Source organism: Acinetobacter sp. WZC-1 (genome assembly GCF_052544965.1).
Genome location: NZ_CP199370.1, coordinates 3056338 through 3114008, shown reverse-complemented (window position 1 = coordinate 3114008; position 57671 = coordinate 3056338). Strand labels below are relative to the sequence as shown.

The 57671-nt window shown below is 49.1% G+C and carries 45 protein-coding genes and 2 pseudogenes (2 of these 47 only partly in view); 27 read left to right on the top strand and 20 right to left on the bottom strand.

Annotated features, from left to right (window positions below; genetic code table 11):
* Positions 1-769, bottom strand: the 5' portion of a protein-coding gene (dnaK, locus tag ACT6PV_RS14425; protein WP_445116956.1) for a molecular chaperone DnaK. It extends 1178 nt beyond the left edge of the window; the window shows 769 of its 1947 coding nt (coding positions 1-769); the start codon lies at positions 767-769; its stop codon lies off the left edge, out of view.
* 128 nt (positions 770-897) lie between these two features.
* Positions 898-1446, bottom strand: coding sequence for a nucleotide exchange factor GrpE (grpE, locus tag ACT6PV_RS14420; protein WP_445116955.1), 549 nt, complete (start codon positions 1444-1446; stop codon positions 898-900).
* A gap of 535 nt (positions 1447-1981) precedes the next feature.
* On the opposite strand from grpE, the gene ACT6PV_RS14415 reads away from it, so the two are divergent.
* A complete protein-coding gene (locus tag ACT6PV_RS14415) occupies positions 1982-2215 on the top strand; it encodes a hypothetical protein (protein WP_445116954.1) in 234 nt (77 codons plus the stop codon).
* A gap of 386 nt (positions 2216-2601) precedes the next feature.
* Here the strand turns inward: ACT6PV_RS14415 and ACT6PV_RS14410 are convergent, their stop codons facing one another.
* Positions 2602-3063: a hypothetical protein gene (locus ACT6PV_RS14410; protein ID WP_445116953.1), complete on the bottom strand. Its 462-nt coding sequence runs from the start codon at positions 3061-3063 to the stop codon at positions 2602-2604.
* A gap of 204 nt (positions 3064-3267) precedes the next feature.
* Between ACT6PV_RS14410 and ACT6PV_RS14405 the strand changes: the two genes are divergently transcribed.
* The 5 genes from ACT6PV_RS14405 to ACT6PV_RS14385 all read left to right on the top strand — a co-directional run bounded on the left by ACT6PV_RS14405 (position 3268) and on the right by ACT6PV_RS14385 (position 8632).
* Complete coding sequence (locus ACT6PV_RS14405; protein WP_445116952.1) at positions 3268-4332, top strand: alpha/beta hydrolase; 1065 nt, start codon at positions 3268-3270, stop codon at positions 4330-4332.
* 135 nt (positions 4333-4467) lie between these two features.
* Entirely contained in the window at positions 4468-5046 is a 579-nt protein-coding gene (locus ACT6PV_RS14400; protein WP_445116951.1) for a peptidylprolyl isomerase, read from the top strand.
* 190 nt (positions 5047-5236) lie between these two features.
* Entirely contained in the window at positions 5237-6691 is a 1455-nt protein-coding gene (locus tag ACT6PV_RS14395) for an aldehyde dehydrogenase family protein (RefSeq protein ID WP_445116950.1), read from the top strand.
* Positions 6692-7030: 339 nt separating this feature from the next.
* Positions 7031-8509 (top strand): sodium-dependent transporter, encoded by a 1479-nt coding sequence (locus ACT6PV_RS14390; protein ID WP_445117134.1) that lies wholly within the window; start codon positions 7031-7033, stop codon positions 8507-8509.
* Between the two features lie 12 nt (positions 8510-8521).
* Positions 8522-8632, top strand: coding sequence for a methionine/alanine import family NSS transporter small subunit (locus ACT6PV_RS14385; RefSeq protein WP_445116949.1), 111 nt, complete (start codon positions 8522-8524; stop codon positions 8630-8632).
* A 146-nt stretch (positions 8633-8778) separates the two neighbouring features.
* Here ACT6PV_RS14385 and rsmB read toward each other — a convergent pair whose 3' ends face one another.
* Both rsmB and fmt read right to left on the bottom strand, forming a co-directional pair.
* Complete coding sequence (gene rsmB, locus ACT6PV_RS14380) at positions 8779-10095, bottom strand: 16S rRNA (cytosine(967)-C(5))-methyltransferase RsmB (RefSeq protein ID WP_445116948.1); 1317 nt, start codon at positions 10093-10095, stop codon at positions 8779-8781.
* The gene (gene fmt / locus ACT6PV_RS14375) at positions 10092-11054 is read right to left on the bottom strand and encodes a methionyl-tRNA formyltransferase (protein ID WP_445116947.1); all 963 of its coding nucleotides are present in this window, start codon (positions 11052-11054) and stop codon (positions 10092-10094) included. Before fmt ends, rsmB begins: the two co-directional genes overlap by 4 nt.
* A gap of 477 nt (positions 11055-11531) precedes the next feature.
* Here fmt and ACT6PV_RS14370 point away from each other — a divergent pair, with 477 nt between their 5' ends.
* The 3 genes from ACT6PV_RS14370 to ACT6PV_RS14360 all read left to right on the top strand — a co-directional run bounded on the left by ACT6PV_RS14370 (position 11532) and on the right by ACT6PV_RS14360 (position 23846).
* The gene (locus tag ACT6PV_RS14370) at positions 11532-22367 is read left to right on the top strand and encodes an ESPR-type extended signal peptide-containing protein (protein ID WP_445116946.1); all 10836 of its coding nucleotides are present in this window, start codon (positions 11532-11534) and stop codon (positions 22365-22367) included.
* Positions 22368-22433: 66 nt separating this feature from the next.
* Positions 22434-23246, top strand: coding sequence for a trimeric autotransporter adhesin/peptidogylcan-associated protein TpgA (gene tpgA, locus ACT6PV_RS14365; protein WP_445116945.1), 813 nt, complete (start codon positions 22434-22436; stop codon positions 23244-23246).
* A gap of 171 nt (positions 23247-23417) precedes the next feature.
* Positions 23418-23846, top strand: coding sequence for a hypothetical protein (locus tag ACT6PV_RS14360; RefSeq protein ID WP_445116944.1), 429 nt, complete (start codon positions 23418-23420; stop codon positions 23844-23846).
* Between the two features lie 493 nt (positions 23847-24339).
* Here the strand turns inward: ACT6PV_RS14360 and ACT6PV_RS14355 are convergent.
* Positions 24340-24471 (bottom strand): annotated as a pseudogene (locus ACT6PV_RS14355) (IS1595 family transposase); the annotation flags it as partial.
* Positions 24472-24674: 203 nt separating this feature from the next.
* Between ACT6PV_RS14355 and ilvD the strand changes: the two are divergent.
* The 4 genes from ilvD (at position 24675) to ACT6PV_RS14335 (ending at position 29949) form a co-directional block, all read left to right on the top strand.
* Complete coding sequence (gene ilvD / locus ACT6PV_RS14350) at positions 24675-26360, top strand: dihydroxy-acid dehydratase (protein ID WP_445116943.1); 1686 nt, start codon at positions 24675-24677, stop codon at positions 26358-26360.
* 71 nt (positions 26361-26431) lie between these two features.
* Positions 26432-27754, top strand: a complete 1323-nt coding sequence (locus tag ACT6PV_RS14345; RefSeq protein WP_445116942.1) for a hypothetical protein — start codon at positions 26432-26434, stop codon at positions 27752-27754.
* A gap of 321 nt (positions 27755-28075) precedes the next feature.
* Positions 28076-29062: an omptin family outer membrane protease gene (locus ACT6PV_RS14340; RefSeq protein ID WP_445116941.1), complete on the top strand. Its 987-nt coding sequence runs from the start codon at positions 28076-28078 to the stop codon at positions 29060-29062.
* 149 nt (positions 29063-29211) lie between these two features.
* Complete coding sequence (locus ACT6PV_RS14335) at positions 29212-29949, top strand: sulfite exporter TauE/SafE family protein (RefSeq protein WP_445117133.1); 738 nt, start codon at positions 29212-29214, stop codon at positions 29947-29949.
* Here the strand turns inward: ACT6PV_RS14335 and ACT6PV_RS14330 are convergent.
* Together ACT6PV_RS14330 and ACT6PV_RS14325 are read right to left on the bottom strand one after the other, a co-directional pair.
* Positions 29946-30887, bottom strand: coding sequence for a LysR family transcriptional regulator (locus ACT6PV_RS14330; protein WP_445116940.1), 942 nt, complete (start codon positions 30885-30887; stop codon positions 29946-29948). The two genes, ACT6PV_RS14335 and ACT6PV_RS14330, sit on opposite strands and share 4 nt — an antisense overlap.
* Before the next feature lie 106 nt (positions 30888-30993).
* On the bottom strand, positions 30994-32298 hold the full coding sequence (locus ACT6PV_RS14325) for a solute carrier family 23 protein (protein WP_445116939.1): 1305 nt from the start codon (positions 32296-32298) through the stop codon (positions 30994-30996).
* A gap of 2 nt (positions 32299-32300) precedes the next feature.
* Here ACT6PV_RS14325 and ACT6PV_RS14320 point away from each other — a divergent pair, with 2 nt between their 5' ends.
* On the top strand, positions 32301-32513 hold the full coding sequence (locus ACT6PV_RS14320; RefSeq protein WP_445116938.1) for a hypothetical protein: 213 nt from the start codon (positions 32301-32303) through the stop codon (positions 32511-32513).
* A 172-nt stretch (positions 32514-32685) separates the two neighbouring features.
* Here the strand turns inward: ACT6PV_RS14320 and ppc are convergent, their stop codons facing one another.
* Positions 32686-35376 carry a phosphoenolpyruvate carboxylase gene (ppc, locus tag ACT6PV_RS14315; protein ID WP_445116937.1) on the bottom strand — a complete coding sequence of 897 codons (2691 nt, stop codon included), beginning with the start codon at positions 35374-35376 and terminating at the stop codon, positions 32686-32688.
* A 151-nt stretch (positions 35377-35527) separates the two neighbouring features.
* Positions 35528-36154, bottom strand: coding sequence for a TetR/AcrR family transcriptional regulator (locus tag ACT6PV_RS14310; RefSeq protein WP_445116936.1), 627 nt, complete (start codon positions 36152-36154; stop codon positions 35528-35530).
* Positions 36155-36304: 150 nt separating this feature from the next.
* Between ACT6PV_RS14310 and ACT6PV_RS14305 the strand changes: the two genes are divergently transcribed.
* The 6 genes from ACT6PV_RS14305 to ACT6PV_RS14280 all read left to right on the top strand — a co-directional run bounded on the left by ACT6PV_RS14305 (position 36305) and on the right by ACT6PV_RS14280 (position 44033).
* Positions 36305-37426, top strand: coding sequence for an efflux RND transporter periplasmic adaptor subunit (locus ACT6PV_RS14305; RefSeq protein ID WP_445116935.1), 1122 nt, complete (start codon positions 36305-36307; stop codon positions 37424-37426).
* The gene (locus tag ACT6PV_RS14300) at positions 37423-40569 is read left to right on the top strand and encodes an efflux RND transporter permease subunit (RefSeq protein WP_445116934.1); all 3147 of its coding nucleotides are present in this window, start codon (positions 37423-37425) and stop codon (positions 40567-40569) included. The genes ACT6PV_RS14305 and ACT6PV_RS14300 overlap by 4 nt, the downstream gene beginning before the upstream one ends.
* Positions 40570-40704: 135 nt before the next feature.
* On the top strand, positions 40705-41082 hold the full coding sequence (locus ACT6PV_RS14295) for a hypothetical protein (RefSeq protein ID WP_445117132.1): 378 nt from the start codon (positions 40705-40707) through the stop codon (positions 41080-41082).
* A gap of 93 nt (positions 41083-41175) precedes the next feature.
* A complete protein-coding gene (gene dnaJ / locus ACT6PV_RS14290) occupies positions 41176-42282 on the top strand; it encodes a molecular chaperone DnaJ (RefSeq protein WP_445116933.1) in 1107 nt (368 codons plus the stop codon).
* Between the two features lie 228 nt (positions 42283-42510).
* The gene (dapB, locus tag ACT6PV_RS14285) at positions 42511-43332 is read left to right on the top strand and encodes a 4-hydroxy-tetrahydrodipicolinate reductase (protein WP_445116932.1); all 822 of its coding nucleotides are present in this window, start codon (positions 42511-42513) and stop codon (positions 43330-43332) included.
* Between the two features lie 50 nt (positions 43333-43382).
* Positions 43383-44033, top strand: coding sequence for an START domain-containing protein (locus tag ACT6PV_RS14280; RefSeq protein WP_445116931.1), 651 nt, complete (start codon positions 43383-43385; stop codon positions 44031-44033).
* 54 nt (positions 44034-44087) lie between these two features.
* Here ACT6PV_RS14280 and ACT6PV_RS14275 read toward each other — a convergent pair whose 3' ends face one another.
* Both ACT6PV_RS14275 and dkgB read right to left on the bottom strand, forming a co-directional pair.
* The gene (locus tag ACT6PV_RS14275) at positions 44088-45260 is read right to left on the bottom strand and encodes an MFS transporter (RefSeq protein ID WP_445116930.1); all 1173 of its coding nucleotides are present in this window, start codon (positions 45258-45260) and stop codon (positions 44088-44090) included.
* A 3-nt stretch (positions 45261-45263) separates the two neighbouring features.
* Positions 45264-46070, bottom strand: coding sequence for a 2,5-didehydrogluconate reductase DkgB (dkgB, locus tag ACT6PV_RS14270; RefSeq protein WP_445116929.1), 807 nt, complete (start codon positions 46068-46070; stop codon positions 45264-45266).
* Between the two features lie 125 nt (positions 46071-46195).
* Between dkgB and ACT6PV_RS14265 the strand changes: the two genes are divergently transcribed.
* The gene (locus ACT6PV_RS14265; RefSeq protein ID WP_445116928.1) at positions 46196-47086 is read left to right on the top strand and encodes a LysR family transcriptional regulator; all 891 of its coding nucleotides are present in this window, start codon (positions 46196-46198) and stop codon (positions 47084-47086) included.
* Here ACT6PV_RS14265 and ACT6PV_RS14260 read toward each other — a convergent pair.
* Entirely contained in the window at positions 47046-47456 is a 411-nt protein-coding gene (locus tag ACT6PV_RS14260; protein ID WP_445116927.1) for a hypothetical protein, read from the bottom strand. The two genes, ACT6PV_RS14265 and ACT6PV_RS14260, sit on opposite strands and share 41 nt — an antisense overlap.
* Positions 47457-47553: 97 nt before the next feature.
* Between ACT6PV_RS14260 and ACT6PV_RS14255 the strand changes: the two genes are divergently transcribed.
* On the top strand, positions 47554-48987 hold the full coding sequence (locus ACT6PV_RS14255) for an aminotransferase-like domain-containing protein (RefSeq protein ID WP_445116926.1): 1434 nt from the start codon (positions 47554-47556) through the stop codon (positions 48985-48987).
* Between the two features lie 82 nt (positions 48988-49069).
* Here the strand turns inward: ACT6PV_RS14255 and ACT6PV_RS14250 are convergent, their stop codons facing one another.
* From ACT6PV_RS14250 to ACT6PV_RS14225, 6 genes are all read right to left on the bottom strand, one after another.
* Positions 49070-49633, bottom strand: coding sequence for a DNA-3-methyladenine glycosylase I (locus ACT6PV_RS14250; protein WP_445116925.1), 564 nt, complete (start codon positions 49631-49633; stop codon positions 49070-49072).
* A 22-nt stretch (positions 49634-49655) separates the two neighbouring features.
* Positions 49656-49901, bottom strand: coding sequence for a hypothetical protein (locus ACT6PV_RS14245; protein ID WP_445116924.1), 246 nt, complete (start codon positions 49899-49901; stop codon positions 49656-49658).
* 21 nt (positions 49902-49922) lie between these two features.
* Positions 49923-50453: a M23 family metallopeptidase gene (locus tag ACT6PV_RS14240; protein ID WP_445116923.1), complete on the bottom strand. Its 531-nt coding sequence runs from the start codon at positions 50451-50453 to the stop codon at positions 49923-49925.
* Positions 50454-50519: 66 nt separating this feature from the next.
* On the bottom strand, positions 50520-51554 hold the full coding sequence (gene mutY, locus ACT6PV_RS14235; RefSeq protein WP_445116922.1) for an A/G-specific adenine glycosylase: 1035 nt from the start codon (positions 51552-51554) through the stop codon (positions 50520-50522).
* Positions 51555-51712: 158 nt separating this feature from the next.
* Entirely contained in the window at positions 51713-52450 is a 738-nt protein-coding gene (locus ACT6PV_RS14230) for a dienelactone hydrolase family protein (RefSeq protein ID WP_445116921.1), read from the bottom strand.
* A gap of 158 nt (positions 52451-52608) precedes the next feature.
* Positions 52609-52767, bottom strand: coding sequence for a DUF1328 domain-containing protein (locus ACT6PV_RS14225; protein ID WP_445116920.1), 159 nt, complete (start codon positions 52765-52767; stop codon positions 52609-52611).
* A gap of 194 nt (positions 52768-52961) precedes the next feature.
* On the opposite strand from ACT6PV_RS14225, the gene ACT6PV_RS14220 reads away from it, so the two are divergent.
* Together ACT6PV_RS14220 and ACT6PV_RS14215 are read left to right on the top strand one after the other, a co-directional pair.
* Complete coding sequence (locus tag ACT6PV_RS14220) at positions 52962-53414, top strand: YcgN family cysteine cluster protein (protein WP_445116919.1); 453 nt, start codon at positions 52962-52964, stop codon at positions 53412-53414.
* A 232-nt stretch (positions 53415-53646) separates the two neighbouring features.
* Positions 53647-54921, top strand: a complete 1275-nt coding sequence (locus tag ACT6PV_RS14215) for a replication-associated recombination protein A (protein ID WP_445116918.1) — start codon at positions 53647-53649, stop codon at positions 54919-54921.
* Positions 54922-55009: 88 nt separating this feature from the next.
* Here the strand turns inward: ACT6PV_RS14215 and ACT6PV_RS14210 are convergent.
* A pseudogene (locus tag ACT6PV_RS14210) lies at positions 55010-55129 on the bottom strand (IS5/IS1182 family transposase); the annotation flags it as partial.
* A gap of 160 nt (positions 55130-55289) precedes the next feature.
* Between ACT6PV_RS14210 and ACT6PV_RS14205 the strand changes: the two are divergent.
* From ACT6PV_RS14205 to ACT6PV_RS14195, 3 genes are all read left to right on the top strand, one after another.
* Complete coding sequence (locus ACT6PV_RS14205; RefSeq protein WP_445116917.1) at positions 55290-56174, top strand: LysR family transcriptional regulator; 885 nt, start codon at positions 55290-55292, stop codon at positions 56172-56174.
* 299 nt (positions 56175-56473) lie between these two features.
* Positions 56474-57457: an amidohydrolase family protein gene (locus ACT6PV_RS14200; protein ID WP_445116916.1), complete on the top strand. Its 984-nt coding sequence runs from the start codon at positions 56474-56476 to the stop codon at positions 57455-57457.
* Between the two features lie 67 nt (positions 57458-57524).
* On the top strand, positions 57525-57671 hold the 5' end (the start) of the coding sequence (locus ACT6PV_RS14195) for an MFS transporter (RefSeq protein ID WP_445116915.1). 1197 nt of this gene lie beyond the right edge of the window; only the first 147 of its 1344 coding nucleotides appear in the window; the start codon lies at positions 57525-57527; the stop codon falls past the right edge of the window.

Here is a 57671-nt window from a genome sequence, read left to right as displayed (position 1 = left end):
CCAGTGGATCCTGTTTCAGGTTGAAATTCTGTTCTTTTTTGAACTCTTCAACCAGATAGTCAATCAGCGCATTGTCAAAGTCTTCACCACCCAGGAAGGTATCACCATTGGTGGACAGCACCTCAATCTGCTGATCGCCATCCAGATCTGCAATTTCAATGATGGATACGTCAAATGTACCACCACCCAGATCGTAGACAGCTACTTTACGGTCGCCTTCTTTTTTATCCATGCCGAATGCAAGGGCAGCCGCAGTCGGTTCATTAATAATACGTTTGACATCCAGACCGGCAATCCTGCCTGCATCCTTGGTGGCCTGACGCTGAGCATCGTTAAAGTAGGCAGGAACCGTAATGACTGCTTCAGTCACGGTTTCGCCCAGGTAGTCTTCCGCAGTTTTCTTCATTTTTTTCAGAATTTCTGCAGACACCTGCTGTGGTGCAAGTTTTTTGTCGTTGACTTCGACCCATGCATCACCATTGTCGGCTTTGATGATTTTATAGGGTACCAGACCGATGTCTTTTTGTACCGCTGCGTCATCATAACGACGACCGATCAGACGCTTAATTGCGTACAGTGTATTTTTCGGGTTGGTTACTGCCTGACGTTTTGCAGACTGACCCACCAGAATTTCACTGTCCTTATAGGCAATGATGGACGGTGTGGTACGCGCACCTTCAGCGTTTTCGATTACTTTAACCTTATCGCCTTCGAGTACAGCAACACATGAGTTGGTTGTACCTAAGTCAATACCAATAATTTTAGCCATTGATCTGTTCCTTAAAAATTTTTGTGCAATCATTGATGCTTGATATCGGATATGAGAGCCTTTCCAGATTTTTCAAGTAAATTTCAGGAAAATATTTTCAGGCCACTTCAGATTCCTGATAAATGGGTTTATTGACCCACCATAACCATTGCCGGGCGGAGTAAGCGGCCATTCAGGGTATAACCCTTCTGTAATACCGTACCGATTTCATTGGTACCGACGGTGGGATCGATACCGACAGCCTGATGCAAATCTGCATTAAAGCCCTGATCGGTCGCGGCAACCACCACACCGAATTTTTCCAGCGTTGTAAGCAATGATTTTAATGTCAGCCTGACGCCTTCCAATACGGGAGTCTCTTCATCACCGGCTGCCTGAATGGCACGTTCCAGATTGTCGACGGAGTCGAGGAGTTCCTTCGCAAACTTTTCAATGACGGTCTCTTTGTGTTTTTCTGATTCCCGCTGGATTCGTTCAACACTTTTCTGTGCCTCGTAGACAGCATTTGCAGTACGGGCTTTTTCAAGCTTCAGGCTTTCTTCCAGTTTTTCGATTCTGGTCTGTAAATCTTCAGCACTCAGCTCAGGTTGTTCTGTTTCAGTCTGAATCTGCTCATTGTGTTGTTCGGTCTGTTCCTGTTGAAGGTCCTGAGCCTGCCCGTTTTGCTCATTAGCCATTGATGATCTCCGTTTAAATGGGTTTTTAAACATGTGCAGTCCTTTTCGGCGCCAGTGCAGTGCTAACTGAGTTAATGCTGAACTGCCATGATTGCTTATTCATTGATATGAATGAAGTGCGGGCAGCCGGTCAGAATTCAAGTTTTTAATCGTATTATTTAAAATAATTCAGACTTATGAATGTGCCGGGACTGTTTTATGGTATCTGTTCAGTCAGTGGTCGGGCAGGGGGACTTACAATGTAAGTTTGATCGGCGTTTGTATTGCAGTCGTTTATCTGAAACAGCACAATTGATATGAAAAAAATTGCTGAACGGCACATGCATGGACAATAAAAGCATATATAACAATGTGTTAAATTTAAGTTGCTGGAATGGAAGAGGATTTATCACAGATTTAAGAAAAATTGCAGAAGCTGTACCGGATACTGTTAAAACTCTAACCAAGAATACACGCAGCGATTGGAAAAAAAGGGAATCATAGGCCACACAGTGTCAGATACAGACGCTGTAAATATTGAAGAAGGAATCGTTTTATGAAGAAACTAAATTTAATGGCACTGGTATTGGCTGGTGCATCTTTTGCTGTGGTCGGATGTGCATCAAAACAGACGGCTGAAACGCCGGAAACTGCTCAGGCGACTCAGCAGATGGGTAGCAGCACAAGTCCGAGTGGTACCGCAGTTCAGGCAGATCCGACACTACAGCAGGCAGATCCTGTACAGGCAAGCCCGGATGATATGGGCTCTGCACCTTCTACTGCACAGTAAGCTGCAATTAATGACGGGAATATGCTGAAAAAATTTTAAAAATTCTTTCTGCATGAAAAGAATAGACAGTAGGTCGGATGCCTCTACTGTCTATTTTTGCATTCAGGGTGAATGTATGGCCAATGATATGCAAAGCCACGGCATGCTTTCAGGGAGTGATGGTCAATAGCCAGGCAGGCTGCGGATATAGTAAAAAGTTGTACAGTCGGATTTGTAGATTGAATATGGATACTGGTTTTGTACTACTGCTGATATGATGGGTAGCAGCTGTTTTTTATGAATTTGACGGGCTGGCCCTGCCTGACTGCTGAATCAGCGGATCTGATTCAGACAGACATTAAAAAGGCCTGGAGGACGATCAGGCCGTTGCTTTCAGTTGCGATAGATCAGTTTCTGTATCTCTGAAAGTCTCTGCGATTTTCCCGGTTTTTATTGCGGTAATCATGACGGCGACTGTCATGACCACGCCATTGGTAGGTGCTACGATCCCTGTTGTTGCTCCAGCTTTGCTGGTTGCGCTGTTGCTGACGCCATTGCCATGTACGCTGGCGGTTTTCCCACATCTGTTTCCGGGCATTTTCACGTCGCGCCTGCTCCAGTTGCTGGCGCTGGCGATACATTTCCTGCTGAAGCCGTTCCTGTTCAAAGCGATTGCGTTGCATGCGGTATGCACGTTCTCTTTCCCAGCGGACCCGATCATAACGGGCATCATAATAGCGCAGATGATCATTGCCATAGTAACGGTACTCACGGACCCCGCTGTAATAGGGACCATCGTCCGGGAAAGCCACACATCCCACAGTCAGAAATGCAGTCGTCAGCAGAATCAACAGGGCTCTGATTGTCATTGTGCTCTCCTCGGTTTGCAATGCAGGAACAGAAATCATCAGAACGCCTGTTCAGCAGATGGACAGTGACAAGTTATAGGCAGGGTAGCATGTAGAATTTTTGTATTTGTATATTGATCAGATGACTTATATAAGAATATAGTCACAAAGATGTCTAATCATGTAGAAAATATGAATAAAGTGGCAAAGCACCAGGAGCAGGGCATGGCAAATCACAATCTCGAAAAGGTGGTGGAAAAGGGGCAGGGCATCGTTATCCGTGCTGTGGACAGATTGCCGGCTTTTGCTCAGGAAGCGATGGTTAAAGCGCTGGGCTATCCTTATCACTACCCCCGGCTCGACAGCTTTATTAAATGGCTCATGGCGGCACAGTACAAGCAGGGAATCTCCGGTTTTATCGGTCCTGATATTGCGCTTAGCCGGCAGCAGTTTGAAGCGCAGGCGCAATCACTCATTATGAAGCCAACAGCTGTACGGCAGATCCGGGATATTCGTTTGCCTTTACAGAGCGGTACGATTGCAGCACGTCATTATCATCCGGCACCGGGCAGGAAGCTTCCCATGCTGGTTTATTATCATGGCGGCGGTTTTGTGACGGGCAGTATAAATTCCTACGATGAAGTCTGCCGGATGCTTGCAGTCCATGCCCGGGTTCAGGTATTGAGCATTGAATATCCACTGGCGCCGGAAGTCAGTCCACAGCAGTTAATGCAGTCCTGTGAAGATGCACTGGCATGGGTATTTCAGAACAGTCGTAATTTTAAGATTCTGAAAAACAGAGTTGCCATTTCCGGTGACAGTGCCGGTGGTAATATCAGTGCAGTACTGGCACAGCGCACAGTCAATGCCACTTATGCACCGGATGTACAGTTGTTGCTTTATCCGACCACTGATTTCAAAAGTCGCCATCCGTCTTTTTATGCCTATAAGGATGGCCTGGTGTTAACCGGTACAGATATTGACTATGTACTGAGCTATTATGCAGATCGCTATCATGTTGCACATGATGATCCGATTCTTTCGCCGACCTATGGGCATTTGCATAAACTGCCGCCGGCTTATATTGTCACAGCAGGGCACGATGTATTGCATGATGAAGGCGAGATCTATGCGCATAAGCTGCGTCAGCAGGGCATCAGGGTGATTTATCGTAATGTTGAAGATCAGACGCATGGTTTTTTCAATTTCGCACCAATTTCCAGAAGAACGAAAAAGCATGTGATTGAAATCTGCAGGGATTTCAGGAAATTCTGGGATAAAAGCTATTAACAGCGTGCTGTTACAATGAGTCAGGACAGGTGTTTCACGTGGAACACCTGTTTTTTGTGAAATGAATGGATGAAAACGGTGACATACTTTCAGATGTGAAGAATGTGGACAATATAAATTTTAAGGGGAATACCCATGTTGAATCGAAATGGGCTGGGCATTGTATTCTGTGCAGTGGCCATCAGTCTGAGCAATGCTGCACTGGCCAGTACCAGTATGCAGATTAAAACCTCAATGGGAAATATAGAGCTTGAACTTTATGATGATCAGGCTCCGGCGTCGGTAAACAACTTTAAACAATATGTTAAAAGTAATTTTTATGCAGGGACAATTTTTCATCGGGTCATTCCCGGGTTTATGATTCAGGGCGGCGGTTTTGACAGCAATATGAATCAGAAACCGGTGCAGGCCGCCATCAAGAATGAAGCCGGCAATGGTCTGAAAAATACCCGGGGTACGCTGGCAATGGCACGAACCAATAACCCGGACTCTGCAACCAGTCAGTTTTTTATTAATGTTGCAGACAATGCCTTTTTAAACAAATCTCCGGGCAACGCAGGTTATGCCGTGTTTGGGAAGGTGACCAAAGGGATGGATGTGATCGATAAAATTGCTGCTGCGCCAACGGCAAGCCAGGGCATGTATCAGGACGTGCCCAGACAGCAGATCAAAATTCTGGGAATTCAGAACATCAGTAGTAAGACAAAAAAATAAATCCAGGGATTGCATTATCGGGGAACATTCTGTTTCCTGATGATTCAGGATACTGGGGGGCATTGTATAATTGGCTGTTTTAGTCCTGTTACCGAAATACATTTCTTTCAGGTCGAATCCGGGTGCATGATGGAAGAGCGAAAAATGCTTATATCATCAGATGTCTCAGAACATAAAAATGAGGGAGATTATGGCGGCTATCACAACATCGGCATCCAGTGTACTGGAGTTTCCTTTATATGTTGCCGGAAAAGCGGTAAAAACCGGACAATGGCTTGAAGTACGGCATAAATATAGTGGTGAGGTTTATGCAAAAGTGGCGCTGGCGGATGCCGCGGTATTGGAAAAGGCGATTGCCTCGGCCGTGAAGGCTGAACAGGCAATGGCGGCATTAAAACCCTTCCAGAAGCAGCAGATCCTTTTGCACTGTGTCCGGCGCTTTAAGGAAACACGGGAAGAGTTGATCCAGCTGCTGATTATTGAAGGCGGTAAGCCCAGGATTGCTGCCAGTGCAGAAGTTGAGCGGCTGATTAATACCTTTCAGCTTGCGGCAGACGCAGTAACCCAGGTGGATGATGGACGGATCATGCCGCTGGCTGTCACACCGGCCGCAGCTGCATATCGGGGCATGGTCAGACATGTGCCGATTGGTGCAGTGTCCTTAATCAGCCCTTTTAATTTTCCGCTGAATTTAACAGCACATAAAATTGCGCCGGCCATTGCCGCAGGGTGCCCATTTGTACTGAAACCGGCAAGCTTAACCCCCATTTCAGCCCTGAAAATTGCTGAAATCCTCGCAGAAACCGAATTGCCGAAGGGTGCATTTTCAGTTTTACCCTGCCCCCGGCAACAGGCCGATATCCTGGTCACCGATGACCGTTTTAAATTACTCAGTTTCACCGGTTCAGACATGGTCGGCTGGGACATGAAAAATCGGGCAGGGCGTAAGAAAGTCACGCTGGAACTGGGGGGCAATGCCGCGGTGATGATTGAACCGGATACGGAAATCAGCGATGCGCTGATTGACCGTTTAATCACCGGTGCCTATGGTCAGGCCGGTCAGGTCTGCATCAGTGTCCAGCGCATACTGGCACATGCCGATATTTATACCGAATTAAAGAAAAAACTGGTGGCAAAACTCAAAAAAATCAAAGCGGGGGATCCGGCTGTTGAACAGACCATTGTTGGACCGATGATTAAGGAAAATGAAGCCCTGCGTTTGAAAAAATGGATGGATAAGGCTGTGAAGAAAGGGGCAAAAGTACTGACCGGCGGTGATTTGGATGGCGTGTTATTTGAGCCGACTTTACTGGAAGGCGTTGATGAATCTCTTGAAATTTATCAGAATGAAGCATTTGGTCCGGTTGCAATCCTGGAAAAATACAAAGACTTTGAAAAGGGCATTGCCACCATTAATGCCAGCCGTTTTGGACTACAGGCCGGGGTATATACCCAGAATCTGACGAAAATGCTGTATGCCTGGGACCATCTGCATGTCGGCGGTGTCATTATTAATGATATTCCGACATTCCGGGTTGACAATATGCCCTATGGTGGTGTCAGGGATTCGGGGCTGGGACGTGAAGGGGTCCAGTATGCCATACGGGATATGCAGGAAGAGCGTCTGCTGGTGATCCGGCAGTAACTGGTATCCGTGATCCGGTGCAAGGCAGCTGATGCCTTGCACCGGGATTTTATGCAAATGGGTAAAAAAATAACCAAAAGGATGGAAAACCACGTCCGTCATTATAGAAATTACAGAAAAAATCATTAAAAACGGGTATTGTTCGGGTATTAAAACAGCATTTTACGCCCGGTGTCTTTTAAGCAAAGCTCAGCCGTTGATGCTGGTTTGCAATTTGGACCAGGTGCCCACAAGGTACCGCCCTGATTCAGACAACCAATTTTTCTGGTACTTTTTTGCTTGCGATACCACAATGAAAATAAGCAGCATTGAAAGATGCCAATGGATTCAGGTGTATTTATGACGGATATTCGTGAAAACTGGTCGGCACGATCAGGGTTTATCATTGCGGCAATTGGTTCTGCTGTTGGTCTGGGAAATATCTGGCGTTTCCCCTACGTTGCCTATGAAAATGGGGGCGGCGCTTTTTTAATTCCTTATCTGATTGCGCTTTTGACTGCTGGCTTACCGCTGCTGTTCCTGGACTATGCGGTCGGGCATCGCAGTACCGGTTCGCCCCCCAAAGCCTATAAACAACTGTGGAAACCGGCGGAGTCACTGGGCTGGTGGCAGGTTTGTGTCTGTATCATTATTGGTCTTTATTATGCAAGCGTCCTGACCTGGGCAGGCAACTATATTTACTTCTCCATTGGGCAGGTATGGGGTGCTGACCCTGAAGGCTTTTTCTTTAAAACCTATCTGCAGACTACCGAAGCAAAAAACTTTGATATGACTTTTATCAGTCGTCTGTTCTGGCCACTGATTGGTGTCTGGCTGGCGGTACTGGCTATTTTGTATGGCGGTGTAAAAAAAGGTGTGGAGCTGTCCAATAAAATCTTTATGCCTTTACTGATTGTACTGTTTACCATTCTGGTGATTCAGGCGGTACGTTTACCCGGTGCTGTGGAAGGTTTAAATGCCTTTTTCACACCGAACTGGTCTGCCATGATGGACTATAAAGTCTGGCTGGCGGCCTATGGCCATATCTTCTTCAGTCTGTCTGTCGGTTTTGGAATCATGGTGACCTATGCTTCCTACCTCAAACCAAAAACCAATCTGACTGGTTCCGGTCTGATTGTAGGCCTGGCCAACTCATCATTTGAGTTACTGGCGGGAATTGGCGTGTTTGCTGCACTGGGCTTTATGGCGCATGCTGCAGGAAAACCGGTCGACGAAGTGGTCAGTGGGGGGATTGGTCTGGCCTTTATTGCCTTCCCTAAACTGATTTCAAGCCTGGGCGCAGGTGCAGACTTTTTTGGAATTCTGTTCTTTACCTCCCTGTTTGTTGCCGGTATTACCTCAATGGTCAGTATTCTTGAAGTGCCGATTGCAGCCTTGCAGGACAAGTTAAAATGGGGCCGGACCAAAGCAGTCAGCGTCGTCGGCGGAGGTACAGGAATCGTATCAATTTTCCTGTTCTCGACCACCAACGCCATTAAACTGGTCGATATTATTGACCACTTTATCAACAACCTGGGCATTGTTTCCGGGGCACTGATTTCCATTATCATGGTGTCATGGTTCAGACGCAGTCTGATGACTGAACTTGAAATGCACATTAATCATGTTTCAACAGTAAAACTGGGGAAAACCTGGGAATTTACGCTCACAGTTGTGACTCCTGTGGTTTTATTGTCAACACTCTTACTGGCGCTCAATTCATTGATCCAGAAGGGTTATGAAGGGTATTCCACCGATTTGCTGCTGTGCTTTGGCTGGGGCAGCATTATCTTCTGTATGCTGGGCGCATTGTTAATGTCCAGAATTCATGACCGATAGGAGTATAAATTCATGAATACGTCTGCCATTGTGATCATGATTATTTCAATGCTGTTTTTATGGGGAGGGTTGCTCATGGCAATCCTGCATTTGATGAAGCATCCTGAAGAGCAGGATCATTAACGTCTGATATAGCATTGTTATATCTGACTTGTACCCGTGGCAGGGATGCCACGGGCTGGACTGATGCCGGGTTCTTATAGCACAGTCCAGCCAATGGTTCGGGTTGGTTTTGCCAGAACAAAAGTAACTACATGCCTTTACATTTTTTATGACTTGATTTTCTGAATACGACAATAATAAAAACCATCGCCATAGCCGGTTTCGGGCAGCAGCTGACGACCGTGTATTTGTGTCAGCCCCCAGTCGGCTTCAATCTTCACTTCACGGGCATCTGCATGTTCAGCAAAAAAATGGACCATCTGCTGTTCATTTTCCGCCTTGAGGATGGAGCAGGTGATATACAGCAATGTCCCGCCGATCTTTAACTGTTGCCACATATTGTTCAGAATCTGTTTTTGCAGTGCAATGGTTTGCGCAATATCTGTGGACTGACGCAATAAACGGATATCCGGGTGGCGGCGGATGACACCGATTGCCGAGCATGGTGCATCCAGTACAATGCAGTCAGCAGGTTGTTTTGCCTGCCATGTGGTTGCATCTGCTGTAACCAGTCTGACCTGTTCACGCTGCAGCAATAAACGCTCCAGATTTTCAGCTACACGGCTCAGACGTTTACCGTCCTGGTCAATGGCAAGCAATTGCTGTGGATGATATTTCTCCAGCAGATGAGCCGTTTTACCTCCGGGCGCAGCGCAGGCATCAATAACGATTTTATCATTCAGCTCAGGCAGTAGCTGGGCACAAAGCTGTGCATGCTCATCCTGAACCGAGAAACCACCTGCAGCAAACCCCGGCAGAGACGGAATATGTGCATGCTGAGCCAGCGTGATGCCGACCGGGGACAATTCACAGGCATATGCTTCAATGCCTGCATCATCCAGGATCTCCAGGTATTCTTCACGGCTGACCTGAGTCTGATTCACTCTCAGGGTCAATGGGGCAGTCTGCTTAAGTTCATGGCTTAAGGCGTCGAAATGTTCAGGCCAGTCTTTTTTCAGGCGTTTGGCCAGCCAGCTGGGCAGGCCATGTGCTGCATCAAGTGCAGTGTTGAATTCAGACGTTTCACGTGAAACACGACGCAGAATGGCATTCACTACTCCGCTGAGCGCCGCAAAGCCGAGTTGTTTTACCGCAGTGACTGTCTCTGAAATGGCTGCATGTGCCGGGATCCGGGTACATAGTATCTGATACAGCCCCAGATAAAGACAGCTTTCCACCATTTCATTATTTAAGGGTTTCACCAGCAGCGGGAGTGTAATTGACTTTAAGCTGTACCATTGCCTGAGTGTGCCAAGGATTAATTCATGAAAAAGTGCCCGATCACGTTCCATGACCTGATCAAGTTGCTGATGCAGAATAGCAGCCAGTGACTGACCCTGCTGGACATTCACCAGGGTCCGCACGACCTGGGCACGCAGGTTAAGTTGTTTATTTGAAAAACCGGACTGGGTGGGCTGACTCATAGCAGAATTTGACCTGGGGCTAATTTGTGACTCTGTAAAATCTGTGTGGCGTTTAATGGCTTACCGCCGGGCCACTGCAGACTGGTAAGGCAAATCACTGTCTGGTCAGCACAGGCAACATGAACCCCCTGTTTGTTAATACTGACAATTTCTCCAGCAACGGCATGGTCTGCTTTCTGCGAAGAAAGGTTGCTATTCCAGACCCGTAAATTACTGGTTTCGTTCATGAGGGTAAAGGCAACAGGCCAGGGGTTAAAGGCCCGGATGGTCCGGTCAAGTTCAGTGGCGGAGCGTGACCAGTCAATTTTTGCCTCTGCTTTGGAAAGTTTATGGGCATAGACGGTCAGGGCTTCATTCTGAACTTCACGACTGGCCAGATAATGCTCTAAGCTGGCTTCTGTTTCCAGTACCGTACAGATTGCTTCGGCACCCTGATGGGCCAGTTTGTCGTGCAGACTTGCTGAGCTATCTTCAGCCGTGATGGGACAGTGGGTTTTATACAGCATATCCCCGGTATCCAGCCCGGCTGCCATTTTCATGATGGTTACACCGGTTATTGCATCGCCGGTGGCAATTGCCCGCTGGATCGGAGCGGCACCACGCCAGCGTGGCAACAGTGAAGCATGAATGTTCAGACAACCATATACCGGCGTGTCCAGTACAGTCTGAGGTAAAATTAATCCGTAGGCAGCCACCACCATGACATCTGCATTCAATGCTGCCAGCTGTTGCTGAGCGGCCAGGCCTTCCTCTGTGGATGCTTTAAAATGTAATGGCTGGTAGACCGGTAGCTGATATTGCAGTGCCAGTTGTTTCACAGCAGATGCAGTCAGTTTCTGGCCACGCCCGGCTTTACGGTCAGGCTGGGTATAGACTGCGACAATTTCATGGGGGGTGTTCAGCAGTGCAGCCAGCGCACTTGCTGCAAACTCAGGCGTACCGGCAAAGATAATTTTCAAACTCAGACTCTAATCCAACAACATCCGGTAAGTATAGCAAAGCCGGAGACAGGATGCTGTGACTAAAGCCTGGTCTTACTTATTTCATGTTTTAAGCGGGAACTGTAGCAATATAAAAGCGGTCTGTAATTTATTGTTGATAAATGGTGTTGGAAAAAATATTTCGGATATGACAAACAATTGCCAGCATCTGTCAAAAGCACAATAGGCACTCCACATCAGTAAGTGAAATTAAACAAAAAAGCATGATTATGGTAATTAATTGAATTTATTGTCAATTAATATTTAAATATTTCAGGCAAAATACATTTCATATTTTTGTCATTTAAGTAGTCTATACAGGCTAAAAAGAGAAATGCATCACAAAAAATGTTGATTTTTATGTGATGGAATTGTTAAAGTACCTTGGTTTTTTGTGTATTTTATAGGCGTTTTCAGAGTTCTGTTGTCGCCGGCTCCCCTACAGAGGAATAAAGAATGAATAAGATTTATAAGGTCATTTGGAGTACAACCCTGGGTGCATGGGTTGCAGTTTCTGAAATGGCTAAAACGAAAACGAGATCTACAACAAAATCTGTGAAAGTCAGTGCCGTAGCCGGTGTAGTGGGGATGATCAGTTTTGCGCCGGGCGCATTTGCTGCGTCTGGGATAGACGGTGGTGCGGCGTCGGGAGGGGGGACGGCAATTTCCAGTTGTACTACGGCTAGTACTCAGGCATCAACTTCAAATGATCGCGCTATAGCGATTGGATGTGGTACAACCACAACGGGCATAAATACCAGTTTGATAGACAGAGGAAATCCAGCGAATAACAGCACCACAACTGGCAATGTTGCGGGTGTCGCTTTTAATGGGAGTCCTAATACCCTTGCAAGTGGTGGAGGGGTTGCAATTGGCACTGGAGCAACAGCTGGAACTCCAACAACAATAGCATTGGGTACTCAGGCCAAAGCGATAGGCGGCTCTAGTGTGGTTATAGGGGGGACAGCTGTTGCAACAGGGGAGACCGCGCTAGCTATTGGTCGGCAATCAGCGGCAACAGGGAATTACGCACAAGCACTGGGGAATGTCTCTGTCGCAACAGGGCCGGGTACATTGGCGATAGGACACTCCGCCACAGCAAGTGGGGACCGTGCTATTGCAATTGGCGCACCGAATACACTTAATACTCCAACCTATCAATCAGTTGGACAAACTGCGGCTACAGCAGCTGACTCGATTGCTTTTGGTGGTGCCGCCCAGGCAACGGCAAATAATGCAATCGCATTGGGAAGTAAGGCGTCAGCGACAATAGACAATAGTGTGGCATTAGGGGCTGGCTCTGTGACCAGCGCGTTGACGGGGAATTCATATTTAACGAATCAGGCCGCTCCTACAAGTAAAGGATCTGTCGCTGTAGGTGATCGACGTATTCAGAATGTTGCTGATGGTGCAGCAGCACAGGATGCAGTGACGGTTTCTCAATTAACGGTTGTTAAGAATACGGCAGATGCTGCGCAAACTACAGCGAATACCGCAGTCACCAATGCAGCGACAGCCCAAACCACAGCAAATACTGCAGTAACCAATGCAGCGGCAGCTCAAACTACAGCAAATACCGCAGTCACCAATGCAGCGACAGCTCAAACTACAGCGAATACAGCAGTAACGAAGGCGGATACTGCTCAAGCAACGGCGGACAGGGGCTTAAATTTTCGTGCGAATACGGGTACAGCTGACAATTTGAAGTTGGGTGAAACTGTTACGCTGGCCGATGGTAGCAATACAACGGTAAGCTATGATGCAGCAACAAACACTTATAAATACAATGTGGTGGATGCCCCGGTATTTGCAGGTCAGGTGAAGGCAAACGGTTTTGATGCAAACAACCAGAAAGTGATAAATGTTGCAAACGGCACTGTTGCAGCCAATTCAAAGGATGCGGTGAATGGCGGCCAGCTGAACACCACCAACCAGAATGTCACCACGGCACAGAATGCAGCCAATGCCGCTCAGACTACCGCCAATACGGCAGGAACGAAGGCAGATGCTGCACAAACCACAGCGAATACAGCAGTGACCAATGCAGCAACAGCGGATGGGAAAGCTGTTGCGGCTCAGGCCACCGCAGACAAAGGCCTGAACTTCAGTGCCAATGGCGGTACGGCAGATAACGTCAAGTTGGGAGAAACCGTCAACTTTGCAGACGGGACCAATAGCAAAGCGGTCTACGATGCAGCAACAAACACTTATAAATACAATGTGGTGGATGCCCCGGTATTTGCAGGTCAGGTGAAGGCAAACGGTTTTGATGCAAACAACCAGAAAGTGATAAATGTTGCAAACGGCACTGTTGCAGCCAATTCAAAGGATGCGGTGAATGGCGGCCAGCTGAACACCACCAACCAGAATGTCACCACGGCACAGAATGCAGCCAATGCCGCTCAGACTACCGCCAATACGGCAGGAACGAAGGCAGATGCTGCGCAAACCACAGCGAATACCGCAGTAACCAACGCAGCAACAGCGGATGGAAAAGCCGTTGCGGCCCAGACAGCGGCAAATACCGCTCAGGCAACCGCAGACAAGGGTCTGAACTTCAGTGCCAATGGCGGTACGGCAGATAACGTCAAGCTGGGAGAAACCGTCAACTTTGCAGACGGGACCAATAGCAAAGCGGTCTACGATGCAGCAACAAACACTTATAAATACAATGTGGTGGATGCCCCGGTATTTGCAGGCCAGGTGAAGGCAAACGGTTTTGATGCAAACAACCAGAAAGTGGTGAATGTTGCAGACGGTACTGTTGCAGCCAATTCAAAAGATGCAGTCAATGGCGGTCAGCTGAACACCACCAACCAGAATGTCACCACGGCACAGAATGCAGCCAATGCCGCTCAGACTACGGCCAACACTGCAGGAACGAAGGCAGATGCTGCGCAAACCACAGCGAATACCGCAGTAACCAATGCAGCGACAGCGGATGGAAAAGCCGTTGCTGCCCAGGCAACCGCAGACAAGGGCCTGAATTTCAGTGCCAATGGCGGTACGGCAGATAATGTCAAGCTGGGAGAAACCGTCAACTTTGCAGACGGGACCAATACCAAAGCGGTGTATGACCCTGCCACCAACAGCTACAAATACAATGTTGTGGATGCACCGGTATTTGCAGGCCAGGTGAAGGCAAACGGCTTTGATGCAAACAACCAGAAAGTGGTGAATGTTGCAGACGGTGTGGACGGCAAGGACGCAGTGAACAAGGGCCAGCTGGATGCAGCGAACCAGGCGGGCGGCGCGAAGACCGATGCACTGGGGAACAGCACTGCGGCGAACCTGGGCGGGGGATCGGGCTATGATCCGGTGACGGGTACGGTCACGGCACCGAGCTACGTGACCACGGATCCGACCACGGGTACATCGAAGACATCAGACAACGTGGGTGATGCACTGAGCAGCCTGAACACGGCGGTGAACAAACCGCTGACCTTTAAGGATGCCGGGACCGGCAGCTCAGTGAACCCGCTGGGTTCCGAATTTGCAATTGTGGGTGACAGCAACCTGACCAGCACGGTTGAGCAGGGCAAGGCAACGCTGACCCTGAATAAGGACCTGAAAGGCCTGAACAGTGTTGAAACGGTGGATGCAGACGGCAACAGCGTGGTGACGGACGGCAAGGGCACGACGGTGACGGGAGCGGATGGCAAGCTCACGACGCTGACGGCGGACGGGACCACAGTGACCGATGGCACGGATACCAGCGTCTATGGTCCGGATGGCCTGAATGTCAATGACGGTGCAGTGACGGTCGGCAAGGACGGCCTGAATGCGGGCGGCGTCACCGTCAGCAAGGACGGCATCAACGCGAATGGCACCGGCATCAGCAACGTGAAGGACGGTGTTGACGGCAAGGATGCAGTGAACAAGGGCCAGCTGGATGCAGCGAACCAGGCGGGCGGCGCGAAGACCGATGCGCTGGGGAACAGCACTGCAGCGAACCTGGGCGGCGGATCGGGCTATGATCCGGTGACGGGTGCAATCACGGCGCCGAGCTACGTGACCACGGATCCGACCACGGGTACATCGAAGACATCAGACAACGTGGGTGATGCACTGAGCAGCCTGAACACGGCGGTGAACAAACCGCTGACCTTTAAGGATGCCGGGACCGGCAGCTCAGTGAACCCGCTGGGTTCCGAATTTGCAATTGTGGGTGACAGCAACCTGACCAGCACGGTTGAGCAGGGCAAGGCAACGCTGACCCTGAATAAGGACCTGAAAGGCCTGAACAGTGTTGAAACGGTGGATGCAGACGGCAACAGCGTGGTGACGGACGGCAAGGGCACGACGGTGACGGGAGCGGATGGCAAGCTCACGACGCTGACGGCGGACGGGACCACAGTGACCGATGGCACGGATACCAGCGTCTATGGTCCGGATGGCCTGAATGTCAATGACGGTGCAGTGACGGTCGGCAAGGACGGCCTGAATGCGGGCGGCGTCACCGTCAGCAAGGACGGCATCAACGCGAATGGCACCGGCATCAGCAACGTGAAGGACGGTGTTGACGGCAAGGATGCAGTGAACAAGGGCCAGCTGGATGCAGCGAACCAGGCGGGCGGCGCGAAGACCGATGCGCTGGGGAACAGCACTGCAGCGAACCTGGGCGGCGGATCGGGCTATGATCCGGTGACGGGTGCAATCACGGCGCCGAGCTACGTGACCACGGATCCGACCACGGGTACATCGAAGACATCAGACAACGTGGGTGATGCACTGAGCAGCCTGAACACGGCGGTGAACAAACCGCTGACCTTTAAGGATGCCGGGACCGGCAGCTCAGTGAACCCGCTGGGTTCCGAATTTGCAATTGTGGGTGACAGCAACCTGACCAGCACGGTTGAGCAGGGCAAGGCAACGCTGACCCTGAATAAGGACCTGAAAGGCCTGAACAGTGTTGAAACGGTGGATGCAGACGGCAACAGCGTGGTGACGGACGGCAAGGGCACGACGGTGACGGGAGCGGATGGCAAGCTCACGACGCTGACGGCGGACGGGACCACAGTGACCGATGGCACGGATACCAGCGTCTATGGTCCGGATGGCCTGAATGTCAATGACGGTGCAGTGACGGTCGGCAAGGACGGCCTGAATGCGGGCGGCGTCACCGTCAGCAAGGACGGCATCAACGCGAATGGCACCGGCATCAGCAACGTGAAGGACGGTGTTGACGGCAAGGATGCAGTGAACAAGGGCCAGCTGGATGCAGCGAACCAGGCGGGCGGCGCGAAGACCGATGCGCTGGGGAACAGCACTGCGGCGAACCTGGGCGGCGGATCGGGCTATGATCCGGTGACGGGTGCAATCACGGCACCGAGCTACGTGACCACGGATCCGACCACGGGTACATCGAAGACATCAGACAACGTGGGTGATGCACTGAGCAGCCTGAACACGGCGGTGAACAAACCGCTGACCTTTAAGGATGCCGGGACCGGCAGCTCAGTGAACCCGCTGGGTTCCGAATTTGCAATTGTGGGTGACAGCAACCTGACCAGCACGGTTGAGCAGGGCAAGGCAACGCTGACCCTGAATAAGGACCTGAAAGGCCTGAACAGTGTTGAAACGGTGGATGCAGACGGCAACAGCGTGGTGACGGACGGCAAGGGCACGACGGTGACGGGAGCGGATGGCAAGCTCACGACGCTGACGGCGGACGGGACCACAGTGACCGATGGCACGAACACCAGCGTCTATGGTCCGGATGGCCTGAATGTCAATGACGGTGCAGTGACGGTCGGCAGGGACGGCCTGAATGCGGGCGGCGTCACCGTCAGCAAGGACGGCATCAACGCGAATGGCACCGGCATCAGCAACGTGAAGGACGGTGTTGACGGCAAGGATGCAGTGAACAAGGGCCAGCTGGATGCAGCGAACCAGGCGGGCGGCGCGAAGACCGATGCGCTGGGGAACAGCACTGCAGCGAACCTGGGCGGCGGATCGGGCTATGATCCGGTGACGGGTGCAATCACGGCGCCGAGCTACGTGACCACGGATCCGACCACGGGTACATCGAAGACATCAGACAACGTGGGTGATGCACTGAGCAGCCTGAACACGGCGGTGAACAAACCGCTGACCTTTAAGGATGCCGGGACCGGCAGCTCAGTGAACCCGCTGGGTTCCGAATTTGCAATTGTGGGTGACAGCAACCTGACCACGACGGTGAGCCAGGGTCAGGCCGCGATTGCCCTGAATAAGGACCTGAAAGGCCTGAACAGTGTTGAAACGGTGGATGCAGACGGCAACAGCGTGGTGACGGACGGCAAGGGCACGACGGTGACGGGAGCGGATGGCAAGCTCACGACGCTGACGGCGGACGGGACCACAGTGACCGATGGCACGAACACCAGCGTCTATGGTCCGGATGGCCTGAATGTCAATGACGGTGCAGTGACGGTCGGCAAGGACGGCCTGAATGCGGGCGGCGTCACCGTCAGCAAGGACGGCATCAACGCGAATGGCACCGGCATCAGCAACGTGAAGGACGGTGTTGACGGCAAGGATGCAGTGAACAAGGGCCAGCTGGATGCAGCGAACCAGGCGGGCGGCGCGAAGACCGATGCGCTGGGGAACAGCACTGCGGCGAACCTGGGCGGCGGATCGGGCTATGATCCGGTGACGGGTGCAATCACGGCACCGAGCTACGTGACCACGGATCCGACCACGGGTACATCGAAGACATCAGACAACGTGGGTGATGCACTGAGCAGCCTGAACACGGCGGTGAACAAACCGCTGACCTTTAAGGATGCCGGGACCGGCAGCTCAGTGAACCCGCTGGGTTCCGAATTTGCAATTGTGGGTGACAGCAACCTGACCAGCACGGTTGAGCAGGGCAAGGCAACGCTGACCCTGAATAAGGACCTGAAAGGCCTGAACAGTGTTGAAACGGTGGATGCAGACGGCAACAGCGTGGTGACGGACGGCAAGGGCACGACGGTGACGGGAGCGGATGGCAAGCTCACGACGCTGACGGCGGACGGGACCACAGTGACCGATGGCACGAACACCAGCGTCTATGGTCCGGATGGCCTGAATGTCAATGACGGTGCAGTGACGGTCGGCAGGGACGGCCTGAATGCGGGCGGCGTCACCGTCAGCAAGGACGGCATCAACGCGAATGGCACCGGCATCAGCAACGTGAAGGACGGTGTTGACGGCAAGGATGCAGTGAACAAGGGCCAGCTGGATGCAGCGAACCAGGCGGGCGGCGCGAAGACCGATGCGCTGGGGAACAGCACTGCGGCGAACCTGGGCGGCGGATCGGGCTATGATCCGGTGACGGGTGCAATCACGGCACCGAGCTACGTGACCACGGATCCGACCACGGGTACATCGAAGACATCAGACAACGTGGGTGATGCACTGAGCAGCCTGAACACGGCGGTGAACAAACCGCTGACCTTTAAGGATGCCGGGACCGGCAGCTCAGTGAACCCGCTGGGTTCCGAATTTGCAATTGTGGGTGACAGCAACCTGACCACGACGGTGAGCCAGGGTCAGGCCGCGATTGCCCTGAATAAGGACCTGAAAGGCCTGAACAGTGTTGAAACGGTGGATGCAGACGGCAACAGCGTGGTGACGGACGGCAAGGGCACGACGGTGACGGGAGCGGATGGCAAGCTCACGACGCTGACGGCGGACGGGACCACAGTGACCGATGGCACGAACACCAGCGTCTATGGTCCGGATGGCCTGAATGTCAATGACGGTGCAGTGACGGTCGGCAGGGACGGCCTGAATGCGGGCGGCGTCACCGTCAGCAAGGACGGCATCAACGCGAATGGCACCGGCATCAGCAACGTGAAGGACGGTGTTGACGGCAAGGATGCAGTGAACAAGGGCCAGCTGGATGCAGCGAACCAGGCGGGCGGCGCGAAGACCGATGCGCTGGGGAACAGCACTGCGGCGAACCTGGGCGGCGGATCGGGCTATGATCCGGTGACGGGTGCAATCACGGCACCGAGCTACGTGACCACGGATCCGACCACGGGTACATCGAAGACATCAGACAACGTGGGTGATGCACTGAGCAGCCTGAACACGGCGGTGAACAAACCGCTGACCTTTAAGGATGCCGGGACCGGCAGCTCAGTGAACCCGCTGGGTTCCGAATTTGCAATTGTGGGTGACAGCAACCTGACCAGCACGGTTGAGCAGGGCAAGGCAACGCTGACCCTGAATAAGGACCTGAAAGGCCTGAACAGTGTTGAAACGGTGGATGCAGACGGCAACAGCGTGGTGACGGACGGCAAGGGCACGACGGTGACGGGAGCGGATGGCAAGCTCACGACGCTGACGGCGGACGGGACCACAGTGACCGATGGCACGAACACCAGCGTCTATGGTCCGGATGGCCTGAATGTCAATGACGGTGCAGTGACGGTCGGCAAGGACGGCCTGAATGCGGGCGGCGTCACCGTCAGCAAGGACGGCATCAACGCGAATGGCACCGGCATCAGCAACGTGAAGGACGGTGTTGACGGCAAGGATGCAGTGAACAAGGGCCAGCTGGATGCAGCGAACCAGGCGGGCGGCGCGAAGACCGATGCGCTGGGGAACAGCACTGCGGCGAACCTGGGCGGCGGATCGGGCTATGATCCGGTGACGGGTGCAATCACGGCACCGAGCTACGTGACCACGGATCCGACCACGGGTACATCGAAGACATCAGACAACGTGGGTGATGCACTGAGCAGCCTGAACACGGCGGTGAACAAACCGCTGACCTTTAAGGATGCCGGGACCGGCAGCTCAGTGAACCCGCTGGGTTCCGAATTTGCAATTGTGGGTGACAGCAACCTGACCACGACGGTGAGCCAGGGTCAGGCCGCGATTGCCCTGAATAAGGACCTGAAGGGCCTGAACAGTGTTGAAACGGTGGATGCAGACGGCAACAGCGTATTGACGGACGGCAAGGGCACGACGGTGACGGGAGCGGATGGCAAGCTCACGACGCTGACGGCGGACGGGACCACAGTGACCGATGGCACGGATACCAGCGTCTATGGTCCGAACGGCCTGAGCGTCAATGACGGTGCAGTGACGGTCGGCAAGGACGGTCTGAATGCGGGCGGAGTCACCGTCAGCAAGGACGGCATCAACGCGAATGGCACCGGCATCAGCAACGTGAAGGACGGTGTTGACGGCAAGGACGCAGTGAACAAGGGCCAGCTGGATGCAGCGAACCAGGCGGGCGGCGCGAAGACCGATGCGCTGGGGAACAGCACTGCAGCGAACCTGGGCGGCGGATCGGGCTATGATCCGGTGACGGGTGCAATCACGGCGCCGAGCTACGTGACCACGGATCCGACCACGGGTACATCGAAGACATCAGACAACGTGGGTGATGCACTGAGCAGCCTGAACACGGCGGTGAACAAACCGCTGACCTTTAAGGATGCCGGGACCGGCAGCTCAGTGAACCCGCTGGGTTCCGAATTTGCAATTGTGGGTGACAGCAACCTGACCAGCACGGTTGAGCAGGGCAAGGCAACGCTGACCCTGAATAAGGACCTGAAAGGCCTGAACAGTGTTGAAACGGTGGATGCAGACGGCAACAGCGTGGTGACGGACGGCAAGGGCACGACGGTGACGGGAGCGGATGGCAAGCTCACAACCCTGACAGCGGACGGCACCACAGTGACCGACGGCACGGATACCAGCGTTTATGGTGCGAACGGCCTGAATGTCAATGACGGTGCAGTGACTGTCGGCAGGGATGGCCTGAATGCTGGCGGCGTCACCGTCAGCAAGGACGGCATCAACGCCAACGGCACCGGCATCAGCAACGTGAAGGACGGTGTTGACGGCAAGGACGCGGTGAACGTTGACCAGCTGACTGCGGTGAGCAAGGCGGGCAGCGACAAGAGCGATGCACTGGGGAACAGCACTGCAGCGAACCTGGGCGGCGGTGCGGAGTATGACCGGAATACCGGTACAGTGAGTGCCCCGTCCTACACCGTGACCAGCAACCCGAATGACGCCGGCAGCACAACGGCCGTGAACAACGTGGGTGATGCGATCAGCAGCCTGAACACGGCAGTGAATCAGCCGCTGACCTTTAAGGATGCCGGGACCGGCAGCTCAGTGAACCCGCTGGGTTCCGAATTTGCAATTGTGGGTGACAGCAACCTGACCACGACGGTGAGCCAGGGTCAGGCCGCGATTGCCCTGAACAAAGACATCACTGTGGACAGCGTGACCGCAGGTGCCAGCCGACTGGATGATAACGGACTTGCCATCAGCGGTGGTCCGAGCGTGACGAAGGGTGGCATTAATGCTGCAAATACCCGGGTTAGCAACGTTGCAGATGGTGTCGATACTTCGGATGCAGTCAATAAAGGTCAATTGGACACGGCAATTTCAGGTGTAAACAGTAATGTAAATAACCTGGCCAATAATGCTGTTCAATATGATAAAAATGCTGACGGTACGGTGAATAAGGACAGCATCATACTCGGTGGTGGCGCAGATGGTACGAAGATTTCCAATGTTGCAAATGGACAGGTTGAAGCCGGCTCCAGGGATGCGATAAATGGTGGCCAGCTTGCGAATGTCCGTGACAACCTGCAGGGGCAGATTACCAATAATGCCAATGATATCAGCAATATTAAAAATGATATCAATAGTGGCAGTGTGGGTCTGGTCCGGCAGGCGGGTCCGAATGCCGAGGTCACCGTCGCGAAGGATACTGGCGGTAAAAGTGTCAGTGTGGCCGGTACGGATGGAGAACGTACCGTGACCGGTGTTGCCAATGGTGCAGTCAATTCCACCTCTAAGGATGCAGTCAACGGCAGCCAGCTGAACGCAACCAACGAAGCTGTTGTGAACTATCTGGGCGGTGGTGCCGGTTATAACAACATTACTGAGAGCTTTACTGCGCCATCGTATGCAGTGGGTACGGGAACATATAACAATGTCGGTGGTGCAATCGATGCGCTGAATCAGGCGGATCAGACATTAAATACCAAGATTGATAATGTCAGTAACCGACTGGATGATGCCTTCCGTTCCACCAATCACCGGATTAATGATGTAGAGAGAAAAGCCAATGCCGGTATTGCCGCTGCAATGGCCATGGAATCTGCACCTTATATACCGGGTAAATACACTTACTCAGCCGGTGCTGCTTATCATGGCGGTGAAAATGCAGTGGGTGTGACCCTGCGTAAAACTGCGGATAACGGTCGCTGGTCGTTGACCGGTGGTGTTGCAGCAGCATCCCAGGGTGATCCAAGTGTGCGGATTGGTATCAGTGGTGTGATTGACTGATTTTGCCAGACCGGGAAGATCTGCGGATCTTCCTGATCTTTTCCTTTATTTCAGAGAGATATAAAAATGAAAACATTCAGCAGTATCGTGATGTTCAGTGTACTTACGGGTCTGGCGATATCAACAAGTCATGCTGTGGAAGAAATGGCAACACAGACGGAAGCAGAGCAGGCATCTCAGGAAATTAGTTTTCCTGAAATTGAAAAAAGCTACTTAAAGCAGGTGCAGCATTACGAATATGAACAGGTTGCCCGCCTGGATAAGGGACTGACCAAGGACCAGATTCGATTTATCCTGGGCAATCCGCATTTTTCTGAAGGACTGTTTGCCGTCAAAACCTGGAACTATGTACTGGATATTCGTCAGCCGGGAACACAGCAATATAAGCGTTGTCAGTTAAGAATTGATTTTGATAAAAAATATTTATCGGAAAATCTGAACTGGAAAGGTGAGGAATGTCAGGGGTTAATGAGCTGGGGGATCAATAACCAGTCCACCGGGGAAATAGACAGCCTGCCTGTAACAGACCAGTCTGCCAGTATTTTATTCTATTTTGATCGTGCCGATAAAAATGGGGTAAAAAATCCTGAACGTATTGCTGCAATCGCCAGTCAGCTGAAACAGCTGGACCATAGCAGGACGATTCAGGTGGCCGGATATACCGATCGACTGGGAACATTCAGTCATAATCAGCGCCTGTCATCAGCACGAGCACATACCGTGGCACAAATGCTGGTAGAGCAAGGGGTTGATTCAGATCAGATACAATTTACAGCAAAGAATAAAACCAGTGCCTATCAGCAATGTTCGGGGGTAAACCGTCGCATTCAGCTGGTGGAATGTCTTGCACCTAATCGTCGTGTCAATATCAGCTGGTAAGCACGTTACAGCAGTTGCGGTAATGGAGCATCTGTATCCAGCCATTGCATGATTTACCTGTCCGGAATGATGTTGATGGCAACAGGTGTATCTGTGAGTGACAGCATATGGGTTTTTACAGCCGTTTAAAAATGCTGTTTAATAGCTGCACTGAAATAAAGAGAATTTAAAATGTTCAAACAAATTGCGATGGTGGTTGCCGGTCTGGGTCTTGCGTTACAGGTTCAGGCGTTTGAAAAGACACAAATGAATCTGGATAAGGATTTCTGGGGGACGTGGTCCATTTATAATGCAAAAAATAAATGTACTGAAGTCTATCAATTCCAGAAACCCGGTCAGTTTCAGTACAGTAGTAAACAAAAGAATATGACCGGAAGATTTGCGGTGACGCGCAACAGTAAAGATGCCCGGGCATTGGACGTACTTTCACTGAAAGTGCTGCAGGACAATAAAAAAGCATCCTGCGCTGAAGCGGCTAAAGATTACAACAATGCCAGTCTGAATATGGCATTGAAATGGGTCTCTGCCAATACGGCCCAAATCTGTACCGATACAGAAGCTAAAAGCTGTACTTCACTGTATCTGATCAAACAAAAGTAAATTGGACGGGCTTCTTCGGAAGCCCTTTTTTATGACTGAATGTGGATGAAAAGCGGCAGGTTCTGTTTCCTGTCTGCATGATTTTATGGCTGGCAGTGTGCAGGCTGAACTGGATCAATCCGATTGGGCAACATTTACTGTGCATCCATAAAGTTACCACATTCATTTATAGCCAATTTGTCAAAAAACTCATACACATGAATATAATTTCTCTTGATTCATATTTTAAATTAAATCAATTGCATGAGAAAATGAGTTGTTTGCTTATAAAAAAGCTTTGATTGCCACATTTTACTTTGAAAGTTTGAATAAGTCCGCCAACGGCGACATTCATGTCGCCGCACGGCAGGACAACCACCCATGATTCAAAAGTACAGAAAACCAATTGATAGCCCATAGTTTCTAAAAGTTCATAGAAAAATATAAGTTTCATTTATAATCAATAATTTGAATCAAATCACGTGTATGAATAATTAGGTGGTTTGACTATAGTAAAGAAAAGAGCAGCCGAATGATGATGAATTTCCAATAAATCAGCAGCTGCTTTTGCAGTTACGCCGGGTACGAAAAACCCTGGCAATTTTAATTGAGTTTTTTTATTTAATTTACAATTGGTTAGCCTCATTTTCATAGATTAACACATTGTTAATCCAGTACAGCCCCAAAAATTATTCATGCCAGCGGCATCTTTAATTTTAATTCAGTCTGAAAACATGATCTGAACCCTTTCAGTATTGGTGTCTGTTCTATAGAATGGACGGCGTTTAAAAAGTTATGCAACGAATTAGCCACGGCTTCACCGCCTGAGTCACCCGGAGTACTTTCCCCATGAGTAAAGAAAACATACGCGAGCATTCAGCGCCATTTTATGAAGGCATTGAAAATGCGCCTGCACGGTCCATGATGCGTGCTGTAGGTTTTAAGGATGATGACTTTACACGCCCGTTTATTGGTATTGCGTCGACCTGGGCAAATGTCACGCCCTGTAATATGCATATTGATGGCCTGGCACGTGAAGTGGAAACCGGTGTCAATGCTGTCGGGGGTAAAGGGATCATTTTCAATACCATTACCATTTCTGACGGGATTTCAAATGGTACCGAAGGCATGAAGTACTCATTGGTGTCCCGTGAGATTATTGCCGATTCCATTGAAGCGGTGGTCGGTTGTCAGGGGTATGATGGTGTGATTGCCATTGGTGGCTGTGACAAAAATATGCCGGGTTGTATCATGGGGCTTGCCCGTCTGAACCGTCCGGGGCTGTTTATCTATGGCGGGACCATTCAGCCGGGCGAAGGCCATACCGATATCATTTCCGTATTTGAAGCAGTCGGTCAGCATGCCAAAGGTGAGATCAACGAGATTCAGGTCAAGCATATTGAAGAGGTTGCATTGCCTGGTCCGGGGTCATGTGGCGGGATGTATACTGCAAATTCCATGGCCTCAGCCATTGAAGCGCTGGGCATGAGTTTGCCGGGTTCATCTGCACAGGAAGCGATTTCCAGCGATAAGCTATTGGACTGTGATCGTGCCGGTGCGGCGGTGATGAACCTGTTGCGACTGGACATTAAACCACGTGACATTATGACCAAAGCTGCATTTGAAAACTCCATCAAGGTGCTGATTGCACTGGGCGGATCCACCAATGGTGTACTGCATTTGATTGCAATGGCGCATACGGCCGGTGTTGATCTGAGCCTGGATGATTTCGTACGCATTGGTAAGGACATTCCGGTAGTTGCAGATGTCCGTCCTTCGGGTCAGTACCTGATGTCAGAGCTGATTAAAATTGGTGGGATTCAACCGCTGATGAAACGCATGCTGGACCGTGGCATGCTGGATGGTTCCTGTATGACAGTAACCGGTAAAACCCTGGCAGAAAACCTGGCGGACGTTAAAGATTACCCTGAAGGTCAGCAGATCATCATGCCGTTTGAGGCGCCGATCAAAAAAGATTCTCACTTGGTGGTCCTGAAAGGCAATCTGTCACCGACCGGTGCTGTTGCAAAAATTACCGGCAAGGAAGGACTGTATTTTGAAGGGCCTGCACGGGTATTTGAAGGTGAAATTGGCGCCATGCGCGGTATTCTGGATGGTGAAGTTCAGGAAGGTGAGGTGGTGGTGATCCGGGGTGAAGGGCCAAAAGGTGGTCCAGGCATGCCGGAAATGCTGAAACCGACCTCTGCCATTATTGGCAAGGGGCTGGGCCACTCCGTTGCCCTGCTGACCGATGGTCGCTTTTCAGGCGGCAGTCATGGTTTTGTGATTGGTCATGTGACCCCGGAAGCCTATGAAGGGGGACCAATTGGCATGGTTAAAAATGGCGATAAAATTTCCATTAATGCCGAAACCCGTGAATTGACCCTGCATATTTCAGATGAGGAAATGGCTGCACGTCAGGCGGCATGGGTCAAGCCGGCACCCAATTATAAGTATGGTGCGCTGGCAAAATATGCAAAACTGACCTCCGGTGCAGACAAAGGGGCCGTTACTGATCTAAATCTGGATATATGATTGATCATTGGCTTACAAGTTGTTATAAACCCTTGTAGCAGTACAAGGGTTTTTTTTCAGGAACTGATCTCATGTCATGGTTACGTCGGTGGTTTGATCCACTTCGATCGCGCTGGTTTTATCAGAAACCGACCCGCCAGGAGGTATTACCCACGGAACAGGGGCTGAGTATTTACCTGCGCCTGGATGACGTATACAGCTATCTGGCGGTACAGCAGCTGACTCAGCTGGATGACATTCTCACTGAAAATCTAAAACCGCTCAAGGTGGTGATTTCAGATACTGCCGCAGCACCACCCAACGGTATGAGTGTGGAAGAGTGGCGGAATTACTGTCTGAATGATGCCGGAATCCTGGCCAATCAGCACCGTTTCAGTTATGACGATGAAAAGCCGGAACAACCTTCGGCAGAAGCGCTGAAACAAGCGGAAACCATTCTGAAAAATACCCCGCTGACCGGGCAGAATTTTCTGTATTTACTGGAAGATGTTTTTCACATGCTGTGGCAGCAGCAATACGGAAAACTACGCACTTTATTTGTCATGGCAAGTCAGCACCGCCAGCCTCAGAATTTCCCGGAGCGGGTGTTTGAACATACACCGGTGCTGACCAGTTATTTTGAGTTTGGTGGGCGCAAATACCATGCAGTGGATGATCTGCTGCGCTTAACCCGTCGTTTAAAACAGCAGAAGTTGCTGACCGGAACCCCGATTTTTCTGATTAATCACATTGAATGGCGTGAGCACATCATGAGTGATGCAGAAGAACTGGCAGAAATCCAGGCCATGCATCCTGAGCTGGATCTCTATATTGCCCTTGAAGATCCGATCAGCTGGCTGCTGCTGGCGTATATCCGCGAACAGCTGGTGGATTATTATAATATTCAGCTGAATGTATTTCCGCTGTCGTACCACGGCCGGGATACTTTTGACTGGAGTCTGGCGACACGTCTGTCCAGACGGGCCGAGGTCAAATTTACGCCATTTTGCCGTCCGACAGCAGAAGCGACCCTGTATATGGCTGAGCTGTTTTATCGTGTTGCAGAAGAACAACGTACCGATGCCATATATGACATTCTGGAAGCCGTATGGACAAAAGGGCGGGACTTCTCGTTTAAACCCCATCTACAGCAGATGCAGCAGGCACTGGACATACAGGACGTGGCTGAGCCTGATGTGGCGGCCCTGCTGCAACAGAATGACGAACGCTGCATACAGTACCATCAGCCTGATTTTCCGGTACTTGAACTGCGTATAGATGGGCAGCGCTATGTCTTTAACAGTCTGTACCGGGTCTGGATGATTGAGAGCATTTTCAGTCATATACTGGAACAGCAATACAGACGTGAAAGTGATGCAGAGACCGAACTGCCCGGAGAACCTGCCCAGCCATAGACATAGATTAAGCCGCTGTTGATGGTGATCATTTATGGATGGACCTGACGGGTTTTTACGGATTTGTTTTTTTATTGGTCAGACAGCATCTGTACATGGCTAAAGTGGCTTAAATCAGCTGCAGGCCCATGATAGAATCACTGTGATTCATATAATTTTTCTAATGATTTTTCAGAAATCTTCCTGCACATTTGAGTTGCTCAGTATCTGATTCCTGATCTGATCACTGATTAATTTAAGCAGAGTTATAAGTGTATTTTTATTTATTTTAATGGTTTTTCTGACCATAAAATCTCTATTTTATCGATCTGGAGTTCGCAAGTGAACAAAAATAGTCTGATGCTAGCAGCCACCGTTGCTGCCTTTTCCATGATTTCCGGCAGTTGCTGGGCCAATAGCTTCTCTTTTAAGGACAGTTTCGCCTCCGATAAGTTTTCAGTCAGTCTTGCATCGGGTTTACTCGGTGAAGGAAAAGGCCGGGAATATGTCTATACGCCGGCTCCAGAGCAAAGGGAGATGAGCTATTTAACATGGAATATTGAGAATACGCCGATTGTCAATGCGGATCTCAGCTGGGATGTCCTGCCGTGGCTGACATTCAGTGCCCGGGGATGGACCACGCTGAATTCCGGTAAATCCGAGATGAATGATTATGACTGGCAGGATGACGATAATCCGCAGCTTTTAACAGACTGGTCGCACCACCCGGATACCCGTCTGAATTTTGCCAATGAATTTGATTTAAATGCGAAAATTTTCCTGATTAATCAGCCGGCTTACAAGTTTGGGGCGTTGCTGGGTTATCAGCAGAACCGTTTCAGCTGGTATGCAAAGGGTGGTTATGGTTTTCATGCCAGCGAAGATGAAAATGATGACTATATTCCGGGAACAGCCTTAAGCAGTTTTGATGAATATGATCCGGGCGAGCCGATTATTGGTTATAGACAGCAGTATGATATTCCGTATTTCGGCCTGGTCGGAACATATAATTATCGAAGTTTTGAACTCAATGGAACCGTGAAATACAGTCCGTGGGTCCAGGCAAAAGACCGTGATAATCATTATGGAGACAAGCTATTTCATACCAAAGCTAATCGTGATTCGGATTATTATGCCGTATCTGTGGATGCTGGCTACTATGTTCTCCCGGATACAAAATTATTTACAGCCCTGAACTGGACAAAATTCAAAACGGCAAAAGGTGTAACCAGCGTGGCTGATCCGGAAACCGGAGAAAGCTTTTCAGGACTCGGCGGGCTGTCCAGTGAGTTTTATACGCTGAATCTGGGACTTCAGTATCGGTTCTGAGTTTTTAAACTCCGTAATCGGTAATTGACAGATGCTGTGCTGTCAAACGGACGGCCTCAGTTTTTGATTGAGGCGGTCTTCAAGAAACACTGATTTTTCAGCAGGTCCGAATCTTATAGCATGATGCTGAAATTTCGGAGATGATGCAGATGGTCTGGTTTGTTTTACTGGTTTTTGCCGTTGCAGGAATGATTAAGGGTACCCTTGGGCTGGGGCTGCCAGCCGTGTCCATGGGCTTGCTGACCCTGGTGATCAGTCCCTTTCAGGCGGCGGCCTTGCTGGTCGTTCCCTCCATGATCACCAATTTCTGGCAGCTTTTTGCAGAAGGTCGGGTATTACAGCTGATTCGCCGTTTCTGGCTGTTGCTGGCCGGAATTATTGCAGGTTCCACGTGGAGCATTTTTCCGGCACTGGGGCAGAGCAGCTTTCATAGTGAAGCTTTACTGGGGACAATGCTGGCCCTGTATGGAATCTATGGTTTATTTGCCGGTAATATGCCGGATCTCTCTCACCATGAAAAATGGTTATCGCCCATTGTCGGTTATCTGGGTGGCGCGTTAATTGTTGCCACAGGGGTGGTGGTGATTCCGGTGGTGCCCTATCTGCAGTCGCTGCATCTGAAACGCGATGATCTGGTACAATCGCTGGGGCTGGCCTTTACTGTATCCACCATCTGCCTGGCCATCTTTTTGCAGCAGAATCCGGTGGAAAACATGCCCATGGATTACCGTATGTCACTGATCGCTTTAATTCCTGCGCTGGTGGGCATGTGGTTGGGCACCAGAATCCGTTACCGGATTTCTGAACAGAAATTTCGTAGGGTTTTCTTTATTGGTCTGGTGATGCTGGGCAGTTATATGCTGTTGCAGCAACTGAGCCGGTTTTAATTTCCGGGTCGCTTAATTTCAGACAGCGTCTGAAACTCAATGGATAATCTGGATTTCTGGGTGAGCAGGAACTGGCTGAAGTGCTGATATGCAGCTGGTAAGGCATCAAAATCCCGGGCGGCCAGTAACAGTTTACGGTTTGCCCACGCGCCCACCAGCTCAATACTGTGAAAGGCATATTGTTCGCGTAATCGCAAAGCAGCCCGTTTCGGCATAATGGCGATACCTACGCCGTCAGCAACCACCTGTGCAATTGCAGCAAAACTGGGTAGCCGCAGCCGGTACTGAATGACACACCTGAGAGTTTTTGCCTGGGTTTCAATGGACTGTTGCAGGGAATGATGTTGCATCAGACCGACAAATGCAAAGTTGAGGCTATCCACCAGTTGCAATTGCTGATGGTGAGCTAAGGCATGTTGCATGGGACAGATCAGCACCAGCGGATCCTCTGCAAAATCCCGGGTCTGTAAGTCATGGGCATTAAAAAAACTGGACACCAGTCCCAGCTGTGCCGTGCCATTTTGCAGGGACTGGATAATGTCGTTGCTTTCCGCTTCCTTTAAATGGATCTGTAGCTGCGGATTTTCCATCAGATATTGCGGCAGCAGCATGGGCAGGTATTCACTTTGTGCTGAGGAATTGCACCACAGTGTCATGTCTGAGCGCAGACCTTCAGAAAAAGGCAGCATGGCCTGCTGCAATTGATGGCTCTGTTGAATTAACAGCCCGGCCTGTTCAGCAAAAGTCTGGCCTGGCATGGTCAGCCTGACACCATTGGCGTGTCGGCTGAACAGTTTGACGGAGAATTGCTGTTCAAGTTTTTTAATCCGTTCACTGGCGGCCTGTAGGGAAATTGAAGAGCGTTCAGCCCCCCGGGTCAGACTGCCGGTATCAATAATATTCAGGAACAGTTGCAGATCAAAAAAATCGAGACGCATGGTAGATAACTTGTTTGGAATGACCTTCATCTTACTTAACATTATGCAGTTTAAACCAGTATCTGTGATAAAAAAGCAGCCTTTCGACTGCTGTAAAATATATGGCTTATGCTGTTTTATCGTTCAGACTGAAAAACCAGTTCAGAATCAGCGCTGCAAAAGTTGCGGTGCCAATTCCACCCAGGTTAAAGCTGCCAAATTGCAGGGCAAAATCACCGGTGCCTAAAATAATGGTCACCGCGGCAACCATCAGGTTTTTATTGCTGGCAAAGTCGACTTTGTTTTCAATCCAGATTTTTGCACCGGCAATGGTAATTAAACCGAATACCACGATGGATGCACCGGTTAAAATTGCGGTTGGGATGGTATGAATCACGGCACCGAATTTCGGAGAAAGGCCAAGCAGGATTGCAAACAGACCGGCAATGACAAAAACAATGGTGGAGTAAACCCGGGTCACTGCCATGACACCAATGTTTTCACCATAGGTGGTCATGCCGGGTGCGCCGACCCCTCCGGATAATGTGGTGGCAACTCCATCGGCAACAAAGGCTTTGCCAATGTGCGGATCCAGGTTCTCACCGGTCATGGCGCTGACCGCCTTGATATGTCCAAGGTTCTCTGCCACCAGGATCAGGGCAACGGGTGCAATGATCAGCATGGCATTCAGATCAAAGCGGGGAGCATGCAGGGTGGGCATGCCCAGCCAGCTGGCCTGCTGGATGGGCGTAAAATTAATGGCTGTGCCATAGCCCATGACATTGGACACCAGGAAGTAAATGAAGTAAGCCAGCAACAGGCCGATCAGCAGTAATAGTCGTTGTAATAAGCCCCTGCTAAATACGGCAATGGAACCCATGCACAGGACCGTCACCAGTGCCATCCACATATTAAAGTTATTGCCTGCCACGCTCCTGACCGTAACGGGTGCCAGGTTTAAGCCGATGATCATTACCACGGCGCCGGTGACCACAGGCGGCATCAGTTTTTCAATCCATCGGGTGTCTGTGGCCATGACAATCAAACCCAGCAGGGCATATAAAATACCGCAGGCCATGATGCCACCGGCAGCAACGGCCAGATTGGCATTGGCTGCACCGGTCCCGGAGGCGGCATAACCTGTTGCGGCAATTACGACCCCAATAAAGGCAAAACTTGAACCCAGGTAACTTGGCACCCGGCCTCCGGTCATTATAAAGAACAGGATAGTACAGATCCCGGACATCAACACGGCCAGATTCGGATCAAAACCCATCAGAAATGGTGCAAGCACTGTGGCGCCAAACATGGCAAATGCGTGCTGTATGCCCAGTACCGCACTTTGTGCAGGTGGAAGATATTCGTTAATCCCGACCTGCTGAGTATTGATATTGCCGGTGTAAGGACGCCATCTGGGAAACCAACTGGACATAAATGCATGCTCAAAAAACAGATTGGGTACATCATACCTTTGTTTTTGTAAGAATTAGTTCACTTATGGGAAATTTTGTTCAAATCAGTATGATGATTTTTATTAATTTTTTACCAAATGGTAAAAATTTTTCAGTTAAAAAACAAATGGAAATGCCACTGCTGTCTGATATGTTGCGGATTGTCGAGCATTGGCTGCAGGCCCATTGTCCCTGAGCTGGAGCGATTCTGCCTCCGGTAAAGATAAAACACAGTCTGTCGGCTGCGATGATTCATACGAATCATCAATATAAATGACCCGTATGGCTGGATGCTTAAATATACATCATGAATATGTATCAACAGGGGATATGAGTATCTGTCCTGTTGATGCTGTTGTTCTGAAGGATTAACCGGTGTTGCGTAAGCCGGCGGCAATGCCGGCGATACTGACCATCAGCGCATGATCCACCGGGGTATTTTCCACCTGAGCCTCTGCCAGGTAGGCACGACGCCGTTTCATTAATTCCGCCTGTAATAAGTGCAGCGGCAATAAATAGGTCTGACGGACTTTCATGGCCTGATCCAGCACATCATTGGAGCTTAATAACCTGGATTCACCTTTCATGGCCAGCAGGGTCTGTACTGCATCATGCAGCCGCAGCCGCAATTCGCTTCCCAGCTCCCTTAAGTCAGCATCATCGGTCAGGTGTGATTCATAATACAGTGCCACATGCTGATCAGCTTTGGACAGGACCATTTCCAGCATATCAATCAAAGTCTGGAAGTATGGCCATTCCCGCAGCATTTCATCAAGCAGCGCTTTTTGTCCCTGGTCAATCACCTGGTTGATGGCGGCCCCTGTGCCCAGCCAGGCCGGCAGCATGAGGCGGATCTGTGTCCAGGCAAAGACCCAGGGAATGGCACGCAGTGATTCAATTCCTCCGCTGACTTTACGTTTGGCCGGACGTGAACCGAGTGGCAGCATCTGCAGTTCCAGTTCCGGGGTGACCGTACGCAGATAGTCCACAAAATGCGGATTTTCACGCACCGTCTGGCGGTAAACCTGTACCGACAGATCAGTCATTTGATGCATTAAGTCACGCCACTGGGCTTTGGGTACCGGTGGTGGCAACAGGGTGGCTTCCAGGGTTGCCGCAGTATAGATTTCCAGGTTTTGCAGGGCAATTTCCTGCAAGCCGAATTTAAAGCGGATCATTTCGCCCTGTTCCGTGACACGGATGGCGCCGGAAATGGAACCGGGAGGCTGGGAAAATAAAGCCTGCTGAGTGGGTGCACCACCACGGCTGATGGAGCCGCCACGTCCATGAAACAGCGTCAGCCGGACGCCATGTTTGCCGGCAATCGCTGTCAGTTCTTCCTGGGCACGGTACTGTGCCCAGTTGGCCGACATGAAGCCGGCATCCTTGGCAGAGTCAGAATAGCCAATCATTACTTCATGTCTGCCCTGAATATGTTGTTTATACCATGGCATATTGAACAGCTGATTCATGGTGGCAGATGCGCCATCCAGATCTTTCAGGGTTTCAAACAGGGGCACCACCCGTAAATGATGCTGAATGCCGGCTTCTTTTTGCAGCAGCAGAACCGCCAGCACATCACTGGGATATTCCGCCATGGAAATGATATAGGCGCCCAGGCATTCCCGGGGCTGCTCTGCCAGCGTACGCATGGTGGCAAAGACTTCCTGGACATCCGGATGTTCAATCAGGCTGCCAGCGGATTCGTTCAGGTGTCTGGGCAGCAGTGGGCGTTTGTTTTGTAATTCCTGTAACAGGAAATTCTGTCGTGCCTGTTCGGTCCAGGTGTCAAAATTTCCCAGTCCCAGATATTCCGTGATGGCAGAAATGGCCTGACGATGCCGTCCGGATTCCTGACGGATGTCCAGTTTTAACAGTTCAATACCAAAACAATTGACCCGATAGATAAAGTCGAGCAATTTGCCATTGGCAATTTCAGGCAGATTGCATTCGCTCAGGGAGCGATAGCACAGCAGCAGAGGCTGAAGTAATTCATCCTTATGGCGGATGATCTGACTGCGGTCCACATCTGAATGCTGGCCCTGCAGTTTGCTGGCCAGCCACTGCCGGGTAATTTTCAGTCGCTCGCGGGTGCTGCGCAGATATTCACGATAAGGTTCCGGATGTTCGTACCCAAGCGCCTGTTTCAGTTCGGGGGTACAGGCCTGAATGGAAAGTTCCCAGCGTAAATCTTCGATATCCCGCAGATACAGATCAGCGGCTTTCCAGCGGGACAGCCACAGCACTTCCTGGGTAATTTGATGGGTGACATTGGGATTGCCATCACGATCCCCGCCCATCCAGGAAGCAAAACGTATGGGTGCAATGTCCAGTGGCAGTTTCTTTTTACAGCTGGTTTCAGTCAGTTCATCCAGTTCACGGATAAATGCCGGAACGGTATTCCACAGACTCTGTTCAATGGTGGTAAAGCCCCATTTGGCTTCATCGACCGGGGTGGGACGATGCTGGCGGATTTCGTCGGTTTGCCAGGTGGAACAGATCAGCTGTTTTAAATCGGTCAGTATCTGTTTACGCTGTTTCGGCGTCAGCTTTTGCTGGTCCAGTTCAGCCAGGCAATGATTGATGCCGTCATATTTCTGAATCAGGGTGCGGCGGCTGATTTCGGTCGGATGCGCCGTCAGGACCAGTTCAATGTTTAAATCACAGAGTTGCCTGTATAGCGTGTCTGCGGAAATATTCTGACAGTGGAATCGTTCAAATAAATGTTCCAGCACATTGGGAGAAGGTGAATTTTCTTTAAATTCACTCTGACGGCGGCTGCGGACTACATGGTATTGCTCAGCAATATTGGAAAAGTTGAGAAACTGGGAAAAGGCACGGGTCAATGGAAGAATCTCATGGTCTTCCAGGCTTAAAAATAATTGCTCAAGTTGTGCTTCGGCGCTGGCCTGACCATCCCGGGCCCCTTTGGCCAGTGCACGAATCTGCTCAATCTGATTAAACAAATCCTGCCCTGCGTATTCCTTTAAGGTTTCCCCCAGCAGATTTCCGAGTAAGCGGACATCTTCGCGCAGTGGCGCATCAATTTGTTGAATCATTGCCTGGTCTCCCGTTTGGTTGTGCTGACGATAATCTGATCCTGGGGTATTCCGGGGACCGCCAAAAGAAAGTATGTGCGGCTGGCGAATATGTCAGCAATTGTTTCATTATCCATCGCTCAGTATGCCTGAATCAGATGGAAGAAATAGTTCAGAATTTGTTGATTCCGTATTTCATGAGGAATAACTCAATACTGCTGTGAATGATCTGTTGCTTTTCCGGTCCGGTGGGTGGAACACGAATCCCGAGCAGCACCTCATGATGCCGGACGCCCAGCAACAGGGACAGGATCAGACTGGTCTGTTGTTCCATCTCATCCGGGCGGATAAAACCCAGCAGGGTCGCCTGCTGCAGAAAGTCTTCCCAGACCACACATATGCGCCGATGCGAAGCATGATAAAACTGCATGGCCAGTGGATTTTTTTCAGCGGCCAGTTCAAGCAGCAGATGCTCAAGCTTGATGGCTTCGGGCAGACTAATCACATTCAGTATCAGTTCACAGGTCTGATATAAGGCCTGTTTAAAGTCACAATTGGCATGCAGGCTCAGCGGCTGGGCATTAATAAACTGTTCACAGGTTTCTTCAATGGCGCAGGTAAACAAATTTTCCTTGTCCTGAAAATGGTTATAGACCGTCAGTTTGGTGACACAGGCTTCGCGGGCAATCTGATTCATGCTGGAGCCCTGATATCCCTGCCTTAAAAACAATGCCCTGGCTGCCTTTAAAATTTGCTTCCGTTTTTCCAGGTCTTTGGGACGACCGGCTGTTGTTTGCACTTTAAATTCCAGAAAAATAAAAAATGGATGAGTGGCTGTAAATGTGATTCACAATTAATGTACCATGCGGTATATTAATTTAAAAATCGGCATGATGAAGATCATCCCTGTTATTTTGCCCGAAAAAACGAATTTGAATAAGAGCACGCTATGAGTATTTTGAAATCGACTGTCAGCAGCCTGATCATCATTTGCAGTGTCATGCTATGGGGATGCAGCAAAGAACAACCGGCAGTAGAACAGATTCCTTTTGTTATGGTAAAACAGCCCGGGACGTCCCGGCATGATCAGAAAAGCTATGCCGGAGATGTGCAGGCCAGACAGCAGACGGCACTTGCATTTCGGGTGGGGGGACAGATTACCGAACGTTATGTCGATGTCGGGGAGCGGGTCCGGGTTGGTCAGGTGCTGGCAAAACTGGACATTAAGGATGCTCAGCTGCAGTTGAATTCGGCACAGGCTCAGCTGGAGAGTGCCCAGTCTGCTGCCCGTATTGCGGCGGATGAATTCAAACGTTTTCAGCAGTTATTGCCCATCAATGCGGTCAGCCGCTCTCAGTACGATACCGTTAAAAATCAATATGACTCGGCCAGTGCTGCCCTGAAACAAGCGCAATCGAATTATGCTGTGGCGGCCAATCAGACCGGATATAACCGGTTGATTGCCGGTAAAAGCGGGGTGATTACAGAACGGAATATTGAGGTCGGGCAGGTGGTTGCAGCAGGCCAGGCGGCTTATCAGCTGGCGATGGATGGTGATCGGGATGTGGTCATCGGCGTTCCTGAGCAGGCCATCAGTGAAATTAAAGCAGGGCAGAATGCCTGGGTCACCCTATGGTCCAGGCCGGATACCCGGTTTGCGGCCTATGTCCGTGAAATTTCGCCTGCGGCCGATCAGTCCCGCACGTTTGCGGTGAAAGTTGCCTTAAAGCAGGGCCAGTCGGCAATTCAGCTCGGGCAAAGTGCCCGGGTGTTTTTCAGCCAGGATGTTCAGAATGTTCTGAGCGTTCCCCTGTCCAGTGTCTCTGCCAGTGAAAATCAGGCTTATGTCTGGGTGGTCAATGCTGATCAGACCCTCCGTAAGGTGCCGGTGACCCTGGGCGCTTATGGCCGGGACAGTGTACCGGTTCTGAGTGGTCTGCGTGCAGATGACTGGGTGGTGGTGGGCGGTGTGCATTTATTGCGGGAAAAACAGAAAATTCACCCTGTCGATCGTGAAAACCGTACAGTAACCATTCAGCAGCCAACAGCCCGGACGGGAGCACAGCCATGAATCAGGACAACCGGTTTAACCTGTCCGAATGGGCACTTAAAAATAAGGGGCTGATTCTTTATTTCATGTTGCTGCTCGGGATCGTTGGCATTTTTTCCTATTCAAAACTGTCGCAGAGTGAAGACCCGCCCTTTACATTTAAGGTGATGGTGATTCAGACCTACTGGCCCGGTGCTACAGCTCAGGAAGTGTCCTTACAGGTGACGGACCGCATAGAAAAAGAGCTGATGAGTACCGGGCTGTATGAGCGGATCATGGCCTACTCACGTCCAGGTGAATCGATGGTGACATTTGTGGCCAAAGACTCGCTGAAATCAGCCCAGATTCCGAATGTGTGGTACCAGGTCAGGAAAAAAGTCGGTGATATCCGCCAGCAGCTGCCCAGCGGTATACAGGGGCCATTTTTTAATGATGAGTTCGGTGATACCTATGGCAATATTTATGTACTCACCGGCAATGACTTTGATTATGCGGTTTTAAAGGAATATGCCGATCGGCTGCAGTTGCAGTTGCAGCGTGTAAAGGATGTTGGCAAAGTTGATTTAATCGGTTTGCAGGACCAGAAAATCTGGGTGGAAATTTCCAATACCAAAGCTGCTCAGCTGGGAATTCCGGTGACAGAGATCCAGCAGACTCTGCAGCAACAGAACAATGTGGCCAGTGCCGGTTTTTTTGAAACAGGGACTGACCGGATTCAGTTGCGAGTCAGTGGCCAGCTGAACAGTGTTGATGATCTGAAAAAAATGCCGTTGCTGATAAGCAATAAAACCATTCAGCTGGGAGATGTTGCCGAGGTGCATCGCGGTTTCAGTGAACCGGCTCAGCCACGCATGCGTTTTATGGGTGAAAATGGTATTGGCATTGCGGTGTCCATGCGTAAGGGTGGAGACATTATTGCACTGGGGAAAAACCTGGAAACAGAATTTACCCGTCTACAGAAAACCCTGCCGCTTGGCATGCAACTGAAAAAAGTATCGGACCAGCCGGTTGCGGTGCAGCGCAGTATCCATGAATTCATTAAGGTACTGACGGAAGCTGTGATTATTGTACTGCTGGTCAGTTTCTTTTCACTGGGGTTCAGGACTGGCCTGGTGGTGGCACTTTCCATTCCACTGGTATTGGCCATGACCTTTGCCGGGATGAATCTGTTTGATGTGGGGCTGCATAAAATTTCTCTCGGTGCGCTGATTCTTGCCCTGGGCTTACTGGTGGACGATGCAATTATTGCTATTGAGATGATGGCCATTAAAATGGAACAGGGCTATAGCCGGCTGAAGGCTGCCGGTTTTGCCTGGACCAGCACTGCCTTTCCAATGCTGACCGGGACGTTGATTACCGCAGCAGGCTTTTTGCCGATTGCCACGGCAGCATCCAGTACCGGGGAATATACCCGATCCATTTTTCAGGTGGTGACCATTGCCCTGGTGGTTTCCTGGTTTGCAGCAGTACTTTTTGTCCCGTATCTGGGCGATAAACTGTTGCCGGATTTCAGTAGGACTGTACAGCAGGCGCCGTGGTATCACCGCCTGTGGGCACGGCTGAGGAAACAACCGGCTCCACAGGCGGTGATCCACCACGCCGGAGAACACCATGATCCTTATCAGACCCGGTTCTATCGGCAATTCCGTCAGGTGGTCAACTGGTGTGTCAGCTACCGGAAGACCGTCATTGTAGTAACCGTAGCGATTTTTATTGCTTCGGTGATGATGTTTAAGCTGGTACCGCAGCAGTTTTTCCCGCCGTCCAACCGTACGGAAATCCTGGTGGATTTAAAACTGGAGGAAGGTGCTTCGCTGACGGCGACAGAACAGGCAGTGGAAAAGGTTGAAAGGTTTTTATCCACCCAGAAAGGTATTGATAATTACGTGGCCTATGTCGGTACAGGTTCGCCGCGTTTTTATCTGCCGCTGGATCAGCAATTACCGCAGGCCAGTTTTGCTCAGTTTGTGGTGCTGGCTTCATCGCTGGATGATCGGAATGAAATCCGTAAATCACTGGATGAACAGATCAGAAAACTACTGCCGGAGGTACGTACCCGGGTGACTCTGCTGGAAAATGGCCCGCCTGTCGGCTACCCGGTGCAGTACCGTGTTTCCGGTGAGGATTTAAATCAGGTGCGGCAGCTGGCGCATCAGGTGTCTGCCGTTGTCAGCCGCAATCCGAATACGGCCAATGTTCATCTGGACTGGGGTGAACCCAGTAAAATTATTTCATTGCAGATTGATCAGGACCGTGCCCGTCAGATGGGAGTCTCGACTGTGGATCTGGCCAACTTTCTGAACAGTTCGATTAATGGTGCGGTGATCAACCAGTACCGGGAAAAAAGGGAACTCATTGATATCCGGCTACGCGGTGATCAGGCGGAACGGGTGGATGTCGGCTCGCTGTCCAGTCTTGCTGTACCGACCTCCAGTGGCACGACCGTGCCGCTGGCCCAGATTGCCAGTATTCAGTATCGTTTTGAAGACGGTCTGATCTGGCACCGTAACCGTCTGCCGACCATTACCGTGCGCAGTGATATCCGGACCCACTTACAGCCGGCAACGGTGGTTAATGAACTGGCAGTGCAGATGGATCAGCTGCGTGCGAAATTACCGGCGGGTTATCTGCTTGAAGTTGGTGGCACAGTGGAAGAGTCGGCAAGGGGGCAGAACTCAGTCAATGCCGGTATACCGCTGTTCCTGGCTGTGGTGTTTACCCTGTTGATGATTCAGCTCAGAAGTATTTCACGTGCCTTTATTGTATTTCTGACGGCACCGCTGGGACTGATCGGGGTGGTTCTGTTCCTGCTGCTGTTCAACAAACCCTTTGGTTTTGTGGCCATGCTGGGCACCATTGCCCTGTCCGGTATGATCATGCGTAACTCACTGATTCTGATTGATCAGATTGAGCAGGATATCCGGGCCGGACAGGATCAGTGGAATGCCATTCTGGATGCCACAGTCCGCCGTTTCAGGCCTATTATTCTGACTGCACTGGCGGCAGTACTGGCGATGATTCCATTATCGAGAAGTATTTTCTTTGGCCCTATGGCTGTTGCCATTATGGGGGGGTTAATTGTTGCGACATTGCTGACGCTGTTTTTTCTGCCGGCATTGTATGCAGGCTGGTTTAAAGTCAAAAAAAAGCCAGATAAAATATAGTTTTTTGTGAATATGAGGTGCGAAATATTGAAAAAAACAATATAGTAACACTTCATCTTTCACAGAAAATAAATACAGCAATTTCATTGCATAAAAACAAATGGATGTGCAATGAAGCGAGGTCGAAAAACACCCATGGGGCAAGATAATTTAGAGCAACATCGCCGTTATGTGACCGTCTCATATATTTTCATGTTTTTTGCATTGTTTACCATCATCAGCGCGGTTGTTTCCTATTGGCTGGCCCGGAAAGTGGTACATGTTGACAATGCAGAAGTATGGATTCATGCCCAGGCATTATGGATTGTACGCAGCGTGGTCATGTTTATGCTATTGGCTGTTTTTGCCGCATTATGGTTTATTCCGCTGTTCTTTTTTTACTGGGACAGTATTTTGTGGGTCAAGGCTTGTACGGTCATGGGGGTTATTTTCAGTGCGGTTGCATGGCTGTATTTATTGAATGCATGGCTGCAGGGTTTCAGCAAATATATTAAAAAGAAAGCCGTATTTTAAAAAAAACACAGATTTCTCTTGTAAAACTGGCCAGCGGTCCCCACCTTAGTTGGCAGTAAAGTTTTATCAAATTTCCATGGAGCACCGCCAGACATGGCTAAACGTGATTATTATGAGGTTTTAGGGGTATCTAAAGCCGCTGGTGATGATGAAATTAAAAAAGCCTACCGTAAATTGGCCATGAAATATCATCCGGATCGTAATCCAGACAACCCTGAAGCTGAAGAAAAATTCAAGGAAGCCACAGAAGCTTACGAAGTGCTTGCGGACGATGAAAAGCGCAGCATGTACGATCGTATGGGCCATAATGCGTTTGAAGGTGGCGGAGCCGGTTTTGGTGGTGGCTTCAGTGCAGAGGATATTTTCAGTCAGTTTGGTGATATTTTCGGCGGTGCGTTTGGTGGTGGCGGTCGTGGTCAGCAGCGTCAGCGCCGTGGTTCAGATTTACGCTATGTCATGGAACTGACCCTCGAAGAAGCCGTGCGCGGCGTGAAGAAAACCATTACGTTTACTGCGCCGGCCTCCTGTGATGTCTGTGATGGTAAGGGGGCCAAAAACCCGAATGATGTAGAAACCTGTAAAACCTGTCATGGTACCGGACAGGTTCGTATGCAGCAGGGCTTCTTTTCGGTACAGCAGACCTGTGGCACCTGTCGGGGCCAGGGAAAAATCATTAAAAACCCATGTACCAAATGTCATGGTTCCGGTGTGATAGACCGCCAGCAGACCCTGGAAGTCACCATTCCTGCCGGTGTGGATAATGGTGACCGTGTCCGTCTGACCGGAAAGGGCGAAGCCATCCGTGATGGTCAGTCCGGTGATCTGTATGTTGAAGTGGTGGTGCGTGAACATGATGTGTTCCAGCGTGATGGTGCCGATTTATATATGGATGTACCGGTCAGTATTGCCGATGCAGCTTTAGGCAAGGAAATTGAAATTCCGACCCTGGAAGGGCGGGTCAGCCTGAAAATTCCAGAAGGGACGCAGACCGGTAAAATGTTCCGCCTGCGGGGCAAAGGGGTAAAACCGGTACGGACCAGCATGCAGGGCGATTTACTGTGCCGTATTGTGGTGGAAACACCGGTGCATTTAACCGCACGTCAGCGTGAACTGTTAAAGGAATTACAGGAAACCATGGACGGTGATGACAATAAATCATCGCCGAAAAAGAAATCTTTCTTTGACCGCTTATTTGATTAAGCAGAATTCAGCACAGTAGTAAATGAAACAATGGGATATGACAATATCCCATTTTTTTGTATGTATATGCCCGATTGTGTGCTGACTGAAGCCGTGAAGACATTACCGATAGCAGGGGACCGGCTTTTATTGAACTTTTTTAATGGGAACTGAGGCTGGTGACTTAGTCTGGTCACTGAGTTTTGTTATAGTAACATCAATTTTAAAATTCAGATTCAGGAAGAAGTTATGTCAGTCACTCCACGCATTGGTGTATTGGGCGCAGGTGGTCGAATGGGACGGATTCTGATCCAGGCCGTGCAAGAGGCAGGCTATCAGCTGGCGGCCGCTGTAGAGCGTCCGGAAAGTTCACTGATTGGTTCAGATGCCGGTGAGCTGGCCGGCATTGGTGCCGTGGGTGTCCGGGTCAGTGGCGATTTGCAGCAGGTGCTTCAGGACTGTGATGTGGTGATTGACTTCACGGCTCCGACAGCAACTGAACAACACCTGAAACTGTGCCGGGAAGCCGGTGTTGCCATGGTGATTGGTACCACCGGCATGTCGGATCAACAAAAAGCCCTGCTGGAGGAAAGTGCCACACAGACACCCGTGGTGTATGCGGCCAATTATTCCGTTGGAGTGAATGTATCCATCAAACTGCTGGAGCTTGCTGCAAAAGTATTTGGGGATAGTGTGGATATTGAAATTATTGAGGCGCATCATCGTCATAAAGTGGATGCGCCGTCCGGTACAGCACTGATGATGGGTGAGGCGATTGCCGATACCCTGAACCGGGATCTGAAGCAGGTTGCAGTTTATGGCCGTGAAGGACATACCGGTCCGCGTGACCGTCAGACCATCGGTTTTGAAACCATTCGTGGCGGGGACATTGTCGGTGAGCATACCGTGATGTTTATTGGCGAAGGTGAGCGTGTTGAAGTCACCCATAAGGCAACCAATCGCATGAACTTTGCGGCAGGCGCTGTCCGTGCTGCGGCATGGGTGGTGGGTCAGGACGCCAGAAAATATGACATGAAGGATGTGCTCGGTCTGAATGACATTCAGGCCTGAAGCAGATGCAGCTTTAATTTAAACATGACTCAAATGAACTGAATCATCAAATGAAAAAGACAGTGATGTTGATTGCCTGTACGTTCAGTGCCCTGAGCCTGCAGCTGCAGGCGGCTCTGCCGGAGAATGCCAGGCTGAGCCTGAATAAAAATAATATTAAGGTATGGACCTACCGGGCAGAAAATACACCGGTTTTATCCTATCGGGCAGAAACCACTTATGATGTGCCGATTGAACGGGCTGTTGCGTTGATTCTGGACGTGGGTAATACACCGAAATGGGCGCCGAATGTGGCACAGGCTGAGATTCTGTCACGGGATGACAAAAAGGGTGAATTTACCCTGTATATGGTGCTGGATTTTCCTTTTCCGCTCAAGGACCGCGACGTGGTGGTAAAAGGAAAAATGAGTAAGGATGCCAATGGGATTATCAGTATTAAGAACAAAGCCATTGTCCAGGGTAAAGCGGTGAATCCGCATTATATCCGCCTGAAAAATTATGAAGGGGACTGGACTTTCCAGAAACTGTCTGCCACCAGCACCCGGGTTTCCACCACGGGTTATGCTGACCCGGAAGGCGCGATTCCACAAAGCGTGACCAATCTGCTGGTGCAGCAGCAGCCGTATCAGATACTGCAGAAAATGAAACAGGAACTGGCTAAAAAACGCCCGTTACCGCCATTGCCAGATATTTTGAAATAATCTGAAAGACATAAAAAGCCTGATTTTTCAGGCTTTTTTTTATGCTTGATTTGTTTATCCGACTACTGCTGAAGATGTGGTATTCGGGGAGAGTTTCATCTGAATAAATACCAGCAGTAGCCCCAGTCCCGTCAGTATCGCACCGGTTACAGAAACCGCGGCATAGCTCATACCCAGGCTGAGTACCGCCCCCCCTGCTGCAGCCCCCAGGGCATTGCCCAGGTTAAAGGCACCGATATTGATTGAAGAAGCCAGTCCGGCGGCTTCATGTGCCACAGACATGACCCGCATCTGCAATGGCGGGACAACGGCAAAGGCGGTCGCACCCCACACCACCAATGCAATTGCCGCACCGAGCGTGGTTTTTGCCAGCAGAGGGAACAGCAGCATCATGAGCATCAGTAGCGCCAGGAATCCAATCAGGGTTTTATTCAGCGATCGGTCTGCAAACTTACCGCCCAGATGGTTGCCAATGGAGAAACCTACACCAATCAGTACCAGCATCAGGGTAATGAGTGTCGGAGTTGCATGACTGATGTTTTGCAGGCTGGGGGCAATGTAGGTATACAATGTGAACATTGCGCCAGCGCTCATGACCGTGGTCAGCAAGGCAAGGATGACCGGCAGACGGGTCAGCACTTTTATTTCCTGCGCCACATTGGGTTTTGATCCGGCTGATCCTTCGGGCAGGGCTTTCCACAGGGACAGCATGGTGATGATACCCAGTCCGGCAATTGCGGCAAATGACATCCGCCAGCCAATATTCTGACCGACCCAGGTGGCCAGCGGAACGCCTCCGATATTGGCAATGGTCAATCCCATAAACATCATGGCAACCGCGCTGGCCTGTTTATTCCGTGGTACCACGCTGGTCGCAACAATTGAACCGATACCGAAAAATGCACCATGGTTGAGACTGGTAATGATGCGTGCTCCCATCAGGCCCCAGTAATTGGGCGCAATGGCTGCGAGTAGATTACCTACGGTAAAAATACCCATCAGTACAATCAATGCTTTACGGCGAGGAAAATGTCCAAACCATAAAGTCATAATGGGTGCACCGATCATGACGCCCAAAGCATAGGCTGTAATGAGCATTCCGGCAGTTGGAATGCTGATTTGCAGGCTTTCTGCCATTTGAGGCAGGAAACCCATGGGAGAAAATTCAGTTGTTCCAATGGCAAATGCGCCGATAGCAAGTGCCAGTAAGGGGAAATTAATTTTCATGTTTTAGTCCCATTCCGGCGCCAGGTTCTCTGGATCCACTTCACGGCCATTGCGTTCCAGAGCTTTGATCATTTCCATTTCCGCTTCATTCAACTGAATATCCTGTGCTTTCAGGTTGGCGATCAAATGTTCACGCCTGGTTGAAGATGGAATGACCGAAAAACCTTTCTGTAAAGCCCATGCCAGCGCAATTTGTGCAACTGAAGCCTGATGGTTTTCTGCAATTTCTGTCAGCACTGGATCATTCAGAACCTTACCATATGCCAGAGTCATATAGGAGGTGACATCAATCTGCTGTGTCTGAAGAAAGTCGGCCAGTTTTAAGTTCTGTAAATATGGGCTGAGCTCAATTTGATTGGTGGCGATATGTTGTTTACCGACTGCATCAATTGCTTGTTGTGTCAGTGCAATATTAAAGTTGGAGACACCAATATGTTGCGTTAGACCCTGCTGTTTTGCTTCCAGCAGATTTTGCATCATTTCCTCAACAGAAATACCCAGCTGTGGTGCAGGCCAATGAATCAGGGTGAGGTCCACGGCATCAGTCCGTAGCTTTCTCAGGCTTTCTTTTAAGCCTGGAATCAACTGCGCGTGCCGGTAATGATCTGTCCAGATTTTTGTGGTAACAAACAGTTCATTACGGTTCACACCACTTTCAGAAATGGCCTGTCCAACTTCTGCTTCATTGCCATAAATCTGTGCGGTGTCTACAGCACGGTAACCTACGTTCAGTGCTGTTTTAATAGAATCAATGACAGTCTGACCAGACAGACGGAATGTACCTACACCAAATTTGGGAACAATCATCATGACACTCTCAATTTGTAAAATGTTTTGGAATTGGCGCTATTCTGATGATTTCAGGCTTGCAGAAAAATACAGCTATCTGCAATATATTATTGACTGAAAATCAATAAATCGGATTGATCCTATACATGAAGTCAACATTTGAAGAGCTGCAAGCCTTTGTCAGTATTGTCGACAGTGGTTCGATTGTTGCGGCAGCTGCACATCTGTCACAAACCACATCGGGAGTCAGCCGGGCATTGCAGCGTCTGGAAAATAAACTAAATGTGACCTTGCTTGAAAGAACGACCCGTAAACTTAAATTGACTCAGGAAGGGCAACTGTTTCTGGGAAAAGCCCGTAAGATTCTAAATGATCTAAATGAAGCAGAAGATGCCTTATTAAAGTCAGACAATGATACTTCGGGCATCATTCGGGTGGATTCTGCCACGCCGTTTGTATTGCATGTGATTGCTCCCTTGATGGTGGAATTTACCAGGCTTTATCCGAATATTGAAATTGAACTGAACAGTAATGATCAGATCATTGATCTGCTTGAACATAAAACCGATGTTGCGATTCGTTTTGGTCAGCTGAATGATTCCAGTCTGCATGCAAGACTGTTATGTAAAAGCCGCTTATATATTGTTGCCAGTCCGGAATATCTTGAAAAATATGGTGTACCGGAGTATCCGGCAGATATTTTAAAACATGCGCAGATTGGTTTTAGTAAATTGCAGCATCTGAATACCTGGCCAGTCAGGGTTGATAATGAATATCTGACGGTTCGTCCCAGGATTAAGGCATCTAATGGGGAAACTGTACGTTTTTTGGCATTGCAGGGACTGGGGGTTACCTGCCTGGCCGCCTTTCTGGTGCGTGAGGATTTGAAACAGAACAGGTTGGTTGCTTTGTTTGAGGATCAGATTGAGCTGTATTACCAGAGCGTCCATGCTGTGTATTATCAGCAGGAACACCTGCCGAAGCGGGTCCGTTTGTTTATTGAGTTTTTAGCACAAAAGTTGTCAAAGTATCGATAGTTTTTCTGGGAGGCAGCTCAAGACTCATCAGCGGTTGTGAATCGGCTGGAGTGTACCCGACTAACGTCAATTGAAAATGCTGTTCCGGGTTTTGCAGGCACTGAAACTGCAGGTTCTGCTGCCGGGGCATATTGATCCGCATGTTGATGTCAGAGGACACCTGGAAGGTATACAGCCGCTGCGTTGTTGCTTCATGCAGGGTGGGCTGAATATTCTTTAATGTGTATTGCCCCAGATGCTGCATTTTCAGGAAACCTTCAATAAGTGACTTACAGATGAAATGCTGTTGCTGCGCCATTTTATTTTCCGGCTGATGAGGCTGACAGGCTGTCAATGCGGTGAGCAATATAGCCCATATAATATTTCTCATATTTTTTCTCCTGAACTGGGTGGGTGGCTGTCAAAACAGCATAAATCTGTTATTTTTATAGGTACAGATACAGGAAATATTAAAAAATGGGTACAGAATGAGCTTTCAATATCAGGTGTTGGCCCATCAGCTGGCAGAGAAAATTCATAGTGGTGAATTACAGCCAGGGCAACGTCTGAGTTCGCTGCGGCAATTTGCTGTCCAGCAGAAGGTCAGTCTGAATACTGCCAGAAACTGTTATGAACTGCTGGAAGCTCAGGGACTGATTTATGTCCGTAATAAAGCCGGTTATTTTGTCCGAACCAGTAACCGGCATGCAGAGCATGGTTTACTGCCGGATCATCCTGATTTTCAATCCAGGCCACGTGACGTTTCAAATCTTGAGCTGCAGATAGAAATTCAGGAGGCTTCCATCAACAGTCAGTTGATCCACCTGGGTTCCATTCAGCTGTCTCCACAGCTGGTTCCGGTGCAGGCATTACGCCGCTCCATTCAGCGCGCCTTAAAGCACAGTAAACCGGAAGATTTTCTGTATAGCGACAGACAGGGACATCTGCGGTTGAGGGAAGCATTATCCGGGCACTGGGCAGAAGACGGTTTTTATATTGCCCGGGATGAGATTTATATCAGCAATGGCTGTATGCCGGCACTTTCGGTCATGATCCAGAGTCTGACGCAGCCGGGTGACAGTATTATTGTGCCAACGCCGAATTTTAATGGTCAGTTACAGCTGCTTGCTGTGCTGAAGCGGAAAATTGTGGAAATTCCGGCTGACACAGAGGGCTTTGACTTGCAGCGGCTGGAAGCGGCCATGCGTGATTCGGGTGCCAGGGTATGTTTGTTGACGGCCAATTATCAGAATCCACTTGGTTTTTGTCTGACGAATGCACATAAGCAGAAAATTGCTGAGCTGGCAGCGCAGTATCAGTGCTATGTGATTGAAGATGATATTTATGCGGAATGCAGTTTTCACCTGCAACGCCCCCTGCCGATTAAATACTGGGATCAGCAGGGTTACGTCATTTTCTGTGGTTCTGTGTCCAAGTCATTATCTTCTGCGTATCGGGTCGGCTGGTTCTGCATCAGCCCGCGTCTGCAGCATTTACGGCCACAGCTGATCACGCAGAATGTGCCGGTCAACACACCGCTACAGCTGGGGCTTGCAGATCTGATTTACAGCCGGGCTTACAGAGAGCATCTGAACCGTCTGAAACCGGTGATTATGGATCAGGTGGAGCAGTATCGACAGTTCATTATTCAGGCATTCAGTGGTATGCAAATCCGCCTGAACCAGCCACAGGGCGGATATGCACTATGGATTCAGTTACCTGAACAGATCGATGGTTTAAGCATGTACACTTATGCGCAGCAGCACGGCATTAATATTGTGCCGGGTGAAGTATTCGGTGAGGATGCCCGCTATAAAAACTGTATTCGTCTTAATGCCGGACATGAACTGTCCCTGCAAATTCGTCAGGCTATTGAGTTACTGGCGGACTGGGCACGCCGGCAGCTGCATGTGGCGGCATGATGCACGGATAAATAAACAGTCAGTTACAGCAAAGAGAGAAATTGCAGCCAGATGCCGGTCGACTGGGTCCGTATGTGCTGTTCTACAGCAATGAACGTGATATACAGTGATTTTCATGATCATTGACCATGCCGACCGCCTGCATAAAGGCATAAACCGTAGTCGGTCCGACAAATCTGAACCCATTTTTCTTTAATGCCCTGGACAGTTTCAGACTGACTTCAGTGTGGGCAGGGGCCTGTCTGTAGTCAGGCACGTCGTTCAGCTGCACCTGCTGGCCTGTAAAATCCCATAGCCACTGCACCATGTCGGTACCCTGATGCTTCATCTGCTGCCAGGCAATGGCATTGTCCCGTATCGCCTTTAGTTTTCCGATATGCCGGATCAGGCCACGGTCCTGTAGTTTATCTGTTAAGGCGGCATCGCTCAGCTGTGCAATGTCTGCAATGGAATGCTGAAAAAAATGTCTGCGATAATTTTCACGTTTTTTTAATACCGTAATCCAGGACAATCCGGCCTGTTGACCTTCCAGGCAGAGCATTTCAAATAAATGTGCTTCATCATGGCTGGGTTTTCCCCATTCATGATCATGGTAGGCGATATAGAGCGGGTCATCAGAACACCAGCTACAGCGCTGTGTTGTCATTCGATACTCCCTGAATTACGGGTCAGATTTTAAAATCGGCCCAGTGATCATTTTTATTGTCCCAGTAAAATAGCTGGGCCTGGACCAGGTCAGCCAGGGTAATCCACACATCCTTGCCGGCTTTATCTGCAAAGCCGGTACTGATCAGCAATGCATCTTCACTGATTTCCATAATCCAGCCCTGATGGATCTGCCCATTCAGCACAATTTTCTGCTGGTTACCGGATTCTGCAAATGCAACCAGGCGGTTCATCAAAGCTTCTGACATGAAAATTTCCTGACCAGTCAATTAACGTAAATAAGGATAAGGGTTTACGGCACCACGTCCCTTACCATTCAGATAAAGGCCATAATGCAGATGTGGCGCAGTATGACGTGCATTGCCGGTATTGCCAATATAACCGATTAAATCACCCTGCCGGACGTAGTCACCTTCCTTTAAACCACGTTTGTGATCATTTAAATGGGCATAGTAATGCCAGGCGCCGCCCGGTCCGACAATCCATACTACAGTTCCTCCCAGGTTGTTGCCTTTCAGGCTGGCAACCACGCCGTCAGTGGTACTGTACACTTTTGTTCCACGTGGAGCCATAATATCCACGCCTTCATGGCGCCGGCCCTGACTGCGTGCTTCACCCCATGTATCGGAAAAATGACTATAGTTTTTGACAGGCATCGGAAGCCGTTTAGGCAATGGCATGGCTTTGAGCCGGGCCAGCTGATTTTGTGGGAGCACTGGTGCTTTTGTGGGGGTGGAACTACAGGCTGCAATAAAAATGACACAGAAACTGAGCAGGCAGGTGCGAATAAAAGCAGACACGGGACATCCTTATTTTTAAATTTAAATCATGAAGATGAAAGTAGTGATTATCCGCAGTTGACTATGTCATATCCGTACGGCGGAGATCAATTTTTTCATGGCAGTGGGAATGCCCATTTGTGTAGCTTTTTGTGCAGATAACCACTCGCCACCCAGTTCTGCCATGATGAATTCCTGCTGGTCCGCATCAACCTGAAAGATATGTGCGCTAAGTATCCAAGTGAAATGAGTAAAACTGTGTGAGATCTGTACAGGAGGAACAGTTGAGCTCAGTTTCAGGCTATGGCAGATGTTGGCATATTCGGTATCATCTTCAATAATGGGCAGGCTCCATAGGCCACCCCATAAGCCACTGTCGGGACGTTGTTGCCACAGCCATTCATCTCCTGACTGGATTAATAACACTGTGGCAGTTTTAACCGGCACAGCCTTTTTGGGTTTTTTATAGGGCAGTTCGGTTTGCAGGCCCTGTTGATGTGCCTTGCATTCGATCTGCATCGGGCAATACAGACACAGCGGTTTTCTGGGGGTGCAGATGGTGGCCCCCAGGTCCATGATGGCCTGGGTGTAATCATGGTTACGTTCAACCGGGCAGAGTTGTTCAGCACGTTGCCACATGGCACGGTCAGCAGCCGGTCTGGACAGGTCTTCATCAATGGCAAAAAAACGTGCCAGTACCCGCTTGACATTACCATCCATAATGACGCCGTAGTGGCGCAGACCAAGCGACATCAGCGCGCCGGCGGTTGAACGTCCGATTCCCGGCAGTGCCATCCATGCATCAGCATTGTCAGGAAAATGTCCCTGTTGGCTGACTATGCCCGCAGCCTTGTGCAGATTACGGGCCCGGGCATAATAGCCGAGTCCGGCCCAGTAGGGCGCAACATCATCCCAGCTGGCCTGTCCCAGATCATGTACTGTGGGAAAGCGGGTAATAAAACGGTCAAAATATTGCAGGACGGTCTTGACCTGGGTCTGTTGCAGCATGATTTCAGAGACCCAGACTTTATAGGGATCATCTGCAGTCTGCCAGGGCAGATCATGCCGGCCATGTTCATCGAACCATCTGAGCAGGGCATCTGAAAATGAAAATTGCGGCATATCGGGTGATCTGGTAAAAGAGGCTTAGTATAACGAATCTGCAATCTGTACGGGAACATTGACTGAAGCAACGAAACACTTAAAAAAAGACGCCGAAGCGTCCTGGAAATATGGCAACGGCATTTTCCCGGCCATGTTCGCGTATATAGCGTGAGAGATTATGCCAGTTGACGCTGCAGTAAGACATACATGGCCTCCAGTCCGTGCTGTTCTGCTGTCGGACTATAGCCAAGATCAATTCCATTGGCTTTAGCCCGCTGATCTGCCAGCGGATTACTGAAACCATGTTTTGCATCTTTTAGAATAATCACTTCACTGTTGACCCCGGCATTGGCCATTTCCTGTTCAAAGCTGCTGACATCATCCAGCGTTACCATGCTGTCCAGTTCACCATGCAGCACCAGGATTTCTGCCTGTACTTTGCCCTGTTCTGCAGGAGCCTTTGGTGTCAGGTTGCCATGAAAACTGGCAACTGCTTTCAGGGGCGCGCCTGAACGGGCTAAATCAAGTACAACCTTACCCCCATAACAAAAACCAATTGCAGCAAGCTTATCCGCTTTGACCTCCGGCTGAGCTGTCAGGGCATTCAGGCCTGCTGATGCACGGCTGACCACGGTGTCCGGATGCTGAAAGGTTGCCATCATCCATTCATAAGCCTGGGCAGAGTCTTCAGTGACTTTTTTATCGCCATACATATCAATAGCCAGCGCAGCATAGCCATGTTCGGCCAGTTCACGGGCCCGTTGTACGGTATATTCAGTGCGTCCCCACCATTCAGGTGCAACAATGATACCTGCAACGGCCTGTGCCGATTCGGGCGCGGCAAAGTATCCAATTAGATGCGTACCATCTTCTGCCTGATATTGTATTTCACGGGTTATGACTGCTGTGGACATGAGATAAATCCTTATAATATAAGTGGGAATAGCTTGATTAAATCATAAAAGTTTAACTGAAAAATGACCATGAAAATGTGAAAAATGATGTGCCATGCTGAAATTAAAAAAGAAGGATGGAATCCTTCTTTTTATGGTTTTATAGTGATGGCTGAATTTTAAACCCGGCCACGGGAAATAAATCCGATAATGGCTAAAATTACAGCGACGACGAGCAGAATCACCGCAAAGTCTTTGGACATTCCTGCAACACCACCGAAACCCAGCAGGCTTGCGACTAATGCAATGATTGCGAAAATAATGGCCCAGCGGAACATGGTTTTTCTCCCTGTGTTGTTATCATCGTTGTTTCAGTATAGAACGCCATACATTTGACGACGATACAGTTTCTGTTGCAAAAATGTGCATATTTATAATGCCGGTGCAGCCCCGAACATAAAAAATCGGTCAGGGTAATCTGGTGATTAATGCTATGATACCGGCAGCCCGCCCGCCAGCGAATGGAAATTGTATGGAAGCCGAATTACGTCCTCAGTTCTGGAAAAAGTATGCGCTTGATCAGTTGAACCCGGCGGAGTGGGAGGCTTTGTGCGATGGCTGTGGCCTGTGTTGTCTGGTAAAGCTTGAAGATGATGACACCCATGAGATTGCCTATACCCGTGTGGCCTGTAAATTACTGGATTGTAAAACCGCACGTTGTTCGGACTATCCGGAGCGGCTGAAGTCGGTGCCTGACTGTATCCAGCTGACGCCTGAGAAATTGCAGAATATTCACTGGTTACCGTCCAGTTGTGCATATTATCGTTTAAGTCAGGGGAAGGGCCTGCCATCATGGCATTATCTGAATACTGGCTCCCGCAGCAGTGTCATTCAGGCGCGCAAGTCCGCAGCGGGCCGCTGTATTTCAGAAACAGAAGTGAGTGATGATGACATTGATGACTATATTGTGCGCTGGGTCAGATAGACCGGAAACTGAAACAGTGGCAAAACCCATGCATATTGCTGTTCCTGTGTTCTGGATTTGTTTTACAAATTGGTTTTTCAGACCGGATATTTAGAATATCAACCTGTAAAACTCCCTGATGGATGCGCCGTAGAATCAGTTGTTCCAGCTGCATGCAATCTACATTAAAAACGCTTGATTCACAGCTTTTGATAGTAGACTATGGGGAAAGTTCATTGATTTTAAAAGCCGTATGTCAGATACCCAGACTCCCCTGCCAGAGCGCCTCCGTCCTCGTGATTTGTCGGAGATTATTGGACAGGAACATTTACTTGGCGAAAATGCACCACTGCGTCAGATGATTGATCAGGGGCATTTGCCATCGATTATTTTCTGGGGACCGCCCGGCGTTGGCAAAACCACCATTGCCTTATTACTGGCACAGGCTGTGGATCGGCCATTTATCAGTCTGTCGGCTTTAAATACCGGTGTGAAAGAGCTGCGTGAAATTATTGCTGAAAGTGGGGATTTGCTGATACCGGTGGTTTTTATTGATGAAATCCACTGTTTCAATAAATCGCAGCAGGATGCCCTGTTGAATGCGGTGGAAAAGGGCAAGATTACACTGGTTGGTGCCACCACCGAAAATCCCTCCTTTGAAGTGAACAGTGCGCTGTTATCCCGTTGTCAGGTTTATACCCTGAATGTTTTGAGCAATGAGGCCATACAGGGGTTGCTTGATCGGGCCATTCAGCAGGATAAATTCCTGCAGGATCGGCATATTCAGATTGAAGAATATGATGCCCTGATTCAGTTTGCAGCGGGGGATGCCCGTAAGGCGTTAAATCTGCTGGATTTAATTGCCAGTACTTTTGAAGCTGATGTTGAAAACATGATCAGCAATGCCATTGTGGTCAGGGTTGCCCAGCAGAATATTGCCCGCTATGACAAATCCGGTGAACAGCATTACGATCTGGTTTCGGCGTTTATTAAATCCATTCGTGGCAGTGATCCGGACGCAGCGCTGTACTGGATGGCCCGTATGCTGAAAGGGGGCGAAGACCCGGTATTTATTGCCCGCCGTATGCTGATCGCAGCGTCTGAAGATATTGGCAATTCAAACCCCAATGCGTTATTGCTCGCCGGAGAGTGCTTCCGTTCGGTACAGGCGGTGGGTATGCCGGAGGCACGGATTATTCTGGGGCAGTGCGCGGTGTATCTGGCCACCAGCGCAAAGAGCAACAGTACCTATCTGGCCATGAATAAAGCGCTGGAACTGGCAGATAAAACCTCAAATCTGCCTGTACCGCTGCATTTACGTAATGCACCGACAAAATTGATGAAGCAGCAGGGTTATGGGGTGGATTATCTGTATCCGCATAACTATCCGGAGCATTTTGTACAGCAGGATTATCTGCCACCTGAGTTGAAGGGCACCCGGCTTTATGAATCTGCCCGTAATAAGCGGGAAGTGGAAGCTGAACGGCTGCAGCAGCGTCGGTGGCAGCAGGAGCAGCAACAGCAGTAGGGGTTATCCTGCTGCTTGCTGATCATCGGAATTATTCCATATCAGGTATTACCTCAATTAACTTCGGTTATTTATAGGAGGATTACCGTTGAGCATACCATTGGGTAGCAGGATCAAACCAGATCGTGATGTTTCCTCGATCAATTAAAGCCTGATTATCGGTGGACCAATTGGTTGTACGATAAATTTTAGGTGCGGGCTTGTTTATTTGAGAATCATATTATTAAATAAGCTCTTAACAGTAGGTTTGTGCAACAGAGTCTTGTCCAGCTCGAAAAATATAAAATATAGCGCCTTAAAAATTTGTGTCTAATTGATTAAATGTGGTAATTGTATTTAATAATAAAAGCGTATGGACACACTTAATTATGGACAATGAAATTAATGATCTCGAATTTTTTATTACCTTGGCATCCGCGAAATCGATGACGCGTGCTTCCATTGAAATGAATATTCCGTTGCCGACAATCAGTAGAAAATTAAGTAAGTTAGAATCATTTTACAGCAAGCGATTAATAAACCGTTCAGCTCGAAAGTTTGAACTCACCGAATCAGGACGATTATTATTGGATCGTGCAATTCATGTATCTTCAATACTTAAACAAGTCTACGATGACGTTTCACAAAATGTAACGTCATTTTCAGGAAAATTGCGTGTAGGAAGTTTAAATTATCTCGGTCGCACAAAGCTGGTAAATATTATAGCAAAATTTAGTCAATTACATCCTGATTTAGAAATCGAATTGATTTTATCTGATTCAAAGATGGATCTGATCGAAAATGGATTAGATGTTTTATTTCAATTGGAACATCCAAATAGCATGATCTATGATTATGATTTAATTATAGATACTCGTCGTATTTTCTGTGCTTCACCTGAATACTTTGAAAAACATGGATTCCCAACTCATGTACTGGATTTATTAAATCATCGTTGTATTTGTTTAATCCGCAATCATCATATTTACCAGGACTGGAAATATATTGTTGATAATGAGGCTGTTGAAATACGTATAAATCCATACTTAAAGAGTAACAATGCAGAAGTTACACATCAATGGATGATTCAGGGATTGGGTATTGGTTATCGACTGTACCATGAGGTCAAAAATGAATTAAATGCAGGAACGTTAATTGAATGCTTTAAAGAATACCATTCTTCGGCATTATCTCTTTTTATGACCTATTCAAAAGTAAAGAAAAGACAAGTCATCCAGGAATTTAGCCAATTTGTCAAAGAAAATTTAAGTTAACATCTAAAGCCATAAAATAAAAGAAATACTCATTAACAAAGCCTTCTAAGGCAAGTCAGAAATATTGCAGGTCAGCAAAATATTTCCATCTGTGAGACTTTGGATGTAGGATTTAAAGAAATACAGCCTTTAATTTATATAGGCTTATAATGACTTACACCAAATTACACGGAATATCTATCCAGTTTAATGTGTCAATATTTCAATTTTTGCAAACTAAGTTTCCAGAATATTTATTTTTAAATGCAGATTATTAACTTACTCTCGAGGTACCTTTATAAATGTAAATGGAGTATACAATGAAAGGGAAAATTGCGCTCGAAGAGCATTTTGCGATTGAAGAAACTCTGGCCGATTCAGAACAATTTTTTATGCCTGATGTCTGGCGCACAAAAAGAAGGCAATTACTTGATATTACAGATGAACGCTTACGCCGTATGGACGATGCAGGCATTGAGTATGCCATCATTTCATTAAATGCACCTGCAATTCAGGCAATCCCGGATCCTAAACGAGCGGCAGAAGTTGCAAAAATTGCAAATGGAACATTAGCAGAACTCATCTCGAAACATCCAGATCGCTTTGGTGCTTTCGCTGCCTTACCATTACAAGACCCTGAAGCAGCAGCACGTGAACTCAACTATTGTATTACTGAATTAAATTTTTGTGGTGCTTTAGTGAATGGTTTTTCTAATCTGAATGATGATGAAACAGCAAAATACTATTGTGCCGATGAATATTTAGACTTTTGGGGAGAGGTATCTAAGTTAGATGTGCCCTTTTATTTGCACCCCCGTAATCCACTCTTAAGTCAACAATTTGGTATTAAAGATCATCCATGGCTCATGGGACCTGCATGGTCATTCTCTGTTGAAACGGGTGTTCATGCATTACGATTGATTGGATCCGGTCTGTTCGATAAATATCCAAACATTAATATTATTTTAGGTCATCTAGGTGAATTAATTCAAAATAATATTTGGCGCACGTCTCACTGGGCATCAGTAAATGGCCGAAATCCTTTAGGAGTGAAAGCAAAAAAACCTTTCATCGATTATTTTCATAATAATTTCTACCTCACTACCAGTGGTAACTTTCGTACGATTACCATGCGTAATGCAATTGATGAGATTGGGTCTGACCGAGTTTTATTTTCAAGTGACTACCCGTTTGAAGAGATGGAAGAAGCAGTGAAATGGTTTGATAATGCTGAAATTGGACGCAATGATCATGAAAAGATTGGTCGTCACAATGCATATAAACTCTTTAAATTAAAAATCTAGTTCTAAAAAGCCAATTGCAATAATTGTTATTGGCTTTTTAAAGTTTGATTATTAAAAGGATTTAATTATGAAAACTGTAGATATACAACAAGCTGTAGAGACAAAGAAGCTATCAAAACAGCAGTGGATAATTTTTACATTATGCTTTTTAGTGGTTTTATCAGATGGTATCGATACTGGAGTAATCGGTTTTATTGCACCATCCCTTCTTGAT

Bases quoted from the DNA above. Each gene is read 5' to 3' on its own strand.
- ACT6PV_RS14220 (WP_445116919.1), top strand. From the start codon at position 52,962: ATGGAAGCCGAATTACGTCCTCAGTTCTGGAAAAAGTATGCGCTTGAT.
- ACT6PV_RS14275 (WP_445116930.1), bottom strand. From the start codon at position 45,260: ATGAAAATTAATTTCCCCTTACTGGCACTTGCTATCGGCGCATTTGCC.
- ACT6PV_RS14335 (WP_445117133.1), top strand. From the start codon at position 29,212: ATGGTCTGGTTTGTTTTACTGGTTTTTGCCGTTGCAGGAATGATTAAG.
- ACT6PV_RS14320 (WP_445116938.1), top strand. From the start codon at position 32,301: ATGCATGCTCAAAAAACAGATTGGGTACATCATACCTTTGTTTTTGTA.
- grpE (WP_445116955.1), bottom strand. From the start codon at position 1,446: ATGGCTAATGAGCAAAACGGGCAGGCTCAGGACCTTCAACAGGAACAG.
- rsmB (WP_445116948.1), bottom strand. From the start codon at position 10,095: ATGAGTCAGCCCACCCAGTCCGGTTTTTCAAATAAACAACTTAACCTG.
- ACT6PV_RS14385 (WP_445116949.1), top strand. From the start codon at position 8,522: ATGAATACGTCTGCCATTGTGATCATGATTATTTCAATGCTGTTTTTA.
- ACT6PV_RS14395 (WP_445116950.1), top strand. From the start codon at position 5,237: ATGGCGGCTATCACAACATCGGCATCCAGTGTACTGGAGTTTCCTTTA.
- ACT6PV_RS14405 (WP_445116952.1), top strand. From the start codon at position 3,268: ATGGCAAATCACAATCTCGAAAAGGTGGTGGAAAAGGGGCAGGGCATC.
- ACT6PV_RS14260 (WP_445116927.1), bottom strand. From the start codon at position 47,456: ATGAGAAATATTATATGGGCTATATTGCTCACCGCATTGACAGCCTGT.
- dnaJ (WP_445116933.1), top strand. From the start codon at position 41,176: ATGGCTAAACGTGATTATTATGAGGTTTTAGGGGTATCTAAAGCCGCT.
- ACT6PV_RS14230 (WP_445116921.1), bottom strand. From the start codon at position 52,450: ATGTCCACAGCAGTCATAACCCGTGAAATACAATATCAGGCAGAAGAT.
- tpgA (WP_445116945.1), top strand. From the start codon at position 22,434: ATGAAAACATTCAGCAGTATCGTGATGTTCAGTGTACTTACGGGTCTG.
- ACT6PV_RS14245 (WP_445116924.1), bottom strand. From the start codon at position 49,901: ATGTCAGAAGCTTTGATGAACCGCCTGGTTGCATTTGCAGAATCCGGT.
- ACT6PV_RS14250 (WP_445116925.1), bottom strand. From the start codon at position 49,633: ATGACAACACAGCGCTGTAGCTGGTGTTCTGATGACCCGCTCTATATC.
- ACT6PV_RS14215 (WP_445116918.1), top strand. From the start codon at position 53,647: ATGTCAGATACCCAGACTCCCCTGCCAGAGCGCCTCCGTCCTCGTGAT.
- ACT6PV_RS14370 (WP_445116946.1), top strand. From the start codon at position 11,532: ATGAATAAGATTTATAAGGTCATTTGGAGTACAACCCTGGGTGCATGG.
- ACT6PV_RS14410 (WP_445116953.1), bottom strand. From the start codon at position 3,063: ATGACAATCAGAGCCCTGTTGATTCTGCTGACGACTGCATTTCTGACT.
- ACT6PV_RS14300 (WP_445116934.1), top strand. From the start codon at position 37,423: ATGAATCAGGACAACCGGTTTAACCTGTCCGAATGGGCACTTAAAAAT.
- ACT6PV_RS14280 (WP_445116931.1), top strand. From the start codon at position 43,383: ATGAAAAAGACAGTGATGTTGATTGCCTGTACGTTCAGTGCCCTGAGC.
- ppc (WP_445116937.1), bottom strand. From the start codon at position 35,376: ATGATTCAACAAATTGATGCGCCACTGCGCGAAGATGTCCGCTTACTC.
- ACT6PV_RS14345 (WP_445116942.1), top strand. From the start codon at position 26,432: ATGTCATGGTTACGTCGGTGGTTTGATCCACTTCGATCGCGCTGGTTT.
- ACT6PV_RS14200 (WP_445116916.1), top strand. From the start codon at position 56,474: ATGAAAGGGAAAATTGCGCTCGAAGAGCATTTTGCGATTGAAGAAACT.
- ACT6PV_RS14265 (WP_445116928.1), top strand. From the start codon at position 46,196: ATGAAGTCAACATTTGAAGAGCTGCAAGCCTTTGTCAGTATTGTCGAC.
- ACT6PV_RS14330 (WP_445116940.1), bottom strand. From the start codon at position 30,887: ATGCGTCTCGATTTTTTTGATCTGCAACTGTTCCTGAATATTATTGAT.
- ACT6PV_RS14295 (WP_445117132.1), top strand. From the start codon at position 40,705: ATGGGGCAAGATAATTTAGAGCAACATCGCCGTTATGTGACCGTCTCA.
- dapB (WP_445116932.1), top strand. From the start codon at position 42,511: ATGTCAGTCACTCCACGCATTGGTGTATTGGGCGCAGGTGGTCGAATG.
- ACT6PV_RS14415 (WP_445116954.1), top strand. From the start codon at position 1,982: ATGAAGAAACTAAATTTAATGGCACTGGTATTGGCTGGTGCATCTTTT.
- ACT6PV_RS14360 (WP_445116944.1), top strand. From the start codon at position 23,418: ATGTTCAAACAAATTGCGATGGTGGTTGCCGGTCTGGGTCTTGCGTTA.
- ACT6PV_RS14225 (WP_445116920.1), bottom strand. From the start codon at position 52,767: ATGTTCCGCTGGGCCATTATTTTCGCAATCATTGCATTAGTCGCAAGC.
- ACT6PV_RS14255 (WP_445116926.1), top strand. From the start codon at position 47,554: ATGAGCTTTCAATATCAGGTGTTGGCCCATCAGCTGGCAGAGAAAATT.
- ACT6PV_RS14390 (WP_445117134.1), top strand. From the start codon at position 7,031: ATGACGGATATTCGTGAAAACTGGTCGGCACGATCAGGGTTTATCATT.
- ACT6PV_RS14400 (WP_445116951.1), top strand. From the start codon at position 4,468: ATGTTGAATCGAAATGGGCTGGGCATTGTATTCTGTGCAGTGGCCATC.
- ACT6PV_RS14205 (WP_445116917.1), top strand. From the start codon at position 55,290: ATGGACAATGAAATTAATGATCTCGAATTTTTTATTACCTTGGCATCC.
- ACT6PV_RS14325 (WP_445116939.1), bottom strand. From the start codon at position 32,298: ATGTCCAGTTGGTTTCCCAGATGGCGTCCTTACACCGGCAATATCAAT.
- mutY (WP_445116922.1), bottom strand. From the start codon at position 51,554: ATGCCGCAATTTTCATTTTCAGATGCCCTGCTCAGATGGTTCGATGAA.
- dkgB (WP_445116929.1), bottom strand. From the start codon at position 46,070: ATGATGATTGTTCCCAAATTTGGTGTAGGTACATTCCGTCTGTCTGGT.
- ilvD (WP_445116943.1), top strand. From the start codon at position 24,675: ATGAGTAAAGAAAACATACGCGAGCATTCAGCGCCATTTTATGAAGGC.
- ACT6PV_RS14305 (WP_445116935.1), top strand. From the start codon at position 36,305: ATGAGTATTTTGAAATCGACTGTCAGCAGCCTGATCATCATTTGCAGT.